At 49.3% G+C, this 57,671-nt stretch carries 33 protein-coding genes (1 of these 33 running past the window's edge); 4 read left to right on the top strand and 29 right to left on the bottom strand.

The annotated features are described in order from the left end of the window. The 13 genes from AC5RDV_RS09695 to AC5RDV_RS09635 all read right to left on the bottom strand — a co-directional run. A protein-coding gene (locus AC5RDV_RS09695) for a hypothetical protein (protein WP_282748438.1) crosses the window boundary here: on the bottom strand, positions 1–1,025 show its 5' portion. It extends 2,842 nt beyond the left edge of the window; the window shows 1,025 of its 3,867 coding nt (coding positions 1–1,025); its start codon is at positions 1,023–1,025; its stop codon lies off the left edge, out of view. A gap of 161 nt (positions 1,026–1,186) precedes the next feature. Further along, on the bottom strand, positions 1,187–3,091 hold the full coding sequence (locus AC5RDV_RS09690) for a DUF4979 domain-containing protein (RefSeq protein WP_282748439.1): 1,905 nt from the start codon (positions 3,089–3,091) through the stop codon (positions 1,187–1,189). A gap of 38 nt (positions 3,092–3,129) precedes the next feature. Further along, complete coding sequence (locus AC5RDV_RS09685) at positions 3,130–5,727, bottom strand: alginate lyase family protein (RefSeq protein WP_282748440.1); 2,598 nt, start codon at positions 5,725–5,727, stop codon at positions 3,130–3,132. 13 nt (positions 5,728–5,740) lie between these two features. After that, entirely contained in the window at positions 5,741–7,465 is a 1,725-nt protein-coding gene (locus AC5RDV_RS09680; protein WP_282748441.1) for a RagB/SusD family nutrient uptake outer membrane protein, read from the bottom strand. A 5-nt stretch (positions 7,466–7,470) separates the two neighbouring features. Further along, the gene (locus AC5RDV_RS09675; protein WP_282748442.1) at positions 7,471–10,566 is read right to left on the bottom strand and encodes a SusC/RagA family TonB-linked outer membrane protein; all 3,096 of its coding nucleotides are present in this window, start codon (positions 10,564–10,566) and stop codon (positions 7,471–7,473) included. Between the two features lie 4 nt (positions 10,567–10,570). After that, positions 10,571–12,202 (bottom strand): fasciclin domain-containing protein, encoded by a 1,632-nt coding sequence (locus AC5RDV_RS09670; protein ID WP_282748443.1) that lies wholly within the window; start codon positions 12,200–12,202, stop codon positions 10,571–10,573. An 18-nt stretch (positions 12,203–12,220) separates the two neighbouring features. Further along, positions 12,221–13,837, bottom strand: coding sequence for a RagB/SusD family nutrient uptake outer membrane protein (locus AC5RDV_RS09665; protein WP_282748444.1), 1,617 nt, complete (start codon positions 13,835–13,837; stop codon positions 12,221–12,223). A gap of 13 nt (positions 13,838–13,850) precedes the next feature. Further along, positions 13,851–17,141, bottom strand: coding sequence for a SusC/RagA family TonB-linked outer membrane protein (locus AC5RDV_RS09660; RefSeq protein ID WP_282748445.1), 3,291 nt, complete (start codon positions 17,139–17,141; stop codon positions 13,851–13,853). Positions 17,142–17,163: 22 nt separating this feature from the next. Beyond that, complete coding sequence (locus tag AC5RDV_RS09655) at positions 17,164–19,650, bottom strand: hypothetical protein (protein ID WP_282748446.1); 2,487 nt, start codon at positions 19,648–19,650, stop codon at positions 17,164–17,166. Between the two features lie 24 nt (positions 19,651–19,674). Next, complete coding sequence (locus AC5RDV_RS09650) at positions 19,675–21,666, bottom strand: fasciclin domain-containing protein (RefSeq protein WP_282748447.1); 1,992 nt, start codon at positions 21,664–21,666, stop codon at positions 19,675–19,677. A gap of 131 nt (positions 21,667–21,797) precedes the next feature. Beyond that, entirely contained in the window at positions 21,798–23,795 is a 1,998-nt protein-coding gene (locus AC5RDV_RS09645; RefSeq protein ID WP_282748448.1) for a fasciclin domain-containing protein, read from the bottom strand. A 216-nt stretch (positions 23,796–24,011) separates the two neighbouring features. Continuing rightward, the gene (locus AC5RDV_RS09640) at positions 24,012–25,964 is read right to left on the bottom strand and encodes a glycoside hydrolase family 97 protein (protein ID WP_282748449.1); all 1,953 of its coding nucleotides are present in this window, start codon (positions 25,962–25,964) and stop codon (positions 24,012–24,014) included. 153 nt (positions 25,965–26,117) lie between these two features. Next, a complete protein-coding gene (locus AC5RDV_RS09635) occupies positions 26,118–28,688 on the bottom strand; it encodes a hypothetical protein (RefSeq protein ID WP_282748450.1) in 2,571 nt (856 codons plus the stop codon). Between the two features lie 187 nt (positions 28,689–28,875). Here AC5RDV_RS09635 and AC5RDV_RS09630 point away from each other — a divergent pair, with 187 nt between their 5' ends. Further along, a complete protein-coding gene (locus tag AC5RDV_RS09630; protein ID WP_040602996.1) occupies positions 28,876–29,058 on the top strand; it encodes a hypothetical protein in 183 nt (60 codons plus the stop codon). Beyond that, a complete protein-coding gene (locus tag AC5RDV_RS09625; RefSeq protein WP_282748451.1) occupies positions 29,055–29,486 on the top strand; it encodes a type II toxin-antitoxin system VapC family toxin in 432 nt (143 codons plus the stop codon). The genes AC5RDV_RS09630 and AC5RDV_RS09625 overlap by 4 nt, the downstream gene beginning before the upstream one ends. A gap of 150 nt (positions 29,487–29,636) precedes the next feature. Here AC5RDV_RS09625 and AC5RDV_RS09620 read toward each other — a convergent pair whose 3' ends face one another. The 6 genes from AC5RDV_RS09620 to AC5RDV_RS09595 all read right to left on the bottom strand — a co-directional run bounded on the left by AC5RDV_RS09620 (position 29,637) and on the right by AC5RDV_RS09595 (position 41,844). Beyond that, positions 29,637–32,255 carry a hypothetical protein gene (locus AC5RDV_RS09620; protein WP_494222156.1) on the bottom strand — a complete coding sequence of 873 codons (2,619 nt, stop codon included), beginning with the start codon at positions 32,253–32,255 and terminating at the stop codon, positions 29,637–29,639. Between the two features lie 94 nt (positions 32,256–32,349). Then, complete coding sequence (locus AC5RDV_RS09615) at positions 32,350–33,774, bottom strand: glycoside hydrolase family 30 protein (protein WP_282748453.1); 1,425 nt, start codon at positions 33,772–33,774, stop codon at positions 32,350–32,352. Between the two features lie 37 nt (positions 33,775–33,811). Continuing rightward, positions 33,812–35,263 (bottom strand): glycosyl hydrolase family 28 protein, encoded by a 1,452-nt coding sequence (locus AC5RDV_RS09610; protein WP_282748454.1) that lies wholly within the window; start codon positions 35,261–35,263, stop codon positions 33,812–33,814. Continuing rightward, entirely contained in the window at positions 35,250–38,951 is a 3,702-nt protein-coding gene (locus AC5RDV_RS09605) for a LamG-like jellyroll fold domain-containing protein (RefSeq protein ID WP_282748455.1), read from the bottom strand. The genes AC5RDV_RS09610 and AC5RDV_RS09605 overlap by 14 nt, the downstream gene beginning before the upstream one ends. Before the next feature lie 34 nt (positions 38,952–38,985). Further along, entirely contained in the window at positions 38,986–41,274 is a 2,289-nt protein-coding gene (locus AC5RDV_RS09600; RefSeq protein ID WP_282748456.1) for a hypothetical protein, read from the bottom strand. 45 nt (positions 41,275–41,319) lie between these two features. Continuing rightward, the gene (locus AC5RDV_RS09595) at positions 41,320–41,844 is read right to left on the bottom strand and encodes an RNA polymerase sigma factor (protein WP_282748457.1); all 525 of its coding nucleotides are present in this window, start codon (positions 41,842–41,844) and stop codon (positions 41,320–41,322) included. Between the two features lie 392 nt (positions 41,845–42,236). Here AC5RDV_RS09595 and AC5RDV_RS09590 point away from each other — a divergent pair, with 392 nt between their 5' ends. Further along, on the top strand, positions 42,237–45,053 hold the full coding sequence (locus tag AC5RDV_RS09590) for a two-component regulator propeller domain-containing protein (RefSeq protein ID WP_494222155.1): 2,817 nt from the start codon (positions 42,237–42,239) through the stop codon (positions 45,051–45,053). A gap of 588 nt (positions 45,054–45,641) precedes the next feature. Here AC5RDV_RS09590 and AC5RDV_RS09585 read toward each other — a convergent pair. The 8 genes from AC5RDV_RS09585 to AC5RDV_RS09550 form a co-directional block, all read right to left on the bottom strand. After that, positions 45,642–47,249, bottom strand: coding sequence for a hypothetical protein (locus tag AC5RDV_RS09585; RefSeq protein ID WP_282748459.1), 1,608 nt, complete (start codon positions 47,247–47,249; stop codon positions 45,642–45,644). Between the two features lie 162 nt (positions 47,250–47,411). Continuing rightward, positions 47,412–47,609 carry a hypothetical protein gene (locus tag AC5RDV_RS09580; RefSeq protein ID WP_282748460.1) on the bottom strand — a complete coding sequence of 66 codons (198 nt, stop codon included), beginning with the start codon at positions 47,607–47,609 and terminating at the stop codon, positions 47,412–47,414. Between the two features lie 16 nt (positions 47,610–47,625). Further along, positions 47,626–49,245, bottom strand: coding sequence for a glycoside hydrolase family protein (locus AC5RDV_RS09575; protein ID WP_282748461.1), 1,620 nt, complete (start codon positions 49,243–49,245; stop codon positions 47,626–47,628). A gap of 337 nt (positions 49,246–49,582) precedes the next feature. Further along, complete coding sequence (locus tag AC5RDV_RS09570) at positions 49,583–50,692, bottom strand: serine hydrolase domain-containing protein (protein ID WP_282748462.1); 1,110 nt, start codon at positions 50,690–50,692, stop codon at positions 49,583–49,585. A gap of 344 nt (positions 50,693–51,036) precedes the next feature. Then, positions 51,037–53,226: a glutamine synthetase III family protein gene (locus tag AC5RDV_RS09565; RefSeq protein WP_282748463.1), complete on the bottom strand. Its 2,190-nt coding sequence runs from the start codon at positions 53,224–53,226 to the stop codon at positions 51,037–51,039. 52 nt (positions 53,227–53,278) lie between these two features. Then, positions 53,279–54,538: an ammonium transporter gene (locus AC5RDV_RS09560; protein WP_276787328.1), complete on the bottom strand. Its 1,260-nt coding sequence runs from the start codon at positions 54,536–54,538 to the stop codon at positions 53,279–53,281. Between the two features lie 57 nt (positions 54,539–54,595). Further along, a complete protein-coding gene (locus tag AC5RDV_RS09555) occupies positions 54,596–54,952 on the bottom strand; it encodes a P-II family nitrogen regulator (protein WP_008624169.1) in 357 nt (118 codons plus the stop codon). A gap of 114 nt (positions 54,953–55,066) precedes the next feature. Continuing rightward, the gene (locus AC5RDV_RS09550) at positions 55,067–55,801 is read right to left on the bottom strand and encodes a hypothetical protein (RefSeq protein ID WP_428388979.1); all 735 of its coding nucleotides are present in this window, start codon (positions 55,799–55,801) and stop codon (positions 55,067–55,069) included. 380 nt (positions 55,802–56,181) lie between these two features. On the opposite strand from AC5RDV_RS09550, the gene AC5RDV_RS09545 reads away from it, so the two are divergent. After that, a complete protein-coding gene (locus AC5RDV_RS09545) occupies positions 56,182–56,406 on the top strand; it encodes a hypothetical protein (RefSeq protein ID WP_147639870.1) in 225 nt (74 codons plus the stop codon). 420 nt (positions 56,407–56,826) lie between these two features. Here AC5RDV_RS09545 and AC5RDV_RS09540 read toward each other — a convergent pair whose 3' ends face one another. Together AC5RDV_RS09540 and AC5RDV_RS09535 are read right to left on the bottom strand one after the other, a co-directional pair. Continuing rightward, a complete protein-coding gene (locus AC5RDV_RS09540) occupies positions 56,827–57,303 on the bottom strand; it encodes an outer membrane beta-barrel protein (RefSeq protein WP_008624175.1) in 477 nt (158 codons plus the stop codon). A 1-nt stretch (position 57,304) separates the two neighbouring features. Then, positions 57,305–57,538 (bottom strand): hypothetical protein, encoded by a 234-nt coding sequence (locus AC5RDV_RS09535; protein WP_276787332.1) that lies wholly within the window; start codon positions 57,536–57,538, stop codon positions 57,305–57,307. Positions 57,539–57,671: the final 133 nt, after the last annotated feature.

The following is a 57,671-nucleotide window of genomic DNA, read 5'->3' as shown; positions in this document are numbered from 1 at the left end:
GCTGTTCGGTTCAGTTCTTTCTTCGCATTGTTGGCATACACATAAGCACCACTCTGTACAATGGCCGGATTACTTTCCTGAATGTTTTGAGCCGACAACGTAAGCCGGTAGTTCCCGTTGGGCAATTCTACAAACTGGTAAATGTCAGCATCCGGCACTTTTGCCCCTCCATTCCAAATCTCACAATAATAGGAACCGCTCTTCAGCACAAAAACGTCATTGCCTTGGGTGCCGAACCCAGTAGACACCCATCCCTTGGTATCGTCCTCAAAATCTGGATTCAACATATTGGAAGTCATTTCCAACGGTTCTTCGGGTGAAGCCAACGCAAGCCGGTAATTATAAATGGCAGCCTTCAATGCAGCATACACCTCGGTCACATCCTTAGTAGAAGTCCCGTCTACCACAGCTTTCCCGTCAGCCAAAGCGGCATCGAGCACTTTCTGTTCGGGTGTGTCAAGATGCTTGTCGATACTCTCGGCTTCTGTGATAAGTTTGCCCACCTCTTCACGAAAAACTTCATAAGTCTCTTCCGTTGGTTCTTCAAGAGTCATGTGAAAATCATCCACACATACGTAATTCCCCGTTGCCCCTTGTACAAGGAGACCAATCTCCAATGTACCATCTACCGTCGTAGTCTTCACGTCATATTTTCCCGGCAAATTAATTTCGGTTTTGTCGTCATTGGCATACAACCACACCCCTGTCTGTTTGGCATCGGCATCATTCTGTTGGATGTTCTGCGCGACCACGCTCACCGTATAAGTACCCGCAGGCAAATCGGTTAACACCTGCTCGACACTGCCATCCGCCACCCGGCTTCCGGCTCCACTCCAGGTCTCGACATAATAATCGCCCACCTTCAAAGGGAAGTCGCTATTTCCTTGGCGTCCCATCCTACTGATTTCCCAACCGGTAGCTTCCTCCTCGAAGCCGGGATTGACAATGCGCTCCGTCATGTCCGTCTGTGCATGCAGCGACAAGGCCACGCACATGAAGAGAGATAGAAAGAATTGTTTTTTCATTGTGGTTAATTTTAAAAATTAGAAATCAAGATAATTATTGGTGCTCCTTCTCAATTTGATAAAAGAAACCGGATTACCTTGTTACAAAGGTAAGGGAAAGCCTCAACCAATACATTGAATTATATCGACAAAGAATAGCACTTTACCACCCATTCTTACATTTATCTCATATCCCCCATGCAAACCTTCAATGAACGGCATCGCCTACCGTTGTCACTCCAACGCAAGACAAATACCCCACGCCCCGGCAGGTGTATTTCCGTCTTGCCCCATCTGTCACCCAACATACTGCAAAGGCTACCATCAGCCGAATATAGCCGTAAATCGAGCAATGCCCCGTCTGCCCACAGACGAAGCACGCTCCCATGTACATCATAACGCACATCAGCAACGGTTTGTATTGATGGCACTCCCGTAACAAAGTTTTCCAGTTCTTCCACACTACGGAATGTTTTAACCCAAGCCACACGATAAACATCATTCACTAATCCCGCCACTTTCAAACCGAACCGCGAAAGTTCCCATAGGTCTTCACTGCCCAACCGGTTATCCGCACCGAAATTTCTCGTGCGGAGGTCGCAATAATACACGTCGTCCCCGATACGACCGGTCCACTTACCGTAACCGTTGCCGAAAGGCCCGCGTTCCGTGTCCACCGCAATCCGGTCAGGTTCCGCGCCGTCCACCTTGATGGCAAACACAGGCCAGTTACGCCCATCAAGCAAAGTCTTTCCCGTCAACTTGATGTCCCCGCGATAGGAACCGTCAGACTGCTTGGCACAATGCACCACCATACCCCCGTCATCCACAGCAAGCTCCACGCCGGAAGTCACAGCCGTCCATCCGGCCACCGTCGCATCCGCACGGCCAAAGTCTTCATCCAAATGTCCCAGACCTTCGGGAGCAGGCAACGGAGCAGCCTCATAGAACAATAAAGACCCGCAATCACCTTCGGGATTGAAACCCTCAGGACGGAACTTCTCCAATAACTCCTCCGTATAAGGCATATCCAACCCACGGCGATGGACATAATGGTTGAATGGAGCCTCGAAGATGGGACGTATCACCCCTCGTCCTTTTTCCGATATGACCGGCCAGTTGCTGTATTTTCCTGTCACATCTTTCCATACCTTGTAAGGGACATCGTAGCCCAAATTGTAACGTGCCACATACTCGCACCCTTTCAAGAAACGGTTGTCCAACAACCCATAAAGGTCATCTCCCTGATGCCAAGCTACCTCACACACCATCGCCATGGCCGACAGTCCCAACATGCTATGCTGTTGGTCACGCCCGCTCTCCTGAAGCTGTCCGGTCTCACCGTCGATATAGTTCCGAATCGTGCCGTTATCCTCTCCGTTCAGGTAGAAATCCTTTGCCCGGTCATACATTTCCCTGTCATCCGTCAGGATGGCTGTTGCCATATAAGCCTTCGTCACGATCAAGCCCCAATTTCCGTTGGTACAGGCCGGCATGGCATAAAAATCGTCCATTGCCCGCTGAAAATGTTCCTTCAACATAGCCACGACGTTTTCAATCTCGGTCCCAGGGATTCCGGAGTCCGTATGCTTCAGTATTTCCAAGGCACTGGCTATCTTAAATCCTTCCAAGCCTGCCAAAAGCATGCGGTCGTTCGATTCTGGTATTCCTTGCAAGGTAGAAGCATAAGCCGAAAGGATATCCATCGATTTACGGGCATACATCCGGTTGTCCGTCAACACCCACATCAGGGCATCCTCGTAGGCCGCACTGAAATCCGAACTCATCCCATTCGAGGTGTACTTGTAATCCGGATGGTCGCGCGAAATATAAGGGTAAGGGCCGTTCATTTTATATGCCTCTCCTACTCGGGGCGAAGATTTCAATAATAGAAAACCTTCATACACAGGATAAGCCCGACGAGCAATATAGTCTTTCATTCGGAACACGCTCTCCTTCGTGACAACGATACCGGGGTGGACAAACGACTTTTCGCCATTTTCCTCTAATCCGGCACTTTCTGCCTTCATGCCCCAAACACTGAGTAAGACCAATAACAAGCCACGCAAAAAATGTCTGTGTGTCATATCATATCTTTTATTTACTGTTCCACAAATTCCGTACCTCATGGCAAAACCAACTTTTTACCGTCCACCACATAGATTCCGCCCGGCAAGGCCACGCGCCAATCCGGCCGGGAGGTATCCACCGGCACGCGAGTACCGTCTATACGGTAAACGGCAGGAGAACCTTCACATTCCATTGATATGCGAGGCACAGTAAGAGGAGTATCTTTCAAATCCTCACCATAGCGTGCCATCAACTCTTCCAAGGTATAAAAGCCAATGTCATCTATTCTCGTGTCTTTATACAGCGACTCTCCATTCACGGCAAAGCACAAACCTTTCAATGTGTAAGCCTCTACGCCTTCCGCATAGCAATCCCCCAATAAAGGCTCGATACGGCGGTTGGCAGAAGAATCCAACTGCCAGACGAACAACTGTTCGTCTCCGCCCGCTCCGCATCCTTTCACGGAATAGGTTGCCGCCTGCCCGCTCGTACTGGCCTTCGTCTCATCATCCATTCCTCCGGGTAACCGATAGGTTGCTTCTTGGAACGCCACCATGTTCAAATTCATACCATGGATAGCCAAGTACAATTTATCCGAAGTTATATGATATTCCATAGGTTCGCCCACCACGGTAAAAGTCGGTACAAGTTCACTTGCATAACGATTGGAAACCAAAAGTTTGTCACTCTGGTCTGTCAGGATTTCCCCTTTCCCTATAGGAGTAGAATAATCACGGGAGTTCCACACATAATCGGTTTCTTCCGAAGGACGGGCTGTCTCCTCCACACGGATAGAACGCAGACGGACTGCATTATCCGTTCCTTTTACGGTCATACGCAACACACTGGCACCCGCACGAAGCCTCAACACACCTAACTCATGTTCTTGGAATCCTTGTCCCACAGGCAATTCGCCCCCAACAGCCGTGCCATTATCCACTGCGGCATACAGTGCGCCTCCAACTACCGACACCTCAGCATCGGCCCAAATGCGATAATACCCGTCTTTGGCTACGGTAAAACTATAGTTCATCCATTCACCATCTTCCATCCCGGTTACGACATAGCTATCGCCTACCGTTTCTATTTCCACGGTACCGTCCGTACGATACAACTTACATTTTTCCGTGCCTTTGTCATGGTAAGTCAGCCCTTCACCGTTTGCGGCCAAACTATAGAAGTCATAATCCACGGCCCGTATCGTTCCAGGCAAGGCCGGAAGCCCAGACACATGCCGACCATCCACAAACGTCCCGCCATCTCCGGCCATCCAAACCGTACGGTAATCCAACAAACCTCCGGGCATGCTGCCATCCTCCGCCTTCTTCACATCGAAAGCACGCTGTACCCAAAGCAAACTATCTGCCGGTAATCCCATACGTACCTTATATTGCATCCACATCGTACCGGGACTGTGGAACTGCTTCCCTCTCGTCCAATCCGTTTGGTTTCCTTCCGACCATGGATTGATTTTCAGGCCCTCCCAACGGGCACAACGCGCCATGCGGCGGATGAATTGCCCATTCTCCACCGTTGGCTCAAAAAGTTCTTCTTCCGGCCAATACTTGTTCTTCATCTGTTCACGGTTATACCAACCGTAGTTGTACTTGGCTGCATAAGTGATGCCCTGCAAGATTCGCCCGCCGTAGGCAGAAAACACGTCATCGCCTTGGTTCCATGCCGTACGGGCAATGTCCACCATATTACACATGCCGTCCATGATATGCCCTTGGTCACGCGAAGCCTCCTGACACTGGCCGTTCTCCCAAATCCAATACTTCAACTCATCGTCATAACCATAGTCTTCCTCCTCGCCCACCGTAATCTTGCTTGCGTCATATAAGATATAGTATTCATCATTCACGTGTGACTGAACACCGTGCGGTATTTTCGGCCCTTTAGGATAAGGCAGGTCATCCTGACGATGGGACAGGCTCAACAATTTTCGGTAAGCCCGCTCGTAAATGGTATCGTTGTCCAAATAGATACCCATGGCCATCAGGGTACGCAAACCATACAAGCCTTGGTTGCCATGTCGTCCCGGATCACCTTGAAAAATATTCCAATACACCGTCACACGGTTTTCCAACGTGTCGGATGAGGAGTATTTGGCATAATAATCTTCCACTGTACTATATCCGGGACTCACCAGGAAATCCTTGAACCCCTGTTGGTCTTCGGGTTTCCATCCCTCATAATCACGCAATAATTCGGCAGCCTCAATGAGCATGGTAGCCTTGGAAGCATCCAAGCAATTCGTCCCATAAGGTTTAATACTACGTACGGGAGCATAGCGGTTCAGCACAGCCACGGCTTTGTCCGCATAGGACGTTTCATCCGTCAGCTTCCACATCATGGCATTATGGAAAGCCACCTGTCCGAACTCATCCAACCACAAATTAGGACTATCCCAAATGACAGGCTGCCCTTCGTGGACAGGCAAAGGACGTTCATAGTCACGATAAGTCGTGTAACGGCTTTCCTTGAATTCAAGGAAAGCCGAATAATAAGGTTCTTGACCGGCATCCACCATGGCCCGCATCCTGTCGATGTCAGCCTGTGTATAGGATATGCCGGGATGCTTAAACACACGCTGCTGCCCCATGGCATTCAGTCCGGCCAGGCAAACGCACAATAATATCATCTTTTTCATACATCCTCCTTTTTTATTTTCCGTCAAACTTCACCGTCGTAGGCAAATACCAGTTCTGCGGATTTTTCAGTTTGGCGCGTATGGCCTCGCGTCCGCTCCCCGCAAACTTATCCGCCACTTTGTCTGCCAAATAAGAAGGATCGTTCCGATAACGGGCAATGCGCATCAGGTCATGGAAACGGTTACCCTCCAATGCCGTCTCCAAGGCATATTCCGCAAGAAGTTCGTCCTCCACGAATCGCAGGGTATCTTCGGCCGTAGCACATTCTTCGATGACATACGTCGGGTCAAGCTGCAGGTTCTGTTGCCCACAACCACGCCCGTGCAAACCGTAGTTCCCGGAGAAGAAGCCCACATTTCCCGAATACGTAAGCCCGAAATCTATCCAAGGCTCACCGGTCAATTCGTCTTTCAACAGGTCATTGTATATTTCATAAGTATCCTTGTTCAGGCCATATTTCAGCACACCATAGAATGCCAGTTTGGGCTTTCCCAAGCGATTGACGGCCTCGGCATAACGCAGGTAAACCAAAGCCGTGCGGCACAAGACAACGTAAGCGTTGTCATTGGCTTCCATATAATTATACTTGTCCACATACGGACGTTCCGTCTCACTCCCGTTCACGGTTTCCATCTCCCGGACGTATGTACCGTATTCTCCACGCAAGTCTCCGCTCACGGGTTTGGTGTTGATGGTATAAGCCTGTCCATTGAACAAATCAATCAACGTTTGGGAAGGAGCCAGAACATACGAAGAATTGAACATTTTGGATAATCCGGAAGAATTCCCTGCATATTCGTCAGTAAAAGGAATAGCTGTCAAAATGTCGGAATACGCGAACCCTGAGAACTGTGTCGGCCAATTCATTCCGGCAGGCAACAACGTGGACTCATTGTAGGAATTTGCATAAGAAGATGTCGTCAAACGGTTCCAATATATCAGGTCATAATATGTTTGCGCCGCTTTCAAGAAATCACGGTTCCACATATAAAGTTCGCCCAACACGAAACGTACTGGCAACATCAGTTGGTTGGCCGTATAATTCTCGTATCGCACGGAACCGGCAAAACCAGGATCTGCATTTCCCATCACCCAACCGTTGCTTGTCGGCGTGTCATCCGATACCATCCAAGGCAACACGTTTTCCAAATCCTGAATCAACACAGGCAACAAACCATCCAAATCCAATGTACGCATCTCCACCGGACGACTCACATCCAAAAAGGCTTCGTCAGCATACTTCACCCGTCCATAATCCAAACACAACTGCAAGTAACACCAAGCTCGGAGCGTCTTGGCCTGTGCCATATAAGGACGCAACACCTTGACAGGATAATTCTTATCCGCCTCCCTACGGGTAATAGTGGTATCCAAGCGGTGGATATAATAATTGCAATTGTTAATCAACGCATAATATTCGCGTTCTTTCAGGTAAGAGTTTTCCTCATCCACATTGAATTCACAGATGTCATGCAATTCCTGAGAGGAGTTTTCCGTCACATCCATCAGGTCCCCCCGGAGTTCGCCCATAATCACATAATTGTCCCCGACAGCCTGCAACCCTTGCAACAGGCCGAACAACCCGGCCCGGGCTGCTGTTTCGTCCTCGTAACGCTGCCCATCGGTTTTCAACACGGCATCAGAATCCGTTTCAAAAAAGTCGCTGCAAGAAGCGCACAACCATCCGGCGCATCCAAAACCTATATATAATAAGGTATATCTCAAAATCTTCTTCATGGTTTTTACAAATTAAGTTTCACACCGATTTGATAAGAACGACCGTGGCTCAACAATCCATTGTCGATACCTTGGTACAACACACCGGACTGCATGGACACGTCCGGATCCGGCCCCAGATACTTGGTCAAGGTCAAAAGGTTGGAAGCACCCGCCCAAAACGTTACGCCTTGGATATAAATGTTGTTGATAGGCCAACGATAAGACAGACGTACATCCTTCAACTTGAAAAAGCTGCCGTCTTCTATCCAACGCGAACTGAAACGACTGTTCCCCATCGGGTCGCCATACACCGCTTTCGGCATATCCGTCACCTGTCCTTCGTAGCGCCAACGGTTCATGACCGCCTGAGTCTGGTTGAACGTACCGGACATGCTCTCCAAAGTCTGCCGTTGATAATTGTATATATCACCGCCACATTTGAACGTACAGAGTAGGTCCAAAGCAAAACGCCCCATCGTGAAACGGTTTCCCCACGAACCAGTGAAATCAGGATTCGGATCACCTATGACCGTTTTGTCCTTATCATCCAATACCCCGTCTGCGTGCAAATCGGCAAAACGTACATCACCGGCATGAAAAGTGCTATAGGAGGCATCTTCATTCTGTATCCTCAATCCTGCAACACGCGCCTCGGCTTCCGTAACATACACCCCGTGAGCCTCATAACCATAGAACACTCCGGCAGGACGGCCTACAGAAGTCAAGACTTCTCCCCCCAATATCTCCGTAGTGTAATCCCCGTCCGGCAAGGCCGTGATTTCATTCCTATAGCGAGCGATGCCTATTTCCGTATTCCATTTGAACGGTTTGGTATCCAACACTTTGGCAGAAAAGGCTATTTCGATTCCTTTGTTGGAAAGTTCGCCTCCGTTTTGCAGGAAATCTTCCAAACCGGTTTCCGTATCTGCTTGCTTCCATGTGAGCAAGTCTTTCGTCCGATGTTGGTAATAATCCACGCTGATGCCCAACCGGTCGTTCAGGAAAGCCAAATCCACACCCACGTTCCATTTGCGTGTCGTCTCCCATTTCAAGGCTGAATTGGCAAGGTTCGCCAACTTCAGCCCCACAGCTGAACCCAGATAATTCACTCCGGAAAGATAAGAATAACCATACATACCGTCGATGTTGTCGTTCCCTGTGATACCGAAACTGGCTCTTAGGTTCAAACGGTCGACAAAAGCCAACGGACGCATAAAACGTTCATTAGTGACTAACCATGAGCCACCTACACTCGGGAACGTCCCCCACGTACCTCCGCACATCCGGAAACTTCCGGGAGCATCCTTCCCGAAACGGGAAGAAGCATCCATGGAAACTGCCGCCCACAAAGTATAACGTTCCTGATAGGTATATTTCCCTTGTGCATACAAAGCCACGGAACTCCAATCGGTGTTCAAGCCGTCCACCGTACGGTAAGACAAAGAATTATTCATGTTCGACACCTTGTCGTTTCCCGTATTATGACCGTCCTCATATACACTCTTGAAAGAGGAATTCATAATGCGGTATCCCACAAAGGCATCCACAAAATGGTCATTGTGAACCAACTTATGATAAGACACTTTGGCCTCACCGAACAAGTTGTTCTGTGTTACCGTCTGGTCCTTCACCGTATTCTCCCACACTTGATTGCCAACGACTTGCGGGGACACGCCTACCATCGGGGAAAAATAATGGCTTTTAGAGTTATTGAAGCTATAACTAAAACGCCCCTCAACCGACCAGTTGTCCGTTATGTCCCATTTCGGTGCCAAACTCACCCCAAAACGGTATTGTTTGTTCGTATTCTCGGCATTGGCCAACAAAGCCAACGGATTGGACACACCCAAATCATCCACGTCATTCAGCGTGTTCGTCAACTGAGTCCCATCGTCAGTGTAGCTGTATCCCACCAAGAAAGGAGCCTTAATCAACGCCAGATAACGCGGCGAGGTGGTCTTGTTCACCCCGTCATCCTGAAGCGTATAATTCAGATTCGTAAAATACACATCCGTAGCCAAAGTCAAAGTCTTGGTCAGGAACACATCGGAATTGATACGGGCGTTCAAACGGGAAAAGTCCGTTTCTTCCACTACGCCTTTCTGCCCGTCATAGCTCAACGAAATGGAATACTTGGCAATATCGTCCCCGCCCTGCACATTAATGCCGTAATGCTGCATATTGCCGTTACGGGTCACATTATCCGTCCAATCATTATGCTGGTGGTAAGTGGAATAGTCCGCTGCTGCCGGATTCATTCCTAAATATCCATCGAACAACGTAGCCCACTTGCCAGACTGCCCGCTGCCTTTCAGCATCTCACTCAAATAGGTACGATAGGCATCGCTCCCCATCACCCTCATGGCTTTAGGAGCCTGTTGGAAACCGAAAGACAGGTCGGCTGCGATACGGGTCGTAATGCTGCGCCCACGCTTAGTCGACACAAGGATAACCCCATTAGCTCCTTTACTGCCGTATAAAGAAGTCGCGTCCTTGATAACCTGTACGGACTCTATGTCGTTCACGTCAATAAAAGCCAACGGATTCTCATAAAAGCCGTCATGAACGGTCTCCACCAACGTAGAAGTATCCCATATCGTACCATCCACAACGATCAAAGGCTGTGCGTTCACATTTAATGAATTGTATCCCCGTATGAACATGTTGGAACCTTCACCGCCCACAGCACTCCGGGTGGCCGTACGCACATCGTTTCCCCATCGTTCCCCCAACACATCATCTAATGAAACGGCTTGCGTATTGGTAAAGTCATCCTCCCCCTTCAACGTCAGGAACGCATCACTGTACACAGAAACCTCCTTCACCGAATCGCCCTGCAAAGGCACGATACGCTGCAAGTATCCTTCCGAAGAAAGCGTCAATTGTACCATATAAGACGGTACACGCACTTTATACCTACCATTTTCGTCTGTCAAAGAAGACCACGCTCCGGCAGCCACCTTTACGCCTTGCACGGGACGGCCCGTCTGTGCGTCCGTCACCTTACCACTCACATAAATCTTCTGCACCTCTTTTCCGCGTCCGGAAAGTTCCCCGGCCTGTGCTGAAGTAAATCCCAAAGCCATGGTCATCATGGCATATTTTAATATGTTCGTCATCGCATTACTCTATTACAGGTTCAAAAATAAGGCAATCTATCCGCATGGTACGGGTATATTTCGTCGTCTCATTCCGGGCCACATTCGCCTGCACACGCAGTTTCACGCAATCATTATCCTGCGTTTCAGGACCGGAAAAGGGGGATTCCGAATAGTTGGCATAAGGCAACTTGATTTGGGTGACGAACATCTTCGTCATGGTACTGCCATTCGTCGGAGTCTCACCCACGATTACCTCATCCTCATACATCCTACCATCCTCATGCACATAATTCAAATAAAAATTCACTTTCGTACTGTCAGCTTCCACGCCCTCCATATAGGCACAAGCCGGAGCAAACACACAATACACGTTGTACCGGGCTGCCAATGTATTAGGCACGGTAAACTGTACAATAGGCTGTTGGCGAGGATTCTCACTGGTAGCCGTCACCTCAATAAAACGTTGTTCTGATACAGAATCCCGAAACAGCGTAGCGGACGAGCTGCGCGAACTGATAACCGCATAATTGGACTCGCGTCCCGAAGTATTCTCGGCCTCGACCACGATGGTCTTCAACCAAGACTCCTCCGGCTTATGGAGCAAGTCGTCGGTTTTCCAAATCCGGCCGTTGCTGACCGGTTCTTCAACGGCCCCGGCTAACAGGTAAGAAGGATGATGGAATACATTGCCCGAAGTGGAAGCCAAAGAATCACCGGGAACAGAGGAAAAATCAACATCCTTGCGGAATACCAAATCCATACAAATGGCTTGCTTCATCCAAGCTTCCGACAAAGAGTCCGACAAGGCCGTACTTACGGCATACTCCCTGTCTGGAATAATCAAGGATTTCACGGTGTCTTTCAACGTCTCGCCAAAAGTACGGAAATACTCTGCCATACGCCCCCGGCTTTTTTTCCATCCCTCATCAGAGGGAACAATCATCGTGTACACACTGTCTTCCGAATGCAAGTGGCCATACCGCCGCAACCAATCATTATTGAAATCGAAAATCGAATCGTACACGATTTGTCCCGAAGCGTTCTTGCCGATAGCCGTACTCTTTTCCTCATTGAACGTGTATTCGTCAAAAGAAGTCAGGAATGCCGCAAGCGAATCCGTCCCATTTCCTTCCTGGCAGATATTCTCATACAGATTATAATAGAACGGGGCTATCCGCGACAAACCGTGGACCAGTCCGTTTCCGGCCGGAATTTCTTCTGCCTTTACCGGAACTCCGGCAAAAGTATAGTTTCCGTTTTCACGGGCATAGTCCTGCGATTTCCCGTTCAGCATTTTCACCCTCACGGAAGAAGTATCGGCCAAGTCTACCCCGCCATAAAGGTAACGGGAAATATGGTTCTCCAAGAATTGAGACTTCGTTTCCGCATTCACCGTATAACCGGCCATAGCCTTATTGTCCGGAGCCCATACCGTAAAGGTCTGGTCCGTGGCCAATACGGAATCCAGTCCCGCACGTTTCACCACACTGCAAAACTCAGAGTACTCCGGCATGCTCTCCAACACTTGCATCAGGTTACGGGTCTCCACGGTCCCGTTCAAACCGTAATGCTCGTCCCACAGGTTATCCTGGCAACCGGCCATAACGGCCAATGCCCCGGCGGCAAACGATATTTTTATCATAATCTTCTTCATGATGTCCTTCATTTGGAATTACTGTTCTTTTGTTGCATAATATGAATTCTGGTGTAATTGGGTATTGGCGTTCATCTCCGTCAACGATATGGGAAGATACCAAGCCAACGGATTGGACAGGCGAGCCTTGTAAGTAGAAATCTCACGGGCATACGCCTCCTCTAACAAAGCATACGAATTTGAAGTTGACCCTTCCCGGCGCACCTTGCGCAACAGGTCGTACCATCTCTTACCCTCGAAGCAAAGCTCGCGACGACGTTCTTGCAGAACCATCGCACGCACGTCATCCATCGTAGGATAATCTGCATACTCCAATGAATCCATTTCCATCGTGGCACGCTTGTAAGTGACGTTACACAACGAGATAACCGTCTTCCGTTCATCATCCGTCACAGCCATTTCGGCCAAAGCTTCCGCTTTCATCAAATAAATGTCGGAAAGACGGTAGAATATCCAATTAGCCGTACTGGTAGAACTTCGGTAAACATATTCTCCCGAAGAATGGGGCACCAAAGCCGATGCCGGCGACTGCCCTTCATACTTGAACACTTTGAAACTCGTAGGAGGAACAACAGCACCGTCCGACCCGACATCCACAGTAGCTGCCACAAAGTCACGGGCACGGTAATCATATTGCACGTCCTGATAAGCATTGAACATTTGCGCTGTCGGTTCGAAATGCGCACTCTTACCCTTGCTGCTGTTACCATACAGATTGGCCGTAGCACCATTCATCTTCCCTTCGCTGTCGAAATTCAATTCGAAAATGCTCTCGGTGGAATTTCCTGTATAAAAGACCGAATTATATATACGGTTTCCCTCCACCATCATCATCTCCGTCTCATATAAAGCTTCGTTGCGCAACACGCGGTCACAAGCATCCACACAAGCTTGATAGTCGGCACGTGCATTGGCATTGCCTACATCGGAAGCTTTCCACAAATATACATCGGCCAGAAGCGCACGCACACCATTTTTTGTAATGCGTCCACGAGTGTACTGCTCCGTGGGCCACTCCTCTGGAGCATAACTTTCCGCCAGTTTCAAATCCTCTATCATGGCCGGTACGATAACACCGTCAGCCGAACTCTGTGCCACTTGGTAATCCTGCTGTTCACTTTCACTGGGTTCCGTCACGTAAGGCACATCACCGAAACTACGTATCAAATAGAAATAACAGAGCGCACGCAAGGTATATGCTTCTGCCAGATAATTGTGCAAACGTTCTTCGGTAAAGTTGGCATCACGATCACGTACGGCAGGAGCCGACTTAATGACCTTGTTACAGATATTGATGACTTTATAAAAATCGCCCCAAGTCACCAATGCGTTAGAGGACAGCAGATTGGCATCTTTCAGATACTGTTCGTCCGTAGAAGCCGATGTCGAATAATCCATATTGTCCGAACGCGCCTCCCCCCAATAGATTATCCGGCTAATCACATTGTCTTCCAACATAAAACGGTAGCAAGAGGCCACCACGCTCTGCACGTCCTCTCCCGTCTCCCAATATTCATCGTCCACGATGTCATCTTCCGGATAAAGTGTCAGGAAATCGTTGCATGCAGTAAAAGCCCACAGGCATGAGGCTGCCAACAAGATATTTTTCAGATAGTATTTCATTGTTTTCATCATTTCCGTTTTTTAATTAAAATGTGGCTGAAAGTCCGAAAGTCCATTCCTTGGCACGTGGAGTCATGGAGTTGTCCACAGCAATGCCATAATAGTCTTTGGCAGTATCCGTACAAATAGAAATCTCTGGATCTACACCGGAATATTTGGTAAAACACCAAAGGTTGTTCACTGTGAGATAAGCACTCAGGTTCGTCATTCCGATACGCTTTACCCAATTAGAGGGAAAACGGTAACGGAAAGTGATATATTTCACACGAAGAAACGATCCGTCTTCCACATAACGGTCGGAAGCCAACCAATTGTACCCTTGGTTATATACGGCACGAGGCATGTCGGTCACATCACCTTCCTTACGCCAACGCCAATTCACCGTCGTACACTGATTGTAGGCATTATACATGTTCTCGGCGTTCATACGGGCCATATTCACAATCTTGTTGCCCCAACGGTAATTGCAGAACAGATTCACGGAGAAACGGTCATAACGCAAAGTGAACCCGAAACCACCCTGCATTTTGGGGTTACAGTTTCCTAAATAAACCACATCATACTGGTCGATACTACCGTCGTGGTTAATGTCCTCATAAATGGCATCCCCACCTTGGAACTGGTACTTGGTCGTGCTGTGGTAATAGTACATCGGTTTCACCGTTCCGTCGAAGTTCGTCATCGGCACACCGTTCTCATCCCGGGCCACCGGACAGGTCTTTCCCTCGGCAACAGCCTGGTCATAACGATCATAACTGTAAGAATACACACCTTTGTAGCGGAAGCCGTAGATAGAACCGAAAGAATTTCCCTCCTGCAAACGGGTATAATAAGCACCGTTCCCAAAGGCCGAATGATTGTTGAAGTTGTTCAATACACTCGGATCAAGGCTGCGGATCATGTTCTTGTTAGAAGCAAAGTTCGTATTGATATCCAACGAGAACTTGCCTTTTTCCACCACCTTGTTGAAATTGACTGTAAGTTCCCAACCGTCATTGTCCATCCGTCCTACGTTCTTGTAGGTCAAAGTAGCAAAACCGGAAGAAGACGGTATATCGATATCCTTAAACAACAAGTCGTCCGTACGCTTCTTGTACCAATCATACACGACAGATACCTTCCCGTTCCAAAGTTCCATATCGAATCCCAAGTTCAACGAGGTCACCTTTTCCCATTTCAAGCCGTCGAGCCGGATACGGGTAGGATACACCGCGCTCAAATCCATATATCCCGTGGAATTCGTTGTCAACAAGCTGTATTGCAGGTAGTTTTTCCCGGGTTGTCGTCCGGCAATACCCCAACTCGGACGGAAAGCCAACAATGTCAGAACCTTTCCAGTGTACTTGTTCAACCAAGGTTCATCCGAAATAATCCATTTTCCACCCACGCCGGGGAAGAAGCCGTAACGGTTGGAGGGGCCGAATTGCGTGGATCCGTCCACACGTAAATTGGCATCAAAGATGTAACGTCCCTTGAAGCTGTAGTGCACGCGTCCCATCCACCCCAAGGTCTTATCATTACTGTTACCGTTCTCCGTTCCTGAAATATAACCTGTAGCCGTGGCATCCGTAATATCCGAACTCGGCAATCCTTGTTTTTTCACATATTGGGAATGGCTGGTCGTAGTAGTCAATTGCATCAGAGCCTGTGCCTGCAAGTTATGGTCGTCATTCAGGAAATGGCTCTGATAAGTAATACCATGCTCCGTTGCCACGGTTAGCTTACCGGAAGTCTTGGTTTCCGCCACATTGGCCGAACCGTAATTATCCGCAGCGTTGTACACGCACTCGGCAGGCAAGAACCTTTCCTCCCTTTCGTTGTTCAAATCGATGGCCACCCATCCCAAATAACGCAAATAATGCTTTGCCGGATCGAAAAAGTCGTACTGCAAGGACATCTTCGGCATCAGACGATAACCCTTCAGGTCATTTTTGGCCAACTTGCCCAAAGCCACAGGATTCTTCAAGTCACGCTGTTCCTTGTTGAAGTCCGTATTGATGTCCATGTTAAGGTAACGCCCGGTACTGTTACCGTCTGCATCTTCCTCGTAAACGGCCATGTTCGGCATCTTCTTGTAAGCTATATCTAACAATTTATCATAATTACGGTCGTTATCCGAATAGGTAAACTGGAACTCTGAGGTAAACAACATACGGTCGGACACATAATAATCCAACTGCGAACGGGTAGAGAAACGTTTGTAACGTTCACCCATGACCGTACCTTTCTCGTCATAATATCCTCCCGAAATACGGAAAGCAGCCCTTTCGCCTCCTCCCGATACGGTCAGGTAGTGGTCATTCGTCCAACCGTGACGCGTCACCTCGTCCACCCAGTCTGTATTATTATTGTAATTCTGGTTATCGGGTTCATAACGCAACTCGTCATAGTCATACTGTTCATAAGTCTCGTCGCGCCCACTCAGCGTACGGTTGAAATATGCCTGCTTCATCATCATGGTATAGTCACCGCCCGACAGGAGCTTCATTCCCTTGGGCTGTGTGGCACCGGATAATTTATAGGTATAAGAAACCCGTGTCTTGCCGCGTGTACCCCGCTTGGTCTTGATAAGCAGCACACCGTTGGCTCCTTTGGATCCCCACATGGCCGTAGAAGCCGCATCCTTAAGTACCGTGATTTCTTCGATATCCTCCGTGTTCACGCTCAACAAGTCCGCATATTCTTCTTCATTGGCCGTGCCGAAGTCGAAGCTCTCATCTATTTCACCACTGTAAGGAACACCATTGACTACCACCAAAGGCTGCGAATTACCGGTTATGGAAGTTGTTCCACGGATACGCATTTGGCTGCCCGAACCGGGACTTCCTCCCATGACAATGTCCAGACCGGCCACACGTCCCTGCAAGGCATCGTCCGCCGAAGCCACCGATACGCCTTCCATGGCATCCATCTTGAACGTCGTCATGGCCATGCTCACCTCCCGTTGGGGTATATTGAACGCCCCGTCCGGACCTTTTTTATGAGCCTTGACCACCACTTCGCTCACTTTCATCGTATTGTCTACCATCTTGACGTTGAACTTGCGCTGAGAGCCGATGGAAAACTCCTGCGTCTTATACCCCATATAGGTGAACACCAACTTATTGTTCACATTCTTCACCTTGAATGCGAAGTTACCGTTCATATCCGTAGTCATTCCCCCGACCACACGGTTCGTGGCATCCTTTTCCGCCACAGTACAGCCCATCAGTTCAAGGCCGTCATTCGCATCCACCACACGCCCGCTCACCATCACCTGCGCCCCGGCATGCAGCATTGTGCCTAAAAAAGCCAATAATATCAATACTCTCTTCATTGCATTGCTGTTTAAGGTCATTTTAATTCTGTTTTGAATCGCCGGATGGACGGTCGAACATCAGCACCTGGTCTATTTGCTGAATTACGGCATACGTATAAGCCTCAATCGTCGTGGCTTTCTCCTTGTCGCTATTGTTCAAAGTAAGGTCACGCGTCATCAAGTTATAGAAGTTTCCATTCGTCAGCACATGGGCCGTCACCTTCCCGAGCGCATGGTCCGCTTCCGAAGAGAGGGTCACGCTTCCGCCCCGGTTCGTCACATAAATCGGATAAAACTTGTTCGTATTCTCGTTGATCGTAGAAGTCAGATAAGCCTCGTCCTCCACTTGTTCTCCTTTGACAAACACGGAATTATCTTGAAAATGATAACGCACGAAACGCTCCATCACGTTCTCCAACGAATCACGTACCGCCAGGTCCCCCTCGTTCTCAATCTGCGCCACTGTGGGAATCCAACCCTTTTCCTGTGCCCCACGTATCGCCTCGTTCGTCGGCACATACACGGTATAATGATATTGGTTCAGGAACTTCACCTTGCGTCCGGGAGCCACGGTAGAAGTAGTCGGGTTGTTGACAAAGATGCCCAACAAGGCACACATGTCATAAAACTCCTTGAATTCATCCCGTGTGGAAAGCACGTCATAGATAGAAGTGGTGGTATTCTGCAGAATGCCATCAATCAAATAAGCATTGCCGTTCTCCTTATTATATACTTTCGTAATGGACAAAGGAGTTTCATTACCAGCCCCGCTGATTTTATTATCTGCCGTGATACGAATCGGGGCATAGCCCTTGGTAATGAAGTATTCCTGCCCTGCAGCCCGCGCCGCAGCAAAATCCTCATTGCTGGCCGTCACCAGGGTTTGGCAGTTCAGGATGTCCTCCAAACGGTTTTTCAGGATGCCGCTATTGCTGACCACTCCATTCGTGCCCAAAGGAAAACCATTGTCCATAATCACTTCCCCGTCCGAAGTCCGGGTGGCCGTGGCAGCCACTGTATTCTGCGCTGTCAAGTTAAAATCCAACTTACACTGGTAATTGGTCGAAGCATATGATTTGGCCACCGGATCCACGTAATCCGTCATGTATTCATTCGGCGTGATAAAAAACTGGTACGTACTTTTCAAAGAACGCAAATAGTAAACGAATTGTGCATCCACCATGGCTTGGTTGAATATGGAATTCAATGAATCGATTTTAGCCGGCCCCATCACCGTCCGGTAGTCTAACGGCGTAAAGACTTTGTCCGTCACATATACCACTCCGTTGCGCCCTACGAATTTATCCACGATATTCTCCTTGCTTACTTCCATCTCATAACCGGCCTCATCCTTGATGTCGTTAAAACGACTGGGCAACGAAGAAAGGAAAGAATATTTCTGATGATTGGCCACGATGTCAGCGGCAATGTTATCCGGCACGTTGTCCCACGAACCGAAAGCCTCGAAGAAATCGCTGCCCTCTCCGTCGGCCGACAAAAAGCGGTCCATGGCCTCGTTCGTTGGCACGAACATGCAACCCATATCCGTTTCATAACCGGGTTGGTTGGAGTTTCCCCCCTTGGGTTGGTACAAATTCCATCCGGGATCGAAATAAAGCAAACCCGGTGCATTCGTACCGTTGAACTCCGTAAAAGCATACGCCGGACTTTGATTGAAATAACGGGTTTGGAAAATAGAATCGCCATTCTCGTCACGTTTATAGAACACCGGACAAGCGAAACGGTCCATCAAACTGTTGAAACGACTCACATTTCCGTTGGAACGGATATAGGCTGCCATGTTCTCGGGCGGAACCAATACATCCTCCAACTCATGCAGGTAGCCGTTCTGGCATACGATGTCCTTCTGGATAATCTTGTTGGCAAACAATGACGCATCCTCAGCCTCACGGGGAATGCCGGTCACAAAACTGAAATCATCGTCCGTAATGCGCTTACCTTCCATCACATCGGGGAAGAACTGCACCAATGTCCATTTCGTCGCATCGGACAACAATTTGATGGGTTTCCCTGCCCGGCGATAGGGTGCAAAGAATTTACTGTCCGGCAACTTGTCGGCGGCCACCACCGGAATGGTATCTTCCACCTCGAAATCCGTCGTACGGCGGAACGTGATTTGCCCACGGTCGCTCAACGACAAACGCTCCAACAGCTGTGAATAAGGGATAGTCCCAATTTTCAGCAACATCATTTTGAAAGAATAAGGCAAGTCCTCGTAACGGCGATACCCCATTTCGTTTTCCTGGAAAAAACGCTCGAAAGAGGCATCATTGGAGAAAAACAGCGTATTGCTTCCCGATACCTTCATGGCATCCGTATACCCGCAATCATCTATCAGACGGATATAATAGTTACAGTCCCCGCGCTTTTGCAGGTAATCATAGATGTTGCTGTTCAGCCACGACGGAATATGGTCTTCCATCTCCTCGAACTTGTCCGTACAGGCGACCGGGAACGCCCATGCAGCCCCCAGAGCCAACATCGTCAGTAATTTATAGTATTTCATGATACGGTAATATTTGTTTCCTTTTTAATGTGTATCTTCACTCTCTATCAGGTTAGTCGGCATGAACTCGATATAATCCAGATGGCAGTTGCCATTGAGCATCTGCACGAAACGGAATTCATGCGTGGAAGTCTCCGGCCAACTGAAAATCCCCAATACCTTGCGCATCTCGAAAGGATCGTTACGGGTGGAACCTTTTATCCCGCCGCTTTGCCCCATCATCAATTCACGCGAACAGAAGCTGTCCGGTCCCTTCATAAATCCACGGTTGTGCATGCTCTTGTCATTCTCGTAACCGTATGGGTCGTCTTCGCGGGAACCTTCATCCCACCATGCCCCGGAATTGTCCTGTGTAAACTGCCACACCTGTTCCCAACCGATGGAAGCGTCCGTTCCCTTCAGTCGCATGTCGATAGGGATGCCGCAAGGCTCGTCGTCCAGATAGAATTGCGTGATGCCACGCGTGGCCGCATCCACACGATAACCGATGCGCACTTCATAACTTCCTGCCGGCACCGGCCCCACGGTAATGGACGCATCGAACATGCCCCAGATTTCGAGATAATCCCCAAGGAAGAAACTGTGCATGTTGGAACCTATATACTTGGCAAATATCGTACTGCTTTCCTCGAACTTGAAATTCTTACAGTACCCTTGCGGCACATAATAATCCTTGTTGGAGATGACATCGTTGTTACGGAGTTCCGGTGTAAAGATGGTGAAGTCCATGCGGATACGCTTGCCACGCATGATACGCCCTATCTTATCCTCATCATACACCAACATGTCGGTAAGCGCATGGATGACCCCGTTTTGGCAATCCAGATTGCTGTGTGCCAAATCCAATGTCACCACATCATCTTCTTCCTCTGCCATATTCGTATATTTCGCATCATAACAGTTGCGTTCATCATTGAATACGGGCTTCTGCGCATCTTGGTCTCCCCATTTGAACGCCTGTACCGTGATAATAGTCTGGTCAGCCATAGGCACCAGATATTGTTCCAACCAAAACGAACCGTCACGATAGTTCTCGCGCAACCAGTCCGCATCAATCCAAGTGTGGGTCATCACATAATCCCGCGTGTTTACGATTTGGTTGGAAGTCAGCATCACCGGCAACAGGTGGTAGGCCACAAAACGGTAAAGGCTGCTGCGCTCATCCGTGTCCGGCAAATCCTTCCCTTCGGGGAAGTACGTCCGGGCATAAGCCCGCATGTCTTCCAAAGACCGGATACCGTTCAAGGCCAACACGGAATCCGTTTCCAATAAAGCCGTATAACGGTAATTCTTAGTCTTGGGGAAATTCGCGCTACCCGAATAAGGGTCGTCTGCCGGTTTGGATGTAGCGGGAACATAAGTCTCATCGTCCAAAAGCGTCAGGGCATCCCGTAACCCAGTGGCATGCAGAGCCTCACCATACAACTTGAAATGCCCCTCCGACTCGATGTAATCGGCCACCAAGTCCGTATTGCCGGCCAACGCCTTGTCCACCACATGCACTACGCCATTCACTTTAATATGGTCGCCCGACACGATACGCGCCGTATTGTTGACCATCCAAGAGGCACCGTCAGACGCAATGGAGGTGTACAAATAACGCCCCAACATGTTTTTCGTCTCGATGGCACCGGACTCGAACCCCGCTGTCTCATAATAAGGCACGCCATTGGCCTCACCGTCTATCAAATGGTAAAACACCATCTCTTTGACCGCCTCCACGGAGTCCAAGAAGTTGTCGAACGTGCCATACCCTTGTTCCGAAGCATAAGCTTCCATCGCCTCATTGTCCGGCACGAAACAAGTATACGCCCCGTACGATTCCAACAAGGAGAAAGCCCCCGCCACCCTCAACGCCTCCGCAAAATCGGAATATTCCGCGTTGTTTTCCACAAAGTCACCGATGGTCTCTCCCGTAAACGTCGTGTAGTTCTCTCCCACGTCGTCCGAGTCTTGACAGGCGGTAAAACCAGCCAGGACCATAACCGCGATACATGACAAAAACTTAAGCCTCATAACTTATATTCTTTTATCTTCTTCATTTATTCATTCCCAACGGAAAGGGTTGTTCTATCCCCTTCTATACCCTACTACGATTGGGATTTTTAAAATACCTACAAGAAGCTTAAAAAAAATACTTTTTCCCGTCAATGCGTATCTTCATCCTCTAACAGGTTGGTCGGAATGAACTCGATGTAGTCGAAATGACAACTTCCGTCCAACATTTGTACCACACGGAATTCGTGCGTCGCCATTTCCGGCCAACTGAAAATCCCCAAGACTTTACGCAAAGCATACGGGTCGTTACGGGCTGAAGCCTTCACTCCTCCGGTCACACCTGAAATCAGCAGTTCCTTGGACCCGAAACTATCCGGAGCTTTCATAAAGTTACGGTTATGGAGGCTTTTGTCATTTTCATAGCCATAATAGTCATCCGGATTTCCTTCCCCCCAACTGCCGATATAGGGATTGTTGACCTGTGTGTACACGTATGCCTGTTCCCAACCGATAGAAGCATCAGTTCCTTTCAAGCGCATGTCAATAGGTATACCGCAGGGCACACCATCGAAATAAAACTGCGTGATACCGCGATGGTTCGTGTTTACACGATAACCGATACGAACTTCGTAACTTCCTTCCGGTATCGGTCCGACGGTAATAGACACATCGAACATGCCCCACATCTCCATAAAATCATGCAAGTAGTCGCTGTGCATGTTGTCCCCTACATATTTTGCAAAGACATTGCTGCTTTCCTCGTATCGCAATTTCTTGCAATACCCCTCAGGTATATAATAACATTTGTTAGAAATAATATCGTTGTTACGAAGCTCAGGAAGGAACGTAGTGAAATCCATACGGAAACGCTTGCCACGCATAATGCGTCCTATCTTATCCTTGTCATACACCAACATGCCGGTAAGCGCATGGATGACCCCGTTCTGGCAATCCAGATTACTATGCGCCATATCCAATGTCACCACATCGTCCTCTTCTTCGGCCATATTCGTATATTTCGGGTCATAACAGTTGCGTTCATCATTGAACACCGGTTTTTGAGCCGGTTGGTCACCCCATTGGAATGCTTGCACCGTAATAATCGACTCGTCTGCCATAGGTACCAAATACTGCTCCAACCAGAAACGTCCGTCACGGTAATTCTCGCGCCGCCAGTCTTCGTCCATCCAAGTCTGCGTTATCACCAAATCCCGTGTATTCACAATTTGATTGGAGGTCAGCATCACCGGTAAGAGATGATAACCTACAAAACGGCTGAGACTGCTGCGCTTGTCATCATCCGGCAAATCTGCCCCTTCGGGATAATACCGTTCTGCATATTCCCGCATGTCGTCCAAAGTATGGATCCCGTTCAAAGCCAACACGGAGTCTGTCTCCAATAAGGCTGTATAACGGAATTTCTTAGCTGCGGGGAAATAACAAGTAGAAGAATAGGGGTCGTTAGACGGTTTGGTCGTAGCCTGTACATAAGTCTCATCGTCCAAAAGCATCAATGAATCCCGCCATCCGGTAGCATGCAAAGCCTCGCCATACAGTTTGAAATGCCCTTCCGACTCGATATAATCGGCCAACAAATCCGTGTTACCGGCCAGGACTTTGTCTACCAAATGCACCACGCCGTTCACTTTTATATGATCCCCCGAAATGATGCGCGCCGTACTGTTGATCATCCAAGCCGCCCCGTCGGACGCTATGGAAGTGTACAAATAACGCCCCAACATGTTTTTCGTTTCGATGGCACCGTTCTCAAACCCGGCCGTTTCATAGTTGCCCACGCCTCCGCTTTCGCCGTCAATCAAATGGTAGAACACCATCTCCTTGACCGCCTCCACGGAGTCCAAGAAATGTTCGAACGTCCCATAACCTTGTTCTCTCACGTAAGCTTCCATCGCCTCATTGTCCGGCACGAAACAAGTGTATGCTCCGTACGACTCCAACAAAGAGAAAGCATTGGCCGTTTTCAAGGCTTCCGTAAAATCGGAATACTCCGCATTATTCTCCAGAAAATCACTGATGGTTTCTCCGGTGAACGTCGTGTAATTCTCTCCCACGTCATCCGAATCCTGACAGGCGGTAAAACCAGTCAGCACCATAACCGCGATACATGACAAATACTTAAACCTCATAACTTTATTTTTTATTTTCTTCATTTATTCATTTCCTACGGAAAGAACTGCTCTATCCCCTTCTATACCCTACTACGATTGGGATTTTTAAAATACCTACAAGAAAACCAAAAATATTTGTGTACATCATCAGAAAAATCCGCGCCTCTTGCCAAAGGGCGCGGATTCATAATATGTCCATACAAGCTTTTTTCACTCAACAGCAGTGAAATAAAATCATTTCTCAGGCGTAAAAACCCCCACGTAACCGCCGCCTGAACCCATCTTTATCTTCAGCAACTTACCAGAAGAGATACATACCGTCTTTTTCGACACTTGAGTAGGTTGTTTACTAGTATTCTTGGCATCCGCCCAATACGTCAGCTCATAATTCCCTTCAGGCAAGAATGAAGTATCAATCCTTATTTCACGTTTCGTGCTGTTGTTCATTGCCCCGATAAACCATTGCTCTCCCGAACGCTTTGCCAAGGCGACATATTCACCGGGATATCCAGCTAAAAAATGGGTATCATCCCATACCGTAGGCACCAACTTCAGGAAATCAATACCCGGTTGTCCCAAAGCATAACGCGGATGTTCACACATAACGGTTAAAGGACTATTATAAATCACGAATTTCGACAGTTCTGCACAACGGGTATTGGGCACCGTTGTAGGAGTTTGAGGCTTAAAGTCCTTCATCGGCACATTCAAGAAACCACCAGGCGTATAGTCCATCGGCCCGGCAAGCATACGCGTAAAAGCAAGAGTTACATTGTGTTCAGGAGTAACACGCGCAGAGAATTTTGAATACTCTCCACCCATTACACCTTCGCGAGTCAACAAATTGGGATATGTACGTTCCATGCCATCGGGCTTGTAAGCACCATGGAAGTTCACCATCAGCTTATGTTTGGCGGCTTCTTTCACAATACGGTGATACCAGTTCACCATATCTTGGTCATCTCGATCCATAAAATCTATTTTTACACCGGCTATTCCCCATTTCTCATATAGAGCAAAAGCCTCCTTGTAACTGTCATCCTTATTCACATCCGTACAATACAGCCATAACCAACAACGCACGTTCTTCGAGCGGGCATAATCCAGTATTTCCGGCATATTCAGTTGTGGCGCCGGCTTGGTGATGTCTGCCTCCACTTTGTTATATGGACCATACCATTGCCAGTCTATCAGCATATACGGCCATCCCTGTTCCGATGCGAAATCAATGTACTCCTTTATCACATTGGTTTCCATCTTCACTTCACCGCTCCACCAATGATCCCAAGCGCACATTCCAGGTTTTATCCATGAAGTGTCATCCAAAGCACAAGGTGGATTCAAACTATACACCAACTCCGATTCAATAAACTTACCCGGATGATTACCTATCATTATCACACGCCAAGGCGTGGCCTTCTTTTCACAGAAACGGGCTTTCACCCCATCTTCCTTTTCACCAGGCAAAGGAGACAATTTCGTAACAAGCATCTGGCTTCCCTCTTGTCCGCCGTCCGACTTCCCGATATAAAAACCTGGATAATCATCAATATGAGCCTCAGTGATGGCTATATAATCCTGCTTGTCTATCTCAACCAAAAAGGGAAGTCCCACCACTGTGTCGACCGGAAGCACGCCAAGCCGCGTAGGCACAAACTCGGTTTCCTGACTGGAGGTGTAATTACGTTTGTACTTCGCAGCCCAACCAATGGCATTTACGGGTAAAGAGAATCCTGTCAATTCACGGGTTATCTGTCGGTCACCAATCTTTCTTGCGCCATACAATTGGTAACGAAAAGCGACACCATCGTCATACACCCGGACAATAAAATCCATACGTCTTCGGTCGCCTGCTCCTTCTTTCAAAGCCAAAGTCATCTCATTCCAACTCACTTTTACTTTTCCATGCTTGTTTTTCACTACAGGAACCCAAGTATCAGACTTTGCCTCCATAGAAGGGGTATTCACTAAAGTAAAACCGCCCGACATAGGTTTCTCCCCCTTAAACTCAAAACCTAATGGAGAATCACAAACTAACGTCTTTCCATTATAAGAAACAGAATACCCCAAATTCTCTCCACTGTGGATTCTCATCTGTATCTTTCCGTCAGGAGAGGCTATCTGCCATTGTTGCGCAGATAGATTCGATACCAACAACAAACATAAAACTATCAGATAATTTTTCATATACCATAAAAAAAACAATTTATAATCACCGTCACATGTTGTCCGTACAGAACAAACTTAATGAATGCCACGTAACAAACTACATATCTTCCTCTATTATCACTAACGGGGACGGAACATATCCGCCCCCGTAGCCAATCCGCTCTCACAGACTTATTTCACCAACACTTTTTTCACCATACCATCGGCACGCACGATATAGATGCCCGGACGGACGGTTTCATGCACCGTGCCCTCGAACTCGGACACGCAAGTGCCATCAACCGTATAGATTGCACCGGATTCCGAAGTGAATACGTTGATGGTGCGTCCCGTCACGAAGACCTTCAAGTCACCGCCATCGGCCTGTACGTCGCGCACGCCCGTGGCAAAGCTTTCGGACGGGATGTCGTCCACAGTCTCGTAGGTGCGAATCCAATCGATGTAAAGCGCATCGTCTTGTTGGAAACCCGCTGTACTCATGAACTGACCTACATAATTGGTCTTACCGACACCGATGTAACGCAACAAATCCCAATAATACACATCACCCTTCATTTCCGCATCAGACAAACTCAAGGCAAATTCCGAATTCAAACCGTTCACTTGCTGCAAGAAGTTAAACTTGTCCACCGTAATCTCCGGGTTCGTACCCTTGCACTTCATGGCAATATAACGGCGTACGCCCGGATTGAGGCTAATCATGCAGGATTCGTCACGCACTCCGCCTTCCGGGTCACGGTCGTAAAAGTTCGTGAACACGCCACCTTCACGACGCATGGACGGACTGGTCGGATAAGTAGTCACATTGCCCAAAGACGTTCCGTCGAACGAATCGTATGTATCAGCCGCCGTCAGTTTCAGACACTGCAAATCTTCACCCTCTGCATCCTTATAAGTATCCTTGTTCACACGCGACCACATGCGCCAACGTTGCATACGCCAACCGTCCAACATGAAGGTCTGGCCGTGTTCGCCCATCACAAGTTCCGCACCGTTGATGGTCCCCTTGGTGCTCGGGTCGTCTTCTGCCTCTCCATTGAACTCCCAAGCCTCGAACAGACCGGTCTTTTCATCATCCGTCGGGTTGTAGCTTCCCAAAGCATCCTCTATCAAGAAGCAATAGGGTATCATGGAATCGTAGTCTTCTGACGAGAATTCAGGGAACTCTTTCACCGGTTTCAACTCGTAACCCGACTTGTAATAATAGAATGACCCGCACTTCATGTCGAACGAGCCATACCCGTCGCGGTCGGCAAAAGTAAAGGTGGCCGCATCGTCCGTACCTTTCACCATAAGCAAAGTACCGTCCGTGCATTGCACGACTACACCGTCTTTACCTTTCAGGTTATATGCCAACTGCCCGTTGCTTTCACCTACCGGAACGAAAGTCAACGGAGTGGCACTCTCATTGGCACCCAAAGCCAAAGGATAGCCCGTATAAGTGTCTTTCGTCACTTCACTCGTAGACACATACAAAGACGTACCATTGTCTGCCGTACGGATATAATTATAAATCAAATCCTCTGCCGGATTGACGTATGAATAGAACTCGGCTACGGCGGCATTCACCTCTTCGATAGCGGACAAATACTCTTCTGTCGTGGCATCGGCCTTGTTGTACACACCGTCTGCCTTCGCATGTACTTCCTTCAAAGCCGCATACGCCTCGTCAGCATCCCCCATGTAGTTTTGGAAACCCTTGATGACCTTCTCTGCTTCGTACAAAGCCGTGTTCAATATGTCTTTTTGGGGATTGGACACCGGACCATCGCCCCAGTTTTCCTCGGCCGTCAGACTCTTTACAGCCGCATCCATGGAGGGGAAGGTTTTCAACCATTTGACGTTCATATACGGCATTTCCTCCGGCGTTTTGGCACGCTTCACGATAGTGTCTCCCTTTTCATCCGTCTCCGCATACATCGTGTCGCCACGGGTGATAAATCCGACAGAGAAATGGGAAATCTTTATCGGGACACGGTCTATCAAACGACGTGACGCCAACGCCATGGAAGAACTGTCGCGGATGGAAGCGAAGTTGACGGCCACAATGATTTCACACTTCTCCTGATCTTCCGTCACCGGCAAACGCTTCATGTACCATACCGTGTCGTTCTTCTGTGCCGTCAGATCATTGTCTCCTGTGTTCACGCGGACTGACAGCGTAGAATCATTCCGGTCGCGATTATATAAAAATATGGAATCACGCCCCAAGGCATCCTTGGCCCAAGGGGCATGCCCCTTCACTACGTCCAAAGCTTTCTTGAACCCCCAAATGCCGCCTCCTTGTTCGTTTTCCATATCCACGTCCTGTGCCCCGGTGTATGGGTTGTGCCAGAAGAACTCTATCCAATAATTGCTTTCATTGGCTTTCTTGGTTTGCGACTGGCGCGGAATGGAGAGTTTGGCCACGAACACCGGATGCTCAGGAGTGATGGTCATGAATCCCTCACCTTTCACCTTTTCTTTCCAGTCCAAGCGGCCACGCAGCAAGAAACCGCCGTTCTCAGGCTTGAACTCCTTTTGATGCACCCCCGGGATAAACCTCAGATAATCCCCCTCGAACTTAAAACTCGGATACCATTGCGCCCACTGTTTCCCTTCGGGGCCGAAATCCATCAAGGCATTGGCCTGCATTTGGGCCGCCGTCCAGTTGTAATACCCGTCCACGCCGTGAACGTCACGTGCCCCGGCCATGCCGGCATAGCACAACAAAGACGCGCCAAGTAAATGTCTTAGTCTCATAAAAACAAAAATTTAAAGTTAAACCATACATGTTGACAACTCCTTCTATATCCTACTACGATTGGGAATAAGAAAATACCTACGCCAAACAAAAAAAATCATATTACCAAACCACAAGACACTTGCCATTCAAAAAATGTTTTGCTACCTTTGCTTTCTAGCGCTTAGGAAGAAAACGAATACTATTATGGAAAAGAAAAACAGGAAACCATCCATGCGGACAAACAGCCAAGAGGCTATCGAACTGCTTACAAAAATAAAAAACAGCGGAGGTAAAAGGAAATTCAACAAGTTGGGCGAATGGCTCTCACAAAACCCCGAACCTCTATTTACATGGGATGAGAAAGATTTGAAATACATATTGAAATGAGAGCATACCTCGATACAAATATCCTTGCCTTTATGGTCGGACAAGAAAACGGGGCTTCTATAAGCGATGATGTCAAGGCTATCATCAAAGATTATGAAACATTGCTCTTCTCAAGTTCCGTATGCTTTGCTGAACTCGTGCATCTTATACAAATAGGAAAGGTGCGCATTCCTGAATGCAAAGACATACGCCGTGCAGCAAATGTAGCACTGCAAAGGTTAAGCGAATTAGGTATTAACATGGTCGCAACTTCAGGCACACACATAGACACATTGGTTGATTTGCCTTTATATGATGACCACCGAGACCCAAACGACCGGATGATAATTGCGCAAGCGATTTCTGACCATATACCTCTTGTCAGCTCCGACAGGAAGTTCTCACGCTATGAACGTTACGGGCTTGATTTCATATACAACGAAAGATAACGATAACACTACCGGCATGACATGCGGATAAAAAATCATTTTGTCCGTTTTATCCAATAAATCCGCGCCTCTTGTCAAAAAGGCGCGGATTTATCTGTTTCCCGGCTCCGCCTCTTACCGGACAAGGACTAACCTAACCGGACTTGCATATCAACGTACGATGACTTTCTTCACTGCCGCTCCGGCACGTACGATATAGATACCCGGACGGACGGTTTCATGCACCGTGCCCTCGAACTCGGACACGCAAGTGCCGTCAACCGTATAAATTGCACCAGATTCCGAAGTGAAGACGTTGATGGTGCGCCCCGTCACGAAGACCTTCAAGTCACCGCCATCGGCCTGCATGTCGCGCACGCCTGTGGCAAAGCTCTCGGATGGAATATCGTCCACAGTCTCGTAGGTACGGATCCAGTCGATGTAAAGCGCATCGCCTTGTTGGAAGCCCTGTGTGCTCATATATTGGCTTACATAATTGGTCTTTCCCACGCTGACATAACGCAACAAGTCCCAATAATACACATCACCCTTCATTTCCGCATCTGACAAATTTAAAGCAAATTCCGAATTCAAACCGTTCACTTGCTGAAGGAAATTAAACTTATCCACCGTAATCTCCGGGTTCGTACCCTTGCACTTCATGGCAATATAACGGCGTACGCCCGGATTGAGGCTAATCATGCAGGATTCGTCACGCACTCCGCCTTCCGGGTCACGGTCGTAAAAGTTCGTGAACACGCCACCTTCACGACGCATGGACGGACTGGTCGGATAAGTAGTCACATTGCCCAAAGACGTTCCGTCGAACGAATCGTATGTATCAGCCGCCGTCAGTTTCAGACACTGCAAATCTTCACCCTCTGCATCCTTATAAGTATCCTTGTTCACACGCGACCACATGCGCCAACGTTGCATACGCCAACCGTCCAACATGAAGGTCTGGCCGTGTTCGCCCATCACAAGTTCCGCACCGTTGATAGTCCCCTTGGTGCCCGGGTCGTCTTCTGCCTCTCCATTGAACTCCCAAGCCTCGAACAGCCCGGTCTTCTCGTCGTCCGAAGGAACATAGCTCGACAAGGCATCCTCTATCTGGAACAAATAAGGCTGCATACCTTCGTAATCCGTATCCGGGAATTCATCTACCGTCTTCAACTCATAACCGGACTTATAATAATAGTATGAACCACATTTCATATCGAACAGTCCGAAACCGTCACGGTCGGCAAAGGTAAAGGAGGCCGCATCGCTTGCACCGTTCACCAAAAGCAAAGTCCCGTCAGTGCATTGCACCACCACGCCATCCTTGCCTTTCAGGTTATATGTGACCAAACCGTTGTTTTCGCCCACGGGCACAAAAGTTAAAGGCATGGCACTCTCGTTAGCACCCAAAGCCAAAGGACGTCCGGTATAACTGTCTTTCGTCACTTCATCAGACAAGGCATACAAAGAAACGGAACCGTCAGAAGTACGGATATAATTATATACCAAATCCTCAGTCGGGTTTACGAATGAATAGAACTCGGCTACGGCGGCATTCACCTCTTCAATAGCGGCCAAATACTCTTCTGTCGTGGCATCCACCTTGTTGTAGACCCCGTCTGCCTTCGCATGTATTTCCTTCAAAGACGCATAGGCATTGTCAGCATCCCCCATGTAGTTCTGGAAACCTTTAATAACCTTTTCCGCTTCCCACAGCACAGTGTTCAGCACGTCCTTTTGAGGGTTTACCTTCTCACCATCGCCCCAATTATTTTCAGCCGTCAGGCTTTCTTTGAATTCGGCCATGGAACGGAACGTCTTGAGCCACTTGATGTCTACATACGGCATGTCCTCCTTGTTCTTCGGGTCTGCCGAAACGATGGAACTGGGATTTTCCGCATCATAAATGATATTCTTCAATGTATCTGCCCGACAGATATAGCACAAATAAATGCTTTGGAGCTTAAAGCTGCCCAAACGCTCCAACAAACGCATGCTTTCCAAGCGTTCTGCGGTGGCAGTGTCCTTGATGGCCGCAAAGTTCCATGCCATAACGACATCCGACTTGTCTTCATCGAACGACACGGGAATACGATGCGCCAAATATGTCGTGTCTTCCTTTTTGGCTTGTTTGTCGCCATTCGCCAATATAGCCCAAGTGGAATCGGGCGTTCCCGTGAGCCTGTTCCAGTCTCCATTATATTTGAGTTCCAAAGAATCGCGGCCAAGCGCGTCTTTTTCTCCCCAAGCAAACTGGCAAGCAAAGATGTCCATGGATTTCTGATTGAATCCCCACATTCCGCCATACGCGTCCCCGAAGTTCTCCTTGACGCTTGTACCTCCCTCATAAGGGCTGTACCATCTCATTTCAACCCAAAAAGAACCTTTGTCTTTTGTACCGCCTTCGGCCTTGCTTTCCGAGTTCTTGATGGTGGAAGCTTTTAAGGCAAGGACAGGGAAGGCCGGGGTTATCGTCATAAGTCCCTCACCGGCAATCTTTTCCTTGATATCGAAACGATTACGCATCAAGAACCCACCTTTTTCGGGTTCATAATTCGTATTATGCACTCCCAAATAAGACCTGATGTAATCACCGTCTACCACATAACTCCTCCGGTAATCTTCATTCTTCACCGCTGTACCTTCGTTACCGAACTCCATTTTCGCGCCAATTTCCAACTGGGCAGGTGTCCAATTGTAATAACCGTTCACGCCATGGATTTGTCGTTGAGCCACTGCCGTTCCAACATAGCATAACAACGAGAACCCTAGTAAATGTCCTAAATTCATAAAAACAAAAATTTAAAGTTAAACCATAATTTTATAACCTCTCCTATTTCCTACTACGTTTGGGAACAAGAAAATACCTACGGCCTCATCACATTTACCCACAAACCAATGTGGAAAGGGAGAGGGGCGGCAGCTCGAATTCCAACCGTTGGCCGCCTATTTGCAGGTTACGCTTTTCTGGTTGCGGTCCGGAATTGTATGTCACAACCACCGTCTTGCCCTCATGGTTACGGAAAGCTAACATGTTCCCAGGGGCAGACACTTTCAACCGCCGACTCCCGGGCTGTACAAAATGCGATAGGTGTTTCATCAAATAAAACTCATCGGTATAGACCACCTCACGTGTCTGGCGGTTCACCCTCACCAAGGAGTTTTGAGCCCAATCCCAACCGCTTTTGCCCGTCTCATCCAACACCATGTTCCAATACATATAGGAACTCACGCCATGGTTGAAACAATGCACCACGGCTTTCCAACTTTGTTCAAGCGAAGTCCAGTCGTTTTCCCCGTCACCGCATTCGTTTTCCGTCTGCATGTAACGGTAACGGGGGTATTCGCGCTGAATAACCGGTAGCGCTTGCTTTCCCGTCCATTGTACTCCGATACCATCGATGGCCGCAGCTGCATCCTTATCTTTCAAGAACGCACGCACATAATCGGGATTCGGATAGTTCACCGTACCTAGCCAAATCTCAGTATCGATACTGTCTTTCTTAAATTGCGGGGCCAGGAACTTACCGACGAAAATGGCCAGATCCTCGGGACGCCATGTACAAGACGGCCAAGCCGGTTGCCAAGCGATTTCGTTCTGCGGCATCACCATGCTGATGTTCACCCCATTTTTCCGGTATTCCTGAATGTATTTGGAAAAATAAAGTGCGTATGCCTCCAAATAGCCGACCTGCATGTTGAAGCCGGTCGTATGGATGAATGTAGCCCGACGGGGATCAAGACGGTTATGTCCCGTCCCTAATTTATCTACTCCATGGCTTTTCAGAGAATAATGCTCATTGATTTTCATCCAGATGGGGGGTGTCCACGGACTGGCCCACAATTTCAAGTCTGGCCTCAACTTCAAGGCTTCCTTAATGTAGGGTATCAAAGTATAACGGTCACGCCCGACATTGAAATTACGCATCTCATAATCGTCTTTCACGTCATCATAAGAGTAATAGGCAAAAGCATAATCGCTACAAGCTATCGGTGTACGCCCGTAAGCGAAGTTTATGCCTTCTTTAGCAAACAAGGCTTCCATGACTTTTCCACGTTCTTCTGCATCCAAACACTGCAAAGCATCCCAACCCAGTTCGTTGAAAGTCCCGCCAAACCCGTCTACCTCTTGCATCAGGCTGTCCGTATAAACATACACATCAGCCTTTCGCCCGTCATTTTTCAACACTTTGACCTTCTGCCCCTTCCAACGTTCCGTAGCTGTAGTCGTAACCATCTCAATCTGTTGAGCTGCCACCGAAAGATATGTGCATCCCAACCCAATCCATAATAATACGTTTCTTTTCATATTTATTGGTTTACAAATAATTTAAAAAATCAACATTTCATTTCACCGTCATCGTGCGTACCACATCTGTTTCCGGACGGAACGGACGGCCGTTCACCGTCACATTCTCCAACGTGTACCCTCCTACGCTCCTCTGTTTGTCGTAGTCTATGATCAGGCTAGGATTGATATTCCCCTCCGGGGCCGTCACCGAAATATTGCGGAAACGGACATTTTCGACACGGTTGCCCGGCGCACGGTTATACTTTTCACTGTAATCCACGCGCATCTCGAACAAGCGGGCTTTCGGCACGTCTTCTATGCGAATGGAATCATACGTCACATCGCGGATGGTATTCTTGTCACCGCAACCGATGGTAAGCATGCCGTCGCCTGCATGGAAAAGGATGTCGCAATCATGTATGCGCACGTTTTCCAATGTCTCGCCGGTCTCGCTACGGTCGTCGCCATGCGTCCCGATATTGACCGGATGCGCCCAGTCGCACCACAAAGTGGCCCTCGAAATGTCAAAGTCACTACTTCCTCCCCAATACCACCAACGGTGGTTGTAAAGGGCAATGCAGTCGTCCGAATTACGCAGGAACACGTTGTGGATTTTCACATGCCGGCAACACATCAGGTCTATGCCGTCGCTCCAAGGACGGGCAGAAAAAGACTTGAGGTTACGGATGGTGATGTTTTCCGACTGTCCGCCATATACCGTATAATGCTGTGGGTTCAATACGGTCACACCGTCCACCAATACGTCCTTGGAATAGGTGATTTCGATGCCGCGCAACGGATGGGCGATGATGCCCCGCCCGATGATGCGCACATCCTCGGCACGGTCTACAATAAGCCGTGCGCGGACCACCGCGCCCGGTGCCAGATAAACGGTCGTATGGCTTAGAATCTTGATTTCCCCGTTGGGCAAATCCTTGGGCTTATGCACGCCCGGTCCGAAATAAATCAGCCGTGCGTCCTGCATGAATATGTCCTGCGCGTTTGGAGCCGTCCAGTTGATAGTGCCCGGTTCATCGCCTGTATAGGTTTCCGTAAGCATGGCATTGGCAAAGACATGCAGGTTCTGTTTCCGCTCGCCGTTGAATTCCACACTCAGGAATTCCGGACGCTGCAAGGCGAACTCCACCGTACGCTCGTCCACCTGCCGGGCCACAATGCCCCGTGAAGCCGGTTTCACCTTCACTGCCATCCGGCCGTCTGCGTCCAAGGCATCGGCACGGCAGTTCCTGACCTTCACCATCACCGGCCCGCCCATCTCGAATTCGGCAAAAGAAGCGTGGCGGACCTTCCGCACATCCACTTCGCAATCCAGATTCGGAACTTGTCTCCACTCACTGTCACTGCCTGCAAGAGGCTTTACGTACACCTCGTAATCCGGATTCCGTTTCAGCCCTTCTTTTCCTTCGGGCCATTCGCTCACCCGTATTTGTGCCTGCACCGTCCAAGCCACCAGGCACAACAAGACGGCCATTTTACATTTTCCCATTTGTCTCTTTGTTTAATATGATTTTACGCACACCCGTATGTTCTCCGTCGGATACCTTCAACAGATATACACCGGAAGACATGTGACCGACCGGCATACCACATTCCAAACCTCCGGAAACCCCGACCGTGCCGACCAATGTACCGGACAGCGAATACAGGCCGACAACCGTATTACGGGCTGGAACTGACGAGAAGCGGACCGTAAGCCTGCCGCCGGAAACCTCCGCACACCATTCAGCTCCGGCCTGCGCCGTACTTTCCACACTGCTTCCCTCAGACACGACCTGCGTCCGGACTACGGGAAGCGCGGAGGCATAAAGCAGATTGCCCGTTTGCAACGCCGTGATTTCGGAACGGCCCGCCGACAAAGGTAAAAGACCGTGGCCGTTCACCACTTCAACCACGGAAGGAGCTGAACTCTTTAAAGCCACGGAAAGACCGGAAGTGGAGGATACCGGAGGCGTGAAAGCCTCATCGCCCACTTTGCATTCCGCCAACTCCCCAAAAGTGATGGCCTGCGTGGCGGCTCCATATAAAGCCGAAACCTGACCGGCATCCAAGGCACAATCGTACACGCGAACGTCGTCCACCCAACCGAAAAGAGAAGGGTCGGAAGCGTAAGCCGAACGCCCGATGAAGTTTTGCGTGGTCGCTCCCAAGGAAGACGGCGACAAGGTCAGGTTCTCGTTCCGGCCCACCTCTACCCCATTGGCATAGAGGATTCCCGTGCTCCCCTTTTGCGTCAGCACGATGTGCGTCCACGCTCCGGCTTTCATTTTAAAATTCGTGTTGATTTGCTGCTCATCCGAATTACCGCCCTGGGTGATGGCATAACGCAAGAAGCCGGTCTGCGCGGCTTGGACCGTCAAAAAGAAATTATTGTCCGTGCCCCGGTTGCAGTCCACAATACGTGCCCAATTCTCCACACGCTCAGGTCTCACCCAAAGCGACAGGCTGAAGTCCTTCCAACCCGATGCCCAACCGGAAGGAAAGGACAGGTGGCCGCCATTCAGGCGCACACCGGAATAGAACTTGCCGCCTTCGTACCCAACATTACCCACCAACTGTGCTACACCACCGTTCCACACGTCCGTGGCCTCCGTTCCGGAACCTTCGTCCAACGGCCAATACTGGCAACGGCCCACCTGGGGATAGGCTTTTACCTCGTCGGAAGCTTTGCCCTCGCCTACGGCATTCACGGCCGACACCACATAATAATACATCTGGCCGTTGTCCACTTTGTGATCCGTAAAACGGCAGTCCATCGCACGCCCCATCAAAGTATAGGGTCCTCCAAAGGAAGTACCGCGCCGCACTTGGTAATAGGCCGTACGCTCGCCAGTAGCCTTCCACGACAGTCCCACGAAACCGTTGCCCGCAAAAGCCTCCACTCCTGAAGGAGCGGAAGGCAAAGACAAGGCGGATGTGGAAGCGTAACCTTCTGCACACCCATTACTCTCACCGGCTGCATTGGAAGACCATACCTTATAATAATAGGTGGTGGCAGGCTCCAAAACGTCGTCCACGTACGAAGGTTCGGACAAATTGGTGGCCAACGTGACAAACGGCCCGTCAGGCGATGTGGCGCGGCACAGTTTATAAGCCGACACATGGCCTTGGGTGCTCCAAGAAAGTTTTAAGGCCGTGCTGCCCACTGTTTCCACTTTCAAATTCTCCGGCATGGGCGGCAAGGCCGTACCGGCAGCCGTCAAGGACACATGGTCGAAACCTACGGTATAGCCCAAAGGACGATAGGCACCACCGCAAACCCAGATTCCGGCCAAACAATCCACAGAGAATCTTATCTCCTGCGAACCAATAGAATGCCAATCCGTACCATTGTCCGATACAGAAGCCTCGAATACATTGCCTTTCCTCACCAACTTCAGCCACAATGGAATCCATGTATGATCACTTCCGGCCATATCGCCATCACCACTTACAGTATTACGCCACATGAAATGTGTACAACGCGTACCGTTATCTCCTATCCATAACATCACCTTCGGAGATGAAGCAGAAATGTTTTCCCGGACAGCTACACCAAACTTTTCTTTTAGTTGAGTTCCTTCCTGCTCTCCGGCATATATCCGGGTTACAAGTTCAAAATCACCACTCACTGCCGTATAAGTAAAATTACCCTCGGGATGGCTCGGATCGTAAATGTCACGTCCCGACCCGGTCAATAGGAATGAATTCCCATTAGAAGGAGCATACAGTGTCATTCCATTAATCATCCAATCTTCCCTACCGATATCTTTTTGTGTCCACCCCGTAAGATAAGAAATTACAGACCCCGATTCCGCCTTCACAGATATCGGTTCCGTCCAACCGCTCTCCCCAGACTGGTTTTTGGACCGCACCCGGTAATAATAAGTTTTCCCCGGAACGACGGCTGTATCGGTATACTCCGAAGTGGCATTGCCCGACCATCCTCCGATAGTCTCAAAAATGCCGTCTACAGAACTCGAACGTTGGATGTCGTAGCCACTGGCCAATCCTCCTTTCCCTAAAGTCCAATCCAAATCAATCTTCCGTAAACCTCCCACAGCTTTCAATCCTATGGGAACTGCCGGAACAGAATAAGGCCTATATGCCGTAGTCGTATCAGAACAAGTATACATCATACCGGTAAGCACATCCACGTTTTTGAGTTTCATCATCGAGCGCAACCAAGGAGCGTCTACTCCTTTCCGGTCTACATAATGATGATATACCATCTCATTGGCTAAAATACGGTTATTGGGTAAGGAAGAAGGTTTGTTACTGGACGGCGCAGGATAGTAAAATTTATGCCCTTGGTATACGATAGGTTTCCAATCTACGGGATGTTCGAGATTGAACTTGGCATAATATTCAAAACCTTTCAGCAACAGGTTGTCCTGATAGGAAAACATATCCACTCCCTGATTCCACAACGTCTGGCAGAGGTCTGCATAAAAATCAAGTCCAATCACTGCATGGGGCTGGTCACGTCCCATTTCCGTAGGTTGGCCGTCAAAGACAATACCTTGGTTGATACTACCTCCGCTTGCCCCGTTTTTATAATAGTCGATGGCACTGTTCACCATTTCGGCATCATCAAGATACACTCCGATGTAAAGGCAGCACGTGTTGGCCGGGCCGTCCCATCCGGGCCAAGATCCCGGCGTGCCCAAGAAATCCCGGCAAGCCGGATAGAAATAATCACGGGCCATTTTTTCAAAACGCTCCCGATCTTCCTGCTCCCATCCGGGATACAACCGGACGAGGTCGGCAGCTTTCATAAAAGCCGCTACCGGCAACATGAACAATTCTCCCGTCACCACGCTTTTTATGCTGTTCGACCAATCGTTCAATATGTCCACGGCACAACGGGCATGCGACTCATCTCCGGTCACATACCAACGCAACATGTTGTAATAGGCCGCCTTCGCATCGCGTTCGGCCCTTTGCCGCGTACCGTCAGACCCTCCTAAAGTAGGTTTCGGACTGGCTTTGAAATCTGCACGGGAATCCCGGAAATTGCACAAGGAATCCCACCCCTCAATCCAAGGATGTTCCTTAGCCAGGACTTTCTCTTTCATCCGGTCCAAATCGGCACGGGAATGGTTCAACCCCGGATGTACGAAAGGGGCTTGCAAAGTCTGCGAAAAGCCATACCCCACGAACATACATATCACGATACAAACTCCTGTCTTCTTCATTATAGTAAAATTTAATTTAATATCAACCTTTTGATTATTCCACTATCAGTACCGTTGTCGAACGCGGCTGTACCATCAAGACCTTATCCCTTACGACCTCTTTTCCGGGGAATGTATGTACCCGTCCCTCCGTCGGGACCGTCACATCAAATGTCTGGTCACGGGTACAGTTCATGGCTATCAGATACTTGCCGTAACGCAAGATATAGAAATCCCCCTTTCCGGCATAGACGCTTTCCTGTCCGGGCTTAAACTCCACACCATCGGGTATCCTCGCTATCGGGAGTTGTTCACCGGTATGAGCCGACTTTACCTCAGGATAGAAATTCCGTGCGGGAGAGAAAAAGAGATTGTTCCGTTCGGGACGGGTGTAGGTATATCCGCTCGGCGTATACCGGATGTCTTCGAACACGGTGGCCACACGGTCGCATTCTGGAGTGATGTAGTGTACACGCGCCAAGAAGTTCACCGCGAAATTGGCCCGCCAATACAAAGATGTGTATAGGATTTCATCCCCGTTCTTCAACGCCACCACGCCGACTTCCTCGTCCGAGAACAGCATGTCCGGCATGCCTTCCGACATGGGCAGACGTCCTTCACGGCGCGGCTGTTTCATAATCAGTTCATATTCGCCCGGCAAACGCAAGAGCGTATAGGTGGAATTCAATCCTCGGTCTTTCATCTTCTCCTTGACCACGGCAAAGAACTGGTTGTCCTCCATCATTTGTTGGGCGTATGCCACCGCTTCTGGATCCAACGTGGCGGCCGCAGCCATGATGGGCGTGCCCTCACGATGGTAGCCGCGCTCACCGTAAGTGATGCCTGCCGGATAATAGCCATGGTCACGCCAACCGATGACCGATTCGCCACGCATGGCGGCATATCCCTCATTATCTGGCGTGGGATAACGGAAATGACTCCGCGCATGCAGGATTTTCAACATCTGGGCACGAACCAAGGGGTCACGAGTGTCCGTCAGGCCGCGTTCACCCGTAGCCTCATAAAGATGCACCATCCAGTTCAGTATTTCGCCATAGCCGCCCACGTAGCCCAATTCCTTGCTCAGTCCGTCCTGTGAAAACTGGTAATATGTCTTCCCCAACGGCCACGTAGGCAGCCCGTCGGCCGACAAACTGCCCGACCACGGGGCTATGCCCATGGATTCATAAATGAACGCCAAGGCTTGCCAGACAGGCAGAGCCTTTTCCGGTGCAAAAACAGCCAACATACGGTTCACGTTATACAGATGTAAATCCACAATCATGCTTTGGTTGGTGTACGAACGGCGGTGTGTCTTGGCATAGTCCACACACGCGGCAAACATGTCCGTCCAGTTTTCCCTCCGCGTACGCCCGTTGGCCATTTTCCCGTCCCACACTTCACAAACCTCCGGCACGAATACATTCAAAGCCTCACACAGGGGACCAACTGTCAGCCATGAACCGTCGTAAACCGATTTGGGTTCACGGGCAAAACGTTCATAATATTGGTCGGCCGTACGGATGACTTGCTCTGCCACAGCTTTATTTCGGTAAGCCACCGTCCAAGGTTCGTGGTAAGCGTACGCCAAAAGGGCTGCAGTTTCCTGATCGATTTCCGTTTTCTTCATATAGCCGGATATCTGGCGGTTCACAAATTGCCTGACTTCCTCCATGACTTCTTCACCCGGTGCCGTACGCACCCGGCGCTCTCCCTGCTCGAATTCCCGGATTTCTTTCTTGGAAGGCCGGAACCAGGCCTCTGTATGGGTATACCCTTTATAAATGGCCTTCGACGGCTTCTCCATTACTTTCTGGTACGCGTCGAAAGAATTTCCGTAACGCGCTATACGTCCGGTAGAACGTATGCTCAATTCTATTTTCTCCTTCCCTTTCGTCATGCTGAACGGCAAGGGCACGGTGGTATAAGTAAAATGTCCCGGACGCGGCAAATCCTCATTGGCGATATCCAACACGTCGTAGTCGCCCAAATGGCGGTAGCCCACCTGCTTTCCTTCACAAAACAATATCAACAGATTACTGTTTCCACTGTCGGATCCCCAAAAACGGGCGGTGAAGTAATTCTGCCGGTCGGGATCTATTTTCATTGTAAAGGTCATATTGCCACCTTCCACCCGTTCACCGGGCACAGGTAACAACACACGAGCCGGTTCTTCCATCCCTCCTCTGACAATCTCGGTTGCCTTGTCGGAAAAACCATGTCTCCGCTCGGAAGACGGCTGTCCGAAGACAATCTCGTCCCAAACTCCAGCCACACGTGCTCCCCATATATTCACTGTTCCTATTACCCACACGACACACCAACAAAACCTCAATACCTTCATGGTTATTTTCTTTTTTCAATTAAAAATACAAAAACGTATCAGGATTCAATATCCCCCGACAGCTTTAAGATAAGCCCTTACCAACACACGGCCTTTCTGTATCTGGGCATGTACCGTACGGCGGCTAACATGGAGCTGCTGTGCAATCTCCTCGGCCGACTTCTCCCTGAAACGGTTCAGGTAATATACGTTCCGGCAAGCCAAAGGTAATGCCTTCATCCGTACATGTTCGCTCTCCACCAGACTTTGGGCATGTATTTTCTGCTCCATCTCGTCCGAGACTTCCGACCGGAAGTCATACATATACGAATAGACCTCAGCTTTTCTCACCCGTGCCCTCAGCCGGTCGACCAAAATGTTCTGGACGACCGTAAACGCAAGATTACGGATGGTAGCGGCACACACCATGTCCCCCATATTCAGGATTCGGATGAATGCATCCTGCACGGCATCTTCGGCATCCTCCATGTCATGGATACGTTTATAAGCATAAGCCACTAGCTTTTCGCGATAAAGGGCATAAGCTTCTGCCACCAACTGTTTTTTAGGAATTTCGTTCAGCTCTTTCATGATATTATGTGTTTTAATATTTATTCGCCTTTTGGACATCGCAAAATTATGGATTGGAAAATCAAAAAACAACCTTCCGTCCTTTTCATGGCGTTTATTGAGATTCCATCAGACTAAGAACTATATAACAAACTGGAAAACAAACATTTACCCCCCCCAATCAGCAGTCTGTAAAAATTGGACAGACTTGCAGATATGAGCTTCCATGCGGGGAACACCACTTTTTCAAGCCTTTTCCGCCTAATTTGCAAGGCTAAAACTTGCAATCCTGCACCTAAAAATATAAATTTGCAGACGTTAACGAGATAAATCGATTCATGAAAGCTTTTCGAACCCATCTATTGATATTCATCTTTGCCACAGCCTTCCCGCACCATAAATGTATTCCATTAATGGCGAATATCCTGCCATCCATACATTATATAACGGATGTGAACGGGCTGCCTAATTATACGGTATACAAAATCTTCAAAGACAGCCGAGGTTTGATGTGGTTCGGCACATTCAACGGCATCTGCCGGTTCGACGGCCGCTCATTTACCCATTTCCACATCGACTGCTCCAAACCGCTCAATGCCGTGACTGACATTGTGGAAACAGAAAAGGGAGAAATCTTGTTCGGTACACGCAACGGGCTTTATATCGTCAACCAACCATTGCAAACCTGTGAGCATATCTGTCCTCAAATCGACTATGTCAACGGATTCGGAACTGTAGGGCACACACTTCTCATCGGGGCAAGAAACGGCTTGTGGCAATACGAAAGTCCAGAAAAAGCCGAAGCCATCAAAATCGGGAACAACATCATTTCCAAAGGGAACACCATCAACGACATCACAGACGACGGCAAAGGAGGAGCATGGCTCTGCAGCAACGAGCGCCTGATTCACCTGAACCTACGGCAAAAGACCCTGAAAACGTTTGAAGCCCCCCCTCAACTGTTTACCGGTTACTTGCGTAATATCTGCCGCGTGGGTGAACGCCTGTTCATAGGAACAAACAACAACGGTCTGTTTGCCTTCGACCCGGCCACAGCTTCATTCCGTCCCTATATCAATATGGACTGCCCGGTCATCTACGATCTCTATTCCGATGGAAAAAGCCAACTCTATGTCTCTACCGACGGCAACGGAGCCTATATCATAGACACCCATACAAACCAAATCGTACGGAGGTTCCGGACGGACACGCCAGACTTCCCTCTTCCGGCCAATGCCGTCTATACTTTCTGGCACGATGCGGAACTCGGTATCAACTGGTTCGGCTTTGCCCAAGACGGTGCATGCTACAACTATTACCGACAACCGGTTTTCCAGATTTACCGGTACAAGAACTTCGACACCGGAAAGCTTACTGTACGAAGTTTTTGCATACACGACGGAGACAAAGCCATAGGCACAAGAGAAGGACTGTGGTTTATCTCGGAATCGCGGGACATCGTCCACTATTTCACTCCCGAACAACTCGGCGGACGCATCGTGACCAATATCCAATACTTCGGCGGGTATTTCGTCATCGCCACCTATGAAAAAGGATTGTGTATCCTCAATCCGAAAACGTTGGAACTGCACCATCTGGATCAGGACGAAAAACTGAGGAACGGTAATTTCAGCCGTATCGAACCCTTACAAAACCGGTTGCTCTTCGCATGCAGCAATATGGGCATTTTTGTGCTCGACACAGCCTTCAACATCGTCAAGCATTTCCATAGCCGCAACTCGGAACTACCGGACGGGTACATCTGCGACATACAGTTCGACCTTACCGGAAAAGGTTGGATAGGCAGCATGGACAAACTAGCCATTTATGACCCGCTTATACAAACCATCCAATCCAGAGATTTTCCTGAAAACTACTTCAATAACGAAGCTAACCTGACTTTCAACCTTTGCCGCAACGGTGACATATTGGCCATGTCGGAGACTTCCGTTTTCCGTACCAAATCGGACCTGAGCGAATATACCACATTGGACCTTTACGACCGCATACAGGTCGGAAACATCTTCTTCGTCACGGAAAACCGGCAGGGAAAATATTGGATTGGTACCGACCGAGGCCTCTTCCTGTTTGAAAAGGATTTGAAACACTACCGCCAGTTCAACGAGACCGATAACCTCCCTTCACTGAAATTCAATCGGAATGAATTCCAAGAAACCCCAGACGGCACATTCTGGTTTGGCTGTACCGAAGGGCTTATCTACATTCCCCGAAAAGACCAGACATTGCTCACACGCCCGACCAGAGGAAAAGTGATACTAAACGAAGCCACGGTAGACGGCTTGCCGTTGTCGCCGTCAGATTTCCACCTACAGTACACACAGTATAAAATCAGATTAGACTGGAATTTCCGCAGCCAAACATTGGCTATCGTCCCCCTCTTGCTCAACTACGGGCATCCGCAAGGCCGGTATTATGAATATTCGATAGACGGAAGCGATTTCCGTTCTTATGCGGAAGGGGAAAACATCTTGTTCAACAAACTAACCGTAGGCAACCACGACTTGAAAATCAGGTTAGCCGGACACGAGGAGACCGCTACGACGTGGCAAATCTCCGTGCGTCCCTCCATTCTGTTCTATCTGGAAACCTTGCTGTTCATCTTGCTGCTCCTCACGACATGGCAGTTCCACGTCCTCAAAACCAAACGCATGAGGATCAAACAGGCCTTTTCCCGCAAACATCAAATGGACATGGCCATCGCAGCCTCCCGGGCAATCAGGATGCAAAAGGAACGGGACGAACAGAAGAAAAAGGAATACGAAGAAGCACGGGCACAGGCTTTGTACCAAAAATCCAAAATGAACCACAATGAACACAAAACCATCTATAAAAAAATCAAGGAATGCATGGAGTTGGAAAGGCCGTATACCAACCCCAACCTGCGCCTCACGGAACTGGCCTCTATGGCAGATACGACTCCGGCCAAACTGTCACAAATGCTCAACCAACATTTGAAACAGACTTTCTTCGACTTCATCAACCTTTACCGAGTGGAGGAATTCAAACGCCGCGTGACAGACGAGAAGAACAGCCAGTACACAGTGTCGGCCATCGCTGAAGCCTGTGGCTTCAAACGTTCCACTTTTTTTGCCACCTTCAAGAAGTTCGAACATTGCACGCCCACAGAGTGGCTGCAAAAGAAAGAAGCTGAACGCCCGTCTAAAAACAAAGCGAAAGCGTCAAAAGACAAGCAAACCGGAATGGACTGACAATATGTCAAAAAGTAAATCCTTGCCTCACGAGAATCCGTGATTTCCACTTTTCCGTAAGACGAACCGGAAATAACGGATTCTCGTGAAGATTGAAAAAGTCAAGAAGAAAGCAAAATTTGCCCTTTACGTTCCTTATGGACTTGTTTACCGGCCCATGCAATACGGTTCACAAGAAACTTCCGCAGACAAGATGCAACGGAAGTACATTTTGGCACTTCGTCTATCCATGTTTTTACGAACCAAATAGAGTTTTTCCACCTCAAAAAGCCATACTTTCGGGCGTTTTCAGCCTCCCCAAACACCAAAAGGCAAAGGCACACCCGTCATTCTGCGCCGAATGATTTTCCACCTTGCTCCAAACGATTTTTCATTCGCCTGAAAGAAATTCGCATTTTTCCGGAATAAAAGGCGTTTTCCTGCATATATTTCGTATAATTATTCACGAAACACAATTTTCAGAGAAATTATTTCTATTTCCCGGCTTCCTGAAATCTTTATTTCACTTACATTTTGATTCAAAAACACACAATCGTATGACACATAGGCAAATACAACGAGTCCATAGCCCTTGCCCCCCTTAACCCGTCAACGGCGGAGGACATAAAAGCTGCGCTCCACAGGTTCGGCCGTCTGTACCTGCCCGGGCAAGCCGTATTGCCAGGCCACCACCGTCACCTTCACCGGGAACTTGGCACGGGGCGGGATACGGGTCAGGCGCAAAGCCGAACCTTCCACCTCGGCAGGTCCCTCCTTTACATAATAAGATACAGGAAGACCGCAATCCGAAACTGCCTTGAGCGACACCACATCCGTCCCCTCCCCGACATCTTCCAGACCGGGAAAGAGCAAACATTGCCGTTTACCCTCTTTAAGGGGATAAGGAATGCGGATGGTGAGTTCCTGTACCACACTCTTATGGCGGTCGTCCCCATCGTAACAAGCCACAAGACACATCTCTGCCGTACGCTTCACATTGCCTGTGCCCATGCGGTAGAAATCCACCTTGAATGTCGTATCGTCCACCACTTTCACCGGGCCGCAAATACGTTCGACATAAGGATGCCCCTTCACGTCCGGATGCACCACCTTGCGACGGAGGCTGTCGGTGAAAACAGGCCGCAAGCGGAACGTCAACCCGTCTGCTTCCGGTATGAAACGCGGATTGGCCTTGACATGCCGCTCTGCGTCATATCCCACCAAACGCCCCTGCTGCTCCACACCCAAATATAACAGTTCCTTCCCACGTTCTTCGGCATAACGGGCTTCCGTAAGTTCTGCCATCTCACGGTCGAAATACCAGAACGCATCATGCACGTCGCCCCTGTATTCCGCAAAAGGGGCAGCCTTGGCCCGACGCGGCTGCACGGGATGCCAACGTTCCGCCAGCCAACCGTCCTCGGGACGCACTTTCTTCAACTCTTGAACATGGCCTTCCGAAGCATCCTCCGGCAGACGCGCCTGCATGGCCTTCTTCACGAACAAGGCGATATATTCCGCCGTACGGTCCGACACATCGAAATGGCCGCGACCCGCATCGCACAAAAATGAAATGCAACTTTCGGGATACATCATACGGAATGCCAGGGCCGAATTGACACGGGCCTCCCACCACTCATACTCTCCCTCTACCATCAGACCGGGGATGCCGTCGATATTCCTCGTACGTCCCCACTCTATATTTTCGCGTCCGTAGCCAGTCAGGTTCGTGCGTGGGGCATCGCCGTGGTAAGACACCACGGCCAACGTACGCTCCGGATGCCAGGCGGCAAAGTTCCAAGGGAAAGTAGCCATGGCGGAATGGCCGAACGGCACGACGGGCGCATACGCCAGTTCCGCATATCCGCTGACCTCAGCCAAATCTTCCAACATACGCCAATACGCTTCCGGTGTACCCTTATCCGCATTCCACACTTGGTCCCATCCGGGCGTGACCCAAACCAAAGCCAGTCCCATGCCCCGGATGGCGCGGCGGAAAGACACATTCTCAAACAACGTCTCTTCACACATGTTGTGGTTGCCCACCATGACGGCTTTCACCCGATGGCAATCGTCCGGGATGTAAAGGAATGCCCTCGGATGCCCACCGGTCTCATCAGAAACAATGCCGGGTATGGGCACCGACCATTGCCATTCGGCCGCCCACCCCCGGCATACCATCAAAACTAATCCTAATAATAAAATTTGTCTTTTCATTGTTCCTACGCATTTTTTCCTGAAGAAACAACCTTCTTACCCCACGCAAAACCAATCCTCAAACTAACTGTTAACCTAATTTCGATGAATAAGTGCATGAAAAAACCAACTCATCTTTATCTTAAATACGTTCGAGAACCACAAAAGACTTATTCCAACCAGTTAAATAATACTAAACAGACTGATAGGCTCCCACGCCCTGTCACCGTAAGCCGGTTGCTCAGCCCAGGGATGGCCTCCGGACAGATATTTCCAATCCGGATTGAGGTCCAACACTTCACAGGAGGCACGGGCCGCGCCCAATGACAGACACCAGCCCCAAAGAAACAGGGCGCACAAATATTCCGGTAATACGTTCACGCCCTCGTTTGATTCGTTAATACCTTAAAATGTCACGCCGCACCTCCTGCCCATCGGTATAAAACACGACCGTCAATGTGGACAATTCTTTTGCCGTAGGGGCAAATGCCGTTTTCATCCGCAGTTCCTGCACACCATAAGGCAACAGTTTCCCGACTTCGCCTTCAGCCAACGTACGTCCATCAGCCAGCACCGCCACACGGGACGGACGGGAAGCCGACAAGCCATAGTTCTTCACTTCCAGAATCAAAGCCTGCCGTTCTTTGTCATACATGGGATAAGCCGCCGAAAGCATGGCCGGACGGTAATCCACGTAAGGCAAGGAAGCATAGCCGTAAAGCAAACCGCCCTTCTTGCCGCGTCCTAACAATTTGGGCGCGAACTCATCCGGGCCGATGCCGCTCCCCGCCCCATCGAACACCGCAATCAAATCCTTCCCTTCCTTACGGGTACGGACCACCTTGCTGCCCCGGCCGAAATTGACTTCAGTAAACGACCCGAAACGCAAGGACCTCACGTCTATGTCTTTTTGCGGGTTGAATCCCTGTTCCGCCCGTATCCTCACCTCTATGGCCTTCGTGCCTGCCGTAATAGGTTCCTTGTTAAGCACTTCCAAGCGCAATCCCGGATTCAACGGAATGCAAATATTCTTGGAACTATGGTTATCGTTCGGTTGGTCTTCCCATTTTATGGTGTCGATTACCGCAAAGTTCATCTGCACGGCACGCCCCGACTCGTCCTGAAATACCTTGGGACGCTCGTACTTGAACCAATGCTCCACCCGTCCGTCCGGATGCACGGACACGCCTGGCACGTAGGCTTCGCCTTGTTCCGTCACCCAATGCAACCCGTCCTTGGAACGTTGGTAATAGGCGATGCGTCCCAACCAATCGTTGACAATCAGATGATATTGCAGGGAATCGCGCCATACCACCGGGTCTTCAAACCGTCCCTCCACCGGAGGATATACGCTACGGTCTGACAACTGTTCGTAAGGAGCAAGGCCATCGCGGCTAATCCACACGCCACCGCCCCGGCACACCATCAGGTAAGAGCCGTCCGGCCTGCGCGCAAAAGTCAGGTTGGACAAGCCTTCCACGATGTTGCGGTTACGCGTATTGAAAGTGAATCTTCGGTACTGCCACGGCCCTTTCACGGAAGGGGCAATATAATACCCGTCAATGACATAAACCACCACGCGGCCATCCGCCAACCGGAACGCTTCGGGATTGTGTCCTTTGCCTATCGTGTCGCGCACGGTATACGGACCCTCCAAACGTTCGCCCACGGCATGGTATACCGTAGAGTTAGGCCAGAACATGTGTCCTTTAGGTGAGTTTTCCGGCCATCCGCAAACAAACAGATGGTATTTCCCGTCAGGCTCCCGCAAGATGTTTCCACCCCAAAAAGACGTTCCGGCCAATTCAATCCCATTATCCACCAGACGGGGACGGACACTGTCCGCTCCCCATACGTCGGCCGACAGGACTTCGCCTTTCATCGGTTGCAAACGGTCCATAAAACGGGCACCTTCCACTAAGTATTTCCAATCGGACGGACGCTCCCGTTCCGTCACTTGTGCACGGGCTCCCCAACCGAACGCAACGGCCAAAGAGAGCATAAAGAGTCTTTTCATTCGTTCCTTAGTTTTTATTCTACGGCAAAGATACCGCATTTGCGTCTTATCATGATAGGACAATCCCCAACAAGAATAGGACAAAAAAGCATTTTTCCCCCCCCCACACAACCGGCATCCCTATAATCATATATACGAAAATACGATACGAACGACCAACCTTTATCTTATTTTTCTAATATGATTAACACCGGATACAGGCTAAAAAGAGCGAGAAAATAAAATATCCTGAAAACAACCTTCCACCTCAGACAAACCTAATACCCTGAAACCACCTTAACCTAATTTCAATATTAACCAACTGCTTTCATTATCTTATACGCTTGAGAACGGCAAACTACTTAACCGTCCTCCCATTTTTTTTCGAAATTTCTTCAGAAACCATGTTTGCTATCACCGGACTGCCGTAGAAAGAGGAAAAACCGTCGGGCTTGCTACTGCTGCCCGTCACATGGGCAATGAAGAAACCATAGACACCCTCGCGCAAGTTAATCCAAGGGTAAGCTCCGGCCCATCCCGGCGAACTGATACGATAGGCCTCTCCGGTCTCCTCGTCCACCATTTCACGCCATTCGCCCAGTCCGTAAATGCCCTGATGATGACGTCCGAGCGCACGCTCCACATATTCTCCAGAAGCGACTTTAGCTGTTCCCACTTGGTCTGCCTGCATTTCTTTCACGGTGGCTTCCCCAAGAATACGCTGTCCCTCGAAAACGCCACCATGTATAATCATGTCTAAAAAGTTCATATAATCATTCAACGTCGTACACAGCCCGCCGCCCAACATGGGTGCGTGTCCTCCGTCCGTATTGACAGGAGTGAAATGGGAACAAGTCATGCGTAAAGGCCCGGCTAAAAGCTCCTGAAACAAGGTTTCAAATTCCTTCCCCGCAGCCGCCTCGGCCATGCGCCCGGCCACCTGCATGGCCAGACCGCCATACTCGAACCGCGCTCCGGACGTGAATACTGTATCTAAAGGCAAGATTTCCGCTACGGCCGAATCCAAATGGTTGTAATTATCGACCCGAGGTTCGGGCAAATAAGGCCGGATACCCGATGTATGAGACAACAACCGGCGTAAGGGAATCACGCCTTTCGGGTCTCCCTTGAACTCCGGCAGCCATTTCTCCACAGGGTCGTCCCATGACAGTTCCGTCCGGTCTACCACGGCGGCCACCACCGCAGCGGCCACCCACTTTCCGGCAGAGGCCACATAAACGGGAGTGTCCGGCGATACGGCACCGTATGACTTGCGGAACAAAACCGCCGTATCCTGTTTTACACAAATGGACGCACCGGGATAATATCCCTTGTCCACCCAACCTTGAATCAACGAGTCAAGCCCCGTAAAGTCCGGCTTCTCCCCGTGCGTTCCGTTCCCGCCGCCGCAAGCGGCCACCATGCCCCCTAACAGGCATCCCCATATCCAAACTTCAATTTTCTTCATACCTTTGCCATTTTATCATCCACCATCTATTCCATAATACGTTTTTCCGGCCCATTTTACTTATTCTATTTTGTTTTTTTTGCATTTCCCTTGTAAATGCGAAAAAAAATCATCCAAACCGAATGGTATCGACAAACGCCTTGACTATCTCACGACCGTCTCCATCTGTGGGATGTAAAGACTCCGAATGCCACTACAGCCCCATTCTTCATTCCACAAGAGCATACAGCCCACAATAGGTCTTCTTTTCTACATACTCCATTATTTTAAGTCCTAAAAGCCGGACTGTCTCACGACACCCCGGCTACACCATCTAAATTCCAAAAAAATAAAGAATCTTGCCGTCAACGAATGAACAGCAATTCGCGATACTTAGGTAACGGCCACATCTGGTCGTCCACAATCAACTCCAACTTGTCGATATGGTAACGGATTTGTTCCAACATCGGTGCAATGGTGTCATGGTAGGCCACGGCCTTTGCCCGTTCGCCTTCAATCTTGTTGGCCACCTTGCGAGCCTCGACCATCACATCCACGTGATCCTTGATATAGGCCGTGCGTTCGGAAATCTCCCTGATGATGGCCAGGTTCTCGGCCGACAATTTGCCGGCTTCTTCCGCACTGAACAATCCCTTCATCTTGTACACATTGTCTATCAACTTGCTTTGGTACCCGATGGCCACAGGCACGATATGGTTCATGGCCAAATCGCCGAGCACACGTGCTTCTATCTGGATTTTCTTGGTATAGGTTTCCCATTTCACTTCATTGCGGGCTTCCAACTCCACTTGGGTCATCACTCCTGTAGAGCCGAACATGGCAATGCTCTCTGCCGACAAGTAGTTGTCGAAAATAACGGGGCAGCTCGTCTCGCAATCCAGACCGCGCCGCTCTGCTTCGGCCTTCCACTCATCGCTGTAACCGTTCCCGTCGAAACGGATGGGCTTGCAGATTTTGATATATTTCCGTATCACCTGGATAAGGGCAGCCTCTTTGGTCTCGCCTTTATCCATCAAGGCATCCACTTCAGCCTTGAATTCCGCCAGCTGTTCGGCCACAGCGGTGTTGAGAGCTATCATCGCGCTCGCGCAGTTGGCCTCTGAACCCACAGCCCGGAACTCGAAACGGTTTCCGGTAAAGGCGAAAGGCGACGTACGGTTACGGTCTGTGTTGTCTATCAACAACTCAGGAATCTGCGGAATATCCAACTTCATCCCATGCTTGCCCTCCAAAAGGACCAGTTCCTCGTCAGTGCTCTCCTCCAGGTGGTCAAGCACACGGCTCAACTGCGTGCCGAGGAAAGAGGAAATGATAGCCGGGGGTGCCTCGTTGGCTCCCAAACGATGAGCGTTGGTGGCACTCATGATGGAGGCTTTCAGCAAACCGTTGTGCCGGTACACGGCCATCAGGGTGTTCACGATAAATGTGATGAAGCGCAAGTTCTCCTCCGCCGTCTTGCCCGGAGCCATCAGCAGCACGCCGGTATCGGTACCCAACGACCAGTTGTTATGCTTACCGGAACCGTTCACGCCCTTGAAAGGCTTCTCGTGCAGCAACACGCGGAAACCGTGCGTGCGGGCCACCTTGCGCATCAGCGACATGATCAACATGTTGTGGTCTACCGCCAAGTTGCATTCCTCGAAGATCGGAGCAAGCTCGAACTGGTTTGGCGCTACCTCGTTATGGCGTGTCTTCACCGGAATGCCCAGTTCCAATGCCTGTATCTCCAAATCCTTCATGAAAGCGGCCACACGGGTCGGGATGGCCCCGAAATAATGGTCTTCCAACTGTTGGTTCTTCGAAGCTTCATGCCCCATCAGCGTACGCCCGGTCAGCAACAAGTCCGGACGGGCGGCATACAAGCCTTCGTCCACCAAAAAGTATTCCTGCTCCCATCCCAAATAAGAAACCACCTTCTTCACAGAGGGGTCGAAGTAATGGCACACCTCTACCGCCGCCTTGTCCACCGCACGCAAAGCCTTCAGCAAAGGAGCCTTGTAATCAAGCGACTCACCGGTATAAGCGATGAACACGGTGGGGATGCACAGCGTGTCGTCTACCACGAATACGGGCGAAGAGGGATCCCAAGCACTGTAGCCGCGCGCCTCGAACGTGTTCCGTATGCCCCCGTTGGGGAAGGACGAGGCATCGGGTTCCTGCTGCACGAGCAACTTTCCCGAAAATTCTTCCATCATCCCGCCTTTGCCGTCGTGCTCCACGAAAGCGTCATGCTTCTCTGCCGTGCCTTCCGTCAACGGTTGGAACCAGTGGGTGTAATGCGTCACCCCCAATTCCGTAGCCCAACGCTTCATGCCCGAAGCCACCTCGTCGGCAATGTTGCGATCCAAAGCGGCACCATGGTCCATGGCATCCACCAACTTCGCATATACAGTACTGGACAAATACTTGAACATCTTCTCGCGGTTGAACACATACTTGCCGAAATATTCACTGGGGCGTTCCGTCGGAACAGCCACTTCTTTCGCCTTCACATGGAAGGCACTCTCTACAACCCTGAATCTTAATTCTGACATAATCACCTAAGTATTTTGATTTCCATATTATTCTTGCCGGTTACGGCCTGCCTTACAAATCGTAGGCAGATTCACCGTGTTCGTAAATGTCAAGCCCTTCTTCTTCCACTCTCTTGTCCACACGGATGCCGACCAGTTTGTCCACTACCTTGAACAGCACGAAGGTCATCACCGCACTGAACACCATCGAAATGACCGTGGCCGCAATCTGAATCCACAACTGGTTCCAATCTCCGTAAAGCGCACCCTGCACGCCATCTTCACCAGTGACAAAACGGGTGGCAAACACGCCGGTAAGCACCGACCCGATGATGCCGCCCACCCCATGCACGCCAAAGGCATCGAGGGCATCGTCATAACCGAACTTGGGCTTCACCACAGCCACCATCCAGAAACAAACTGCCGACGTTATCAAACCGATACACAACGCTCCGAACAAGTCTACCGAACCTGCCGCCGGAGTAATGGCCACCAAGCCCGCCACGGCACCCGTACAAGCCCCCACCGTAGTGCATTTCTTGTTGACGGCCCAATCAATGGCCGCCCAAGTGACGGCTGCCATGCACGTGGCGATATGCGTCACCAGAAACGCATTGGCCGCCAGACCGTCGGCTGCCAGGCCGCTTCCGGCATTGAATCCGAACCAACCCAACCAAAGCAATGCCGTGCCTAAAAAGACAAAAGGAATGTTGTGCGGAGTGATGGGACGGCCTGCCCTATAATCCTTACGCCGCCCCACCATAAGTGCCATCACCAATGCGGCCACACCTGCGTTGATATGTACCACCGTGCCTCCGGCAAAGTCCACGGCACCCATTTCCATCAGGAAACCGCCGCCCCATACCCAATGGGCCATAGGCATGTAGACCAGTATGCTCCACAACACCGTGAAGCACAAGAAGCCGGCAAACCTCACACGTTCGGCGAACGCACCGAGAATCAAAGCCGGTGTAATCAGGGCGAACATGCACTGGAACATTACGAACAGCATTTCGGGAATGCCGGTCGCTGTCAGCGTGTCCAAACCTATGCCGTTCAACATCACCTTGTCGAATCCCCCGATACCGTATTTAAAGAAACCGCTGCCTTCATATCCGGTGCCGAAGGCAAGGCTATAGCCGAAAGCCACCCACAAGATGCTGACCACCCCGGCTATGGCCAGGCTCTGCATCACCAGGCTCAGCATGTTTTTCTGACGCACAAGGCCACCGTAGAACAAGGCGATTCCGGGAATCGTCATCATAAACACCAAAAGGGTTGCCACTATCATCCAAGCCGTGTGGCCTGAATCCAATATCATTGATGTATCCATAATCTTACTTTTTTATCATTCAACTAAGTTTTTAACCTTGGCGGAAACCGTCCCGCCTCACTTTTCCTGTTCCGCGTTATAAAGCGCGATGTCACCGCGCTCCCCCGTACGGATCCGGACGGAATCCTCCACCGGGATGATGAAAATGCGCCCGTCGCCGATTTCGCCCGTATAGGCAGCCTTCATCACGGCTTGCACGGTCTTCTCCACGTTCTTGTCGCGCACGACGATGGACACCAACATGCGCTCGATAGAACTGGTGTCGTAGGCCACGCCACGGTAAATACGCGCCTCGCGCATCTTGCCCACGCCCCTCACTTCATAATACGAGAACCACTCGATGTCTGCCGCCAACAAGGCATCCTTCACATCATCGAACTTGGTCCGCCGAATAATCGCTTCAATCTTTTTCATAATTAACCCATTTATATTACTGATCCTATTCTTTCTTTTTATGTTATCCCTTCAAACAACCTTACTTACCTTGTCCAAAACCAACCTTTAGGAATTATCACATTTTTATTATGCTTAGAAACTGAGTCCTGCCGTAAAATAGGCGTTCTCCGTAGCCGGGTTCCATGTCACCTTGGCAAACAAAGGCAAGGCAAACGATTGGGTTACCCGAATCTCCTTGGCCGCCCACAAGGCTACCTCGGACACTTCAAAGCCCGAACAACCGCCATTATAGAAAGATGTCTCCCAAGGCACGGCCGCCACCGTGGCATTCCAATCCAAACCGCCTAAACGGAAAGGAGCGGAAAGTGCAAAATAAGAAGAGTAAGCCCGCTTGCCATCCTCTTTCAACCCGTCGTTGCCACCGATGTTCGTGTACCAGTCCACGGCCAGGAAGCCGAAGTCATACCCAACCTGCGCTTCGTAAACATGCAACGTGGAATTGCTGCCGAAATGGAAGTACTTCCCGTCAATATCCGCTCCCGTCTTGAAATTCGTCCCCTTGCTGAAACTGTAATCGGTAACCGACACGCTGAAACCTTTTATGGCATAGCCCAAAGTCAAATCGAACTCTTTGGCATATTCGCTGCCCCAAGAGGCTGAACCCCATGCCGTAAGCGAAAGGCCTTTCCACGAAAGCGAAACGGAAGGCTGTATGCTGACATCGCCTAATTCCTGGCCACGCCAAATATAACTGCTCACCAAGTCTGCCCCGACTGAGGCTTCCACCTTGTCTTGCGCTCCTGCTGCCACCGGAACAAGCGTTGCCGCCATCCCTAAGGCCATTGCTTTCTGAATCTTCTCCATCATACTTCTTACCTTTTTATATGAAACATAACATACCAACTCCATTCTGCGCGTAGAAATTTTCTTTTTGTATAACTGTAACCACAAATATCAATCAATATGCTTTTGTTTAATGCAAAGTTATGTCTTTTTGATAACTCAATAAACAAATTCGGTTTCCTTTTTACAAAGAATATTTGAGTAGATTGCGATTTATTAGCACTTACACAACAAAACCTTTCTGATTATAACTATAAAGACCAAAATACTCGTGTTCTTTCACCAAAATAAAAACCGTTGAAAACTTATTTGCCAAAAACGCCCCATGCTCCCAAGCCCTGTACGTCCCCATATTATTGGAAGCGATTTCATAATTCTCCCTACACATTTTACAAATTGTCAAAATGCCAAGCCAACCACTGCGAGAATCATCCATATCCCTTCTGCCGCCGACAGTCACGAAAAAAACGAAATCTCGCACGCCGGACTTTTATCCCAATGACATCTTACACAGGCATTTCGTGTACACGCAGACAGACGAACAAGTCATTGAACCGCACGTCGGCCGACGGCACGTAAGCTTCATCCCCGTATCTGCCGACATCCTGATTTCCGTTTCTGCCCCGTAAACAGGCCACAATAAGAGAAAAAACGAAGAGAGAACCTCGTTTTTTCCACCGCAACAAGACCTTTCCACCTCCGTTTCAACACACCGCTGCACTGACAAGAGGAGAAAAAAAGTGTTTCTTCAAGAGACCGAAAAACCAATCTCTTGAGATTGAAATACATATATACAGAAAAAGGCCGCATATATGCAGCCTAAAACTTATATTTATTCAAAACTCGCGTTTTTCCACCTCATTATATCCGGTTTTCACTTCACAGAAAAAAGGAAAAAGCTATCATCCTGCAATAAAACAAGAAACAAACGCGACAATTTGCCAGGTCTTGTTTTCCTCGGAACAAACCGGACATCCCCGAAAGCCCAAACGGACTGTGCCGGAAAACCCATACAAGCCTTCCGGCACAGCCCTATCGGATATTTCTTATCAGAAATAAAAACCTAATCCTAACTTCAAGCCGACCTTGCTTCCGTCCGAGAAGTCATTCAGGCTCATGTGGTAATATACCGCCGGCTCTATCGTGATGAAACGGTTCACGAAAAAGGCATACCCCACCTCGGGGCATAGCTGCACGTTGTTCACGCTCTTGGTGGCATGCTCATACTGCAAACCAAGGCCCATATAAATGCCGTTTTGCGTGAAATAATAACGCCCGCCTACTCCCATCTGGAAATGGTCGGTCCAACGCGTATGGTCGTACCCCAACTTTCCATAAAGCATCCACGCCTTCTGTATGAAATAACCTCCATTCAGCTCCAAACCGAAATTCAACTTCTCGTTGGAACTATAGGATAACCCCAAACTGGTGGTGGAAGCCGACACATACGTAGTCCCCTTCTCAAATTGTGCCTTCGCACCCATTGCCGCCATCATCAGCAGCAAGGACAGCATTAACTTTCTCATATTATCTTTTTTCTTGATTAATATCCATATCATGTTCTTGTTTATCCGCCAATTTTTCACGCCGCCGGTAAAGATACCACAACGCCACCAGTATCACGGCATTTAAGGCCATCGTAGCCCAAATATGCCGGCTGCCCATATCCGTACGGGGGATGAAATAGGCATACACCGCTACGGAATATAAAGTAAATCCCAACAAGATAACGGTGGATTTCCGGAACCGTCTTCTTTTCATACCCTTGTCTTTTTAAATTGTAAATACAAAGGTAGCAATAATCGGTGAGATATGGAAAAGTAGAGCAAAGTTATTGAAAAATAGGCTTTTTGAGAAAATAGCTTCTGTAACCGGATGACGGGAAAAGTCAAGT

The sequence above is a fragment of the Paraprevotella sp. genome (genome assembly GCF_986071375.1).
The sequence above is the reverse complement of the archived record's forward strand: the minus strand, read 5'-3'. Positions and strand labels throughout refer to the sequence as shown.

Bases quoted from the DNA above. Each gene is read 5' to 3' on its own strand.
- AC5RDV_RS09690 (WP_282748439.1), bottom strand. From the start codon at position 3,091: ATGACACACAGACATTTTTTGCGTGGCTTGTTATTGGTCTTACTCAGT.
- AC5RDV_RS09685 (WP_282748440.1), bottom strand. From the start codon at position 5,727: ATGAAAAAGATGATATTATTGTGCGTTTGCCTGGCCGGACTGAATGCC.
- AC5RDV_RS09680 (WP_282748441.1), bottom strand. From the start codon at position 7,465: ATGAAGAAGATTTTGAGATATACCTTATTATATATAGGTTTTGGATGC.
- AC5RDV_RS09675 (WP_282748442.1), bottom strand. From the start codon at position 10,566: ATGACGAACATATTAAAATATGCCATGATGACCATGGCTTTGGGATTT.
- AC5RDV_RS09670 (WP_282748443.1), bottom strand. From the start codon at position 12,202: ATGAAGAAGATTATGATAAAAATATCGTTTGCCGCCGGGGCATTGGCC.
- AC5RDV_RS09665 (WP_282748444.1), bottom strand. From the start codon at position 13,837: ATGATGAAAACAATGAAATACTATCTGAAAAATATCTTGTTGGCAGCC.
- AC5RDV_RS09660 (WP_282748445.1), bottom strand. From the start codon at position 17,141: ATGAAGAGAGTATTGATATTATTGGCTTTTTTAGGCACAATGCTGCAT.
- AC5RDV_RS09655 (WP_282748446.1), bottom strand. From the start codon at position 19,650: ATGAAATACTATAAATTACTGACGATGTTGGCTCTGGGGGCTGCATGG.
- AC5RDV_RS09650 (WP_282748447.1), bottom strand. From the start codon at position 21,666: ATGAGGCTTAAGTTTTTGTCATGTATCGCGGTTATGGTCCTGGCTGGT.
- AC5RDV_RS09645 (WP_282748448.1), bottom strand. From the start codon at position 23,795: ATGAGGTTTAAGTATTTGTCATGTATCGCGGTTATGGTGCTGACTGGT.
- AC5RDV_RS09640 (WP_282748449.1), bottom strand. From the start codon at position 25,964: ATGAAAAATTATCTGATAGTTTTATGTTTGTTGTTGGTATCGAATCTA.
- AC5RDV_RS09635 (WP_282748450.1), bottom strand. From the start codon at position 28,688: ATGAGACTAAGACATTTACTTGGCGCGTCTTTGTTGTGCTATGCCGGC.
- AC5RDV_RS09630 (WP_040602996.1), top strand. From the start codon at position 28,876: ATGGAAAAGAAAAACAGGAAACCATCCATGCGGACAAACAGCCAAGAG.
- AC5RDV_RS09625 (WP_282748451.1), top strand. From the start codon at position 29,055: ATGAGAGCATACCTCGATACAAATATCCTTGCCTTTATGGTCGGACAA.
- AC5RDV_RS09620 (WP_494222156.1), bottom strand. From the start codon at position 32,255: ATGAATTTAGGACATTTACTAGGGTTCTCGTTGTTATGCTATGTTGGA.
- AC5RDV_RS09615 (WP_282748453.1), bottom strand. From the start codon at position 33,774: ATGAAAAGAAACGTATTATTATGGATTGGGTTGGGATGCACATATCTT.
- AC5RDV_RS09610 (WP_282748454.1), bottom strand. From the start codon at position 35,263: ATGGGAAAATGTAAAATGGCCGTCTTGTTGTGCCTGGTGGCTTGGACG.
- AC5RDV_RS09605 (WP_282748455.1), bottom strand. From the start codon at position 38,951: ATGAAGAAGACAGGAGTTTGTATCGTGATATGTATGTTCGTGGGGTAT.
- AC5RDV_RS09600 (WP_282748456.1), bottom strand. From the start codon at position 41,274: ATGAAGGTATTGAGGTTTTGTTGGTGTGTCGTGTGGGTAATAGGAACA.
- AC5RDV_RS09595 (WP_282748457.1), bottom strand. From the start codon at position 41,844: ATGAAAGAGCTGAACGAAATTCCTAAAAAACAGTTGGTGGCAGAAGCT.
- AC5RDV_RS09590 (WP_494222155.1), top strand. From the start codon at position 42,237: ATGGCGAATATCCTGCCATCCATACATTATATAACGGATGTGAACGGG.
- AC5RDV_RS09585 (WP_282748459.1), bottom strand. From the start codon at position 47,249: ATGAAAAGACAAATTTTATTATTAGGATTAGTTTTGATGGTATGCCGG.
- AC5RDV_RS09575 (WP_282748461.1), bottom strand. From the start codon at position 49,245: ATGAAAAGACTCTTTATGCTCTCTTTGGCCGTTGCGTTCGGTTGGGGA.
- AC5RDV_RS09570 (WP_282748462.1), bottom strand. From the start codon at position 50,692: ATGAAGAAAATTGAAGTTTGGATATGGGGATGCCTGTTAGGGGGCATG.
- AC5RDV_RS09565 (WP_282748463.1), bottom strand. From the start codon at position 53,226: ATGTCAGAATTAAGATTCAGGGTTGTAGAGAGTGCCTTCCATGTGAAG.
- AC5RDV_RS09560 (WP_276787328.1), bottom strand. From the start codon at position 54,538: ATGGATACATCAATGATATTGGATTCAGGCCACACGGCTTGGATGATA.
- AC5RDV_RS09555 (WP_008624169.1), bottom strand. From the start codon at position 54,952: ATGAAAAAGATTGAAGCGATTATTCGGCGGACCAAGTTCGATGATGTG.
- AC5RDV_RS09550 (WP_428388979.1), bottom strand. From the start codon at position 55,801: ATGATGGAGAAGATTCAGAAAGCAATGGCCTTAGGGATGGCGGCAACG.
- AC5RDV_RS09545 (WP_147639870.1), top strand. From the start codon at position 56,182: ATGCCAAGCCAACCACTGCGAGAATCATCCATATCCCTTCTGCCGCCG.
- AC5RDV_RS09540 (WP_008624175.1), bottom strand. From the start codon at position 57,303: ATGAGAAAGTTAATGCTGTCCTTGCTGCTGATGATGGCGGCAATGGGT.
- AC5RDV_RS09535 (WP_276787332.1), bottom strand. From the start codon at position 57,538: ATGAAAAGAAGACGGTTCCGGAAATCCACCGTTATCTTGTTGGGATTT.